53 protein-coding genes and 1 tRNA gene (2 of these 54 cut by a window edge) are annotated in these 57,039 nt (G+C 59.9%); 27 read left to right on the top strand and 27 right to left on the bottom strand.

The features are described from left to right. The 3 genes from mutS to LXE91_RS17060 all read right to left on the bottom strand — a co-directional run. Positions 1-129 carry the beginning of a DNA mismatch repair protein MutS gene (gene mutS / locus LXE91_RS17070; RefSeq protein ID WP_039364714.1) on the bottom strand. 2,529 nt of this gene lie to the left of the window's left edge, so only the first 129 of its 2,658 coding nucleotides appear in the window; it begins with the start codon at positions 127-129; its stop codon lies beyond the left edge, outside the window. A gap of 210 nt (positions 130-339) precedes the next feature. Beyond that, entirely contained in the window at positions 340-1,962 is a 1,623-nt protein-coding gene (locus LXE91_RS17065) for an NAD(P)/FAD-dependent oxidoreductase (protein ID WP_039364712.1), read from the bottom strand. A 312-nt stretch (positions 1,963-2,274) separates the two neighbouring features. Further along, on the bottom strand, positions 2,275-3,078 hold the full coding sequence (locus tag LXE91_RS17060; RefSeq protein WP_039364710.1) for an inositol monophosphatase family protein: 804 nt from the start codon (positions 3,076-3,078) through the stop codon (positions 2,275-2,277). A 280-nt stretch (positions 3,079-3,358) separates the two neighbouring features. On the opposite strand from LXE91_RS17060, the gene LXE91_RS17055 reads away from it, so the two are divergent. Both LXE91_RS17055 and cysE read left to right on the top strand, forming a co-directional pair. Beyond that, complete coding sequence (locus tag LXE91_RS17055; RefSeq protein ID WP_039364708.1) at positions 3,359-4,183, top strand: RNA methyltransferase; 825 nt, start codon at positions 3,359-3,361, stop codon at positions 4,181-4,183. A gap of 270 nt (positions 4,184-4,453) precedes the next feature. Beyond that, positions 4,454-5,257, top strand: a complete 804-nt coding sequence (cysE, locus tag LXE91_RS17050) for a serine O-acetyltransferase (protein ID WP_076841630.1) — start codon at positions 4,454-4,456, stop codon at positions 5,255-5,257. Between the two features lie 48 nt (positions 5,258-5,305). Here cysE and LXE91_RS17045 read toward each other — a convergent pair whose 3' ends face one another. The 4 genes from LXE91_RS17045 to LXE91_RS17030 all read right to left on the bottom strand — a co-directional run bounded on the left by LXE91_RS17045 (position 5,306) and on the right by LXE91_RS17030 (position 8,053). Beyond that, positions 5,306-6,106, bottom strand: coding sequence for a UDP-2,3-diacylglucosamine diphosphatase (locus tag LXE91_RS17045; protein WP_039364704.1), 801 nt, complete (start codon positions 6,104-6,106; stop codon positions 5,306-5,308). 23 nt (positions 6,107-6,129) lie between these two features. After that, a complete protein-coding gene (locus LXE91_RS17040) occupies positions 6,130-6,621 on the bottom strand; it encodes a peptidylprolyl isomerase (protein WP_006478428.1) in 492 nt (163 codons plus the stop codon). Between the two features lie 88 nt (positions 6,622-6,709). Beyond that, positions 6,710-7,291 carry a peptidylprolyl isomerase gene (locus LXE91_RS17035; protein WP_011352517.1) on the bottom strand — a complete coding sequence of 194 codons (582 nt, stop codon included), beginning with the start codon at positions 7,289-7,291 and terminating at the stop codon, positions 6,710-6,712. A gap of 39 nt (positions 7,292-7,330) precedes the next feature. Further along, positions 7,331-8,053, bottom strand: coding sequence for a tetratricopeptide repeat protein (locus tag LXE91_RS17030; protein WP_039364702.1), 723 nt, complete (start codon positions 8,051-8,053; stop codon positions 7,331-7,333). A gap of 234 nt (positions 8,054-8,287) precedes the next feature. Here LXE91_RS17030 and cysS point away from each other — a divergent pair, with 234 nt between their 5' ends. The 9 genes from cysS (at position 8,288) to LXE91_RS16985 (ending at position 20,558) form a co-directional block, all read left to right on the top strand. After that, positions 8,288-9,685: a cysteine--tRNA ligase gene (gene cysS, locus LXE91_RS17025; RefSeq protein WP_039364700.1), complete on the top strand. Its 1,398-nt coding sequence runs from the start codon at positions 8,288-8,290 to the stop codon at positions 9,683-9,685. Positions 9,686-9,728: 43 nt separating this feature from the next. Continuing rightward, complete coding sequence (locus LXE91_RS17020; protein WP_039364698.1) at positions 9,729-10,556, top strand: DNA-3-methyladenine glycosylase family protein; 828 nt, start codon at positions 9,729-9,731, stop codon at positions 10,554-10,556. Positions 10,557-10,659: 103 nt separating this feature from the next. Then, the gene (locus tag LXE91_RS17015) at positions 10,660-11,631 is read left to right on the top strand and encodes an acetyl-CoA carboxylase carboxyltransferase subunit alpha (protein ID WP_039364696.1); all 972 of its coding nucleotides are present in this window, start codon (positions 10,660-10,662) and stop codon (positions 11,629-11,631) included. 46 nt (positions 11,632-11,677) lie between these two features. After that, a complete protein-coding gene (gene tilS, locus LXE91_RS17010; RefSeq protein ID WP_039364694.1) occupies positions 11,678-13,099 on the top strand; it encodes a tRNA lysidine(34) synthetase TilS in 1,422 nt (473 codons plus the stop codon). Between the two features lie 342 nt (positions 13,100-13,441). After that, positions 13,442-14,695 (top strand): aspartate kinase, encoded by a 1,254-nt coding sequence (locus LXE91_RS17005; protein ID WP_039364692.1) that lies wholly within the window; start codon positions 13,442-13,444, stop codon positions 14,693-14,695. Between the two features lie 110 nt (positions 14,696-14,805). Beyond that, a tRNA-Ser gene (locus LXE91_RS17000) sits at positions 14,806-14,899 on the top strand. A gap of 222 nt (positions 14,900-15,121) precedes the next feature. Then, positions 15,122-16,288 carry a helix-turn-helix transcriptional regulator gene (locus LXE91_RS16995; protein WP_198113731.1) on the top strand — a complete coding sequence of 389 codons (1,167 nt, stop codon included), beginning with the start codon at positions 15,122-15,124 and terminating at the stop codon, positions 16,286-16,288. Positions 16,289-17,796: 1,508 nt separating this feature from the next. Next, positions 17,797-18,993, top strand: coding sequence for an inovirus-type Gp2 protein (locus LXE91_RS16990; RefSeq protein WP_052760023.1), 1,197 nt, complete (start codon positions 17,797-17,799; stop codon positions 18,991-18,993). Between the two features lie 269 nt (positions 18,994-19,262). After that, the gene (locus LXE91_RS16985) at positions 19,263-20,558 is read left to right on the top strand and encodes a hypothetical protein (protein WP_052760022.1); all 1,296 of its coding nucleotides are present in this window, start codon (positions 19,263-19,265) and stop codon (positions 20,556-20,558) included. 787 nt (positions 20,559-21,345) lie between these two features. Here LXE91_RS16985 and LXE91_RS16980 read toward each other — a convergent pair. Continuing rightward, positions 21,346-22,044 carry a hypothetical protein gene (locus LXE91_RS16980; protein ID WP_039364690.1) on the bottom strand — a complete coding sequence of 233 codons (699 nt, stop codon included), beginning with the start codon at positions 22,042-22,044 and terminating at the stop codon, positions 21,346-21,348. A 273-nt stretch (positions 22,045-22,317) separates the two neighbouring features. Between LXE91_RS16980 and LXE91_RS16975 the strand changes: the two genes are divergently transcribed. From LXE91_RS16975 to LXE91_RS16960, 4 genes are all read left to right on the top strand, one after another. After that, positions 22,318-23,151, top strand: a complete 834-nt coding sequence (locus LXE91_RS16975; RefSeq protein WP_039364687.1) for a vWA domain-containing protein — start codon at positions 22,318-22,320, stop codon at positions 23,149-23,151. Positions 23,152-23,158: 7 nt separating this feature from the next. Next, the gene (locus LXE91_RS16970) at positions 23,159-23,911 is read left to right on the top strand and encodes a hypothetical protein (protein ID WP_039364686.1); all 753 of its coding nucleotides are present in this window, start codon (positions 23,159-23,161) and stop codon (positions 23,909-23,911) included. Further along, positions 23,892-25,607 carry a BUD32 family EKC/KEOPS complex subunit gene (locus LXE91_RS16965; RefSeq protein ID WP_039364684.1) on the top strand — a complete coding sequence of 572 codons (1,716 nt, stop codon included), beginning with the start codon at positions 23,892-23,894 and terminating at the stop codon, positions 25,605-25,607. Before LXE91_RS16970 ends, LXE91_RS16965 begins: the two co-directional genes overlap by 20 nt. A gap of 73 nt (positions 25,608-25,680) precedes the next feature. Continuing rightward, positions 25,681-26,700 (top strand): hypothetical protein, encoded by a 1,020-nt coding sequence (locus LXE91_RS16960; protein WP_135370776.1) that lies wholly within the window; start codon positions 25,681-25,683, stop codon positions 26,698-26,700. Between the two features lie 239 nt (positions 26,701-26,939). Here the strand turns inward: LXE91_RS16960 and LXE91_RS16955 are convergent, their stop codons facing one another. The 3 genes from LXE91_RS16955 to LXE91_RS16945 form a co-directional block, all read right to left on the bottom strand. Then, a complete protein-coding gene (locus LXE91_RS16955; protein ID WP_082139439.1) occupies positions 26,940-28,316 on the bottom strand; it encodes an AlbA family DNA-binding domain-containing protein in 1,377 nt (458 codons plus the stop codon). A gap of 133 nt (positions 28,317-28,449) precedes the next feature. Next, positions 28,450-30,048 carry an LA2681 family HEPN domain-containing protein gene (locus LXE91_RS16950; RefSeq protein WP_135370775.1) on the bottom strand — a complete coding sequence of 533 codons (1,599 nt, stop codon included), beginning with the start codon at positions 30,046-30,048 and terminating at the stop codon, positions 28,450-28,452. Positions 30,049-30,100: 52 nt separating this feature from the next. Further along, the gene (locus tag LXE91_RS16945) at positions 30,101-30,427 is read right to left on the bottom strand and encodes an H-NS histone family protein (protein WP_039342483.1); all 327 of its coding nucleotides are present in this window, start codon (positions 30,425-30,427) and stop codon (positions 30,101-30,103) included. 480 nt (positions 30,428-30,907) lie between these two features. Between LXE91_RS16945 and LXE91_RS16940 the strand changes: the two genes are divergently transcribed. From LXE91_RS16940 to LXE91_RS16930, 3 genes are all read left to right on the top strand, one after another. Further along, positions 30,908-32,194 carry a hypothetical protein gene (locus LXE91_RS16940; RefSeq protein WP_039342487.1) on the top strand — a complete coding sequence of 429 codons (1,287 nt, stop codon included), beginning with the start codon at positions 30,908-30,910 and terminating at the stop codon, positions 32,192-32,194. Continuing rightward, complete coding sequence (locus LXE91_RS16935; protein ID WP_046197046.1) at positions 32,191-33,285, top strand: hypothetical protein; 1,095 nt, start codon at positions 32,191-32,193, stop codon at positions 33,283-33,285. The genes LXE91_RS16940 and LXE91_RS16935 overlap by 4 nt, the downstream gene beginning before the upstream one ends. Before the next feature lie 557 nt (positions 33,286-33,842). Further along, on the top strand, positions 33,843-34,898 hold the full coding sequence (locus tag LXE91_RS16930; protein ID WP_135370774.1) for a hypothetical protein: 1,056 nt from the start codon (positions 33,843-33,845) through the stop codon (positions 34,896-34,898). Positions 34,899-35,191: 293 nt separating this feature from the next. On the opposite strand, the gene LXE91_RS16925 is transcribed toward LXE91_RS16930, so the two are convergent. The 3 genes from LXE91_RS16925 to LXE91_RS16915 form a co-directional block, all read right to left on the bottom strand. Further along, positions 35,192-35,539, bottom strand: coding sequence for a hypothetical protein (locus tag LXE91_RS16925; RefSeq protein ID WP_039342491.1), 348 nt, complete (start codon positions 35,537-35,539; stop codon positions 35,192-35,194). 76 nt (positions 35,540-35,615) lie between these two features. Continuing rightward, positions 35,616-36,275: a hypothetical protein gene (locus tag LXE91_RS16920; RefSeq protein ID WP_039342494.1), complete on the bottom strand. Its 660-nt coding sequence runs from the start codon at positions 36,273-36,275 to the stop codon at positions 35,616-35,618. Between the two features lie 175 nt (positions 36,276-36,450). Beyond that, positions 36,451-38,214 (bottom strand): hypothetical protein, encoded by a 1,764-nt coding sequence (locus LXE91_RS16915; RefSeq protein ID WP_039342496.1) that lies wholly within the window; start codon positions 38,212-38,214, stop codon positions 36,451-36,453. A gap of 223 nt (positions 38,215-38,437) precedes the next feature. On the opposite strand from LXE91_RS16915, the gene LXE91_RS16910 reads away from it, so the two are divergent. From LXE91_RS16910 to LXE91_RS16900, 3 genes are all read left to right on the top strand, one after another. After that, positions 38,438-38,767: a helix-turn-helix domain-containing protein gene (locus tag LXE91_RS16910; RefSeq protein ID WP_039342499.1), complete on the top strand. Its 330-nt coding sequence runs from the start codon at positions 38,438-38,440 to the stop codon at positions 38,765-38,767. A 292-nt stretch (positions 38,768-39,059) separates the two neighbouring features. After that, entirely contained in the window at positions 39,060-39,599 is a 540-nt protein-coding gene (locus LXE91_RS16905; protein WP_039342502.1) for a hypothetical protein, read from the top strand. Continuing rightward, positions 39,586-40,128: a hypothetical protein gene (locus LXE91_RS16900; protein ID WP_039342505.1), complete on the top strand. Its 543-nt coding sequence runs from the start codon at positions 39,586-39,588 to the stop codon at positions 40,126-40,128. Before LXE91_RS16905 ends, LXE91_RS16900 begins: the two co-directional genes overlap by 14 nt. A gap of 495 nt (positions 40,129-40,623) precedes the next feature. On the opposite strand, the gene LXE91_RS16895 is transcribed toward LXE91_RS16900, so the two are convergent. The 12 genes from LXE91_RS16895 to LXE91_RS16840 form a co-directional block, all read right to left on the bottom strand. Then, positions 40,624-40,836: a hypothetical protein gene (locus LXE91_RS16895; RefSeq protein ID WP_223274355.1), complete on the bottom strand. Its 213-nt coding sequence runs from the start codon at positions 40,834-40,836 to the stop codon at positions 40,624-40,626. 126 nt (positions 40,837-40,962) lie between these two features. Continuing rightward, on the bottom strand, positions 40,963-41,262 hold the full coding sequence (locus LXE91_RS16890; protein ID WP_039342508.1) for a hypothetical protein: 300 nt from the start codon (positions 41,260-41,262) through the stop codon (positions 40,963-40,965). A 118-nt stretch (positions 41,263-41,380) separates the two neighbouring features. Further along, the gene (locus LXE91_RS16885; protein WP_135370773.1) at positions 41,381-41,740 is read right to left on the bottom strand and encodes a hypothetical protein; all 360 of its coding nucleotides are present in this window, start codon (positions 41,738-41,740) and stop codon (positions 41,381-41,383) included. A 99-nt stretch (positions 41,741-41,839) separates the two neighbouring features. After that, positions 41,840-42,646, bottom strand: coding sequence for a DUF4942 domain-containing protein (locus tag LXE91_RS16880; RefSeq protein WP_039342511.1), 807 nt, complete (start codon positions 42,644-42,646; stop codon positions 41,840-41,842). A 65-nt stretch (positions 42,647-42,711) separates the two neighbouring features. Beyond that, positions 42,712-43,806 (bottom strand): hypothetical protein, encoded by a 1,095-nt coding sequence (locus LXE91_RS16875; RefSeq protein WP_039342513.1) that lies wholly within the window; start codon positions 43,804-43,806, stop codon positions 42,712-42,714. Beyond that, complete coding sequence (locus LXE91_RS16870) at positions 43,803-44,723, bottom strand: recombination directionality factor (protein WP_039342515.1); 921 nt, start codon at positions 44,721-44,723, stop codon at positions 43,803-43,805. The genes LXE91_RS16875 and LXE91_RS16870 overlap by 4 nt, the downstream gene beginning before the upstream one ends. 40 nt (positions 44,724-44,763) lie before the next feature. Next, positions 44,764-44,991 carry a hypothetical protein gene (locus tag LXE91_RS16865; protein ID WP_039342518.1) on the bottom strand — a complete coding sequence of 76 codons (228 nt, stop codon included), beginning with the start codon at positions 44,989-44,991 and terminating at the stop codon, positions 44,764-44,766. Between the two features lie 25 nt (positions 44,992-45,016). After that, a complete protein-coding gene (locus tag LXE91_RS16860) occupies positions 45,017-46,012 on the bottom strand; it encodes a YqaJ viral recombinase family nuclease (RefSeq protein WP_039342520.1) in 996 nt (331 codons plus the stop codon). A gap of 71 nt (positions 46,013-46,083) precedes the next feature. Continuing rightward, positions 46,084-46,284 carry a hypothetical protein gene (locus tag LXE91_RS16855; RefSeq protein ID WP_039342523.1) on the bottom strand — a complete coding sequence of 67 codons (201 nt, stop codon included), beginning with the start codon at positions 46,282-46,284 and terminating at the stop codon, positions 46,084-46,086. After that, positions 46,281-47,249, bottom strand: coding sequence for a DUF932 domain-containing protein (locus LXE91_RS16850; protein WP_039342525.1), 969 nt, complete (start codon positions 47,247-47,249; stop codon positions 46,281-46,283). The genes LXE91_RS16855 and LXE91_RS16850 overlap by 4 nt, the downstream gene beginning before the upstream one ends. 518 nt (positions 47,250-47,767) lie before the next feature. Beyond that, the gene (locus tag LXE91_RS16845) at positions 47,768-47,896 is read right to left on the bottom strand and encodes a hypothetical protein (RefSeq protein ID WP_256093579.1); all 129 of its coding nucleotides are present in this window, start codon (positions 47,894-47,896) and stop codon (positions 47,768-47,770) included. A gap of 104 nt (positions 47,897-48,000) precedes the next feature. Beyond that, on the bottom strand, positions 48,001-48,729 hold the full coding sequence (locus LXE91_RS16840) for a glycine zipper 2TM domain-containing protein (RefSeq protein ID WP_223274353.1): 729 nt from the start codon (positions 48,727-48,729) through the stop codon (positions 48,001-48,003). 286 nt (positions 48,730-49,015) lie between these two features. Between LXE91_RS16840 and LXE91_RS16835 the strand changes: the two genes are divergently transcribed. The 3 genes from LXE91_RS16835 (at position 49,016) to LXE91_RS16825 (ending at position 51,299) form a co-directional block, all read left to right on the top strand. Continuing rightward, a complete protein-coding gene (locus LXE91_RS16835) occupies positions 49,016-50,203 on the top strand; it encodes a hypothetical protein (RefSeq protein WP_076841625.1) in 1,188 nt (395 codons plus the stop codon). 121 nt (positions 50,204-50,324) lie between these two features. Then, entirely contained in the window at positions 50,325-50,702 is a 378-nt protein-coding gene (locus tag LXE91_RS16830) for a DUF3592 domain-containing protein (RefSeq protein ID WP_039342526.1), read from the top strand. 78 nt (positions 50,703-50,780) lie between these two features. Next, entirely contained in the window at positions 50,781-51,299 is a 519-nt protein-coding gene (locus tag LXE91_RS16825; RefSeq protein WP_223274348.1) for a hypothetical protein, read from the top strand. Between the two features lies 1 nt (position 51,300). Here the strand turns inward: LXE91_RS16825 and tssF are convergent, their stop codons facing one another. After that, positions 51,301-53,181 carry a type VI secretion system baseplate subunit TssF gene (gene tssF / locus LXE91_RS16820; RefSeq protein WP_039342530.1) on the bottom strand — a complete coding sequence of 627 codons (1,881 nt, stop codon included), beginning with the start codon at positions 53,179-53,181 and terminating at the stop codon, positions 51,301-51,303. Positions 53,182-53,321: 140 nt separating this feature from the next. Here tssF and LXE91_RS16815 point away from each other — a divergent pair, with 140 nt between their 5' ends. The 3 genes in view from LXE91_RS16815 to LXE91_RS16805 are tightly spaced (at most 5 nt apart) and all read left to right on the top strand, a layout consistent with a single transcriptional unit that may run on beyond the window. Beyond that, positions 53,322-55,433, top strand: coding sequence for a type VI secretion system Vgr family protein (locus LXE91_RS16815; RefSeq protein WP_039342532.1), 2,112 nt, complete (start codon positions 53,322-53,324; stop codon positions 55,431-55,433). A 5-nt stretch (positions 55,434-55,438) separates the two neighbouring features. Then, on the top strand, positions 55,439-56,737 hold the full coding sequence (locus tag LXE91_RS16810; RefSeq protein ID WP_052760018.1) for a DUF2169 family type VI secretion system accessory protein: 1,299 nt from the start codon (positions 55,439-55,441) through the stop codon (positions 56,735-56,737). Next, positions 56,722-57,039, top strand: partial view of a Tle-like phospholipase domain-containing protein gene (locus LXE91_RS16805; RefSeq protein WP_039342535.1) — the start only. Its footprint extends 873 nt past the window's final position; the window shows 318 of its 1,191 coding nt (coding positions 1-318); it begins with the start codon at positions 56,722-56,724; its stop codon lies off the right edge, out of view. Before LXE91_RS16810 ends, LXE91_RS16805 begins: the two co-directional genes overlap by 16 nt.

Genomic DNA, 57,039 nt, shown 5'->3' with positions numbered 1-57,039 from the left:
GAAGAACAGCTCGTAGAAGTCGCCCATCCGGTAGAAGACAAGCGTGTCGGGATGGTCGGCCTTGATGCGGAGGTACTGCTGCATCATTGGAGTGTGGCCGGCGAAGGCGTCGGGCGACAGCGTGGTCATAAGTCAGGCGTGAAGTTGTTGCTTTGGTTGCCCGAGTTTACCAGTGGCTTCGGCATGCACGCGCGAAGTTGGCCATTCGGCCAGGTTGCCGGAGATTGCGCGACCGGCGGCGGTCATTCTCGCGCGCCGTCCGACCGCGCTCCTGGCCGGCCATGAGACGGTCGGCGCCGCTCAGGTCGAGAACCTTCGCGCGCCGACTCGTCTCGTACATCAGGCCGCTTGCCCCGACGTCATGCTGAGCGCCACCGCCTGCGCGACTTCGATCCCGTCGATGGCCGCCGAATAGATGCCGCCCGCATACCCCGCACCTTCACCCGCCGGATACAGCCCCTCGACGTTCATGCTCTGGTAATCGTCCTTGCGTCGAATCCGGATCGGCGACGAAGTGCGCGTTTCGACACCGGTGAGCACCGCATCGTGCATCGCGAAGCCGGCGATCTTCTTGTCGATCTCGGGGAGGGCTTCGCGGATCGCTTCGATCACATAGTCCGGCAGCGCGGTGCTGAGATCGGTCGGGTTCACGCCCGGCTTGTACGACGGCTCCACGGAGCCCAGCGACGTCGACGGCCGGCCGGCGATGAAATCGCCAACCAGCTGGCCCGGCGCGCGGTAATCGCCGCCGCCGAGTTCGAACGCGCGCTCTTCCCATTTGCGCTGGAACGCGATGCCCGCCAGCGGGCCGCCGGGATAGTCGTCCGGCGTGATGCCGACGACGATGCCCGCATTCGCGTTGCGCTCGGCGCGCGAATACTGGCTCATGCCGTTGGTGACCACGCGGCCCGGCTCGGAGGTCGCCGCGACCACCGTGCCGCCCGGGCACATGCAGAAGCTGTAGACGGCGCGCCCATTGCTGCAGTGATGCACCACCTTGTAGTCCGCCGCGCCGAGCTGCTTGTGGCCCGCGAACTTGCCGAAGCGGCTGCGATCGATCAGCCCCTGCGGATGCTCGATGCGAAAACCCAGCGAGAACGGCTTGGCTTCGATAAAGACGCCGCGATCGTGCAGCATCTGGAAGGTGTCGCGCGCGCTGTGGCCCACGGCCAGCACCACGTGGTCGCACTGCAGCGTTTCGCCGTTCGACAGCTTCAGCGAGCGCACCTTGCCCTGATCAATCTCGATGTCGTCGACCCGCGTTTCGAAACGCACTTCGCCACCCAGTTCGTGGATGGACGCGCGCATCTTTTCCACCATGCTGACGAGGCGGAACGTGCCGATGTGCGGCCGGCTCAGATACAGGATGTCGTCCGGCGCACCGGCCTTGACGAATTCGTCCAGCACCTTGCGGCCATAGTGGTTCGGATCCTTGATCTGGCTGTACAGCTTGCCGTCGGAGAACGTCCCGGCCCCGCCTTCGCCGAACTGCACGTTGGATTCGGGGTTGAGCACGCTCTTGCGCCACAGGCCGAAGGTGTCCTTGGTGCGTTCGCGCACGGCCTTGCCGCGTTCCAGGATGATGGGGCGGAAACCCATCTGCGCGAGGATCAGCCCCGCGAACAGGCCGCACGGCCCCATGCCGATCACGACCGGGCGCAGGAAATTGCCGTGCTCGGGCGCCTTCGTGACGAAGTGGTACGCCATGTCGGGCGTCACGCCGCAATGCGGCTTGCCGGCGAGGCGCTTGATCGCGGCCGCTTCGTCCGTGACTTCGACATCGACGATATACGTGAGCTTGATGTCGGCGCGCTTGCGCGCATCGTGCGCACGGCGGAACACGGTGTAACGGAGGAGCCCGTCCGCGGCCACGCCAAGCTCCGCGAGGCGCGCGCGAATCGCGGCCTCGAGCGCGCTCTCGGGGTGGTCGAGGGGGAGTTTAATTTCGCTTAGCCGTAACATGGGAACTCGGATGCGATTGCCACGGCGTCGTGGCGGTGTTGATACGGTCGGGGGCCGGCTGGCCGGCGGTGTTGTCCGCCGTGCGGGCATGCCGGACGCAAACCCATCATTGTCATTGCGGGAAGGGCCATGCATGCGCAAGTGCGCCGACCGGCCCGAACAACTCAAGCAACTTCAGGATAGGCGCACGAAGCGACCCTTGTGCGGGAAGATTGTCCCGCCTCCCGGCAACGGGAGGCGAATGGCGCGCCGTCATGACGATGCCCGCGAGCGGTAAGCGCGAAAGCCGCGCCGTGCAGGCGCGGCCGGGGCTTACTCCGCCGCCGGATGCACGTGCGTGTAACCCTTCAGGATCGGGATCATCTGCGCGTAGATCTTCGGATTCGCGGCGACGATTTCATGGCGATGCAGGAAGTCGGCGTCGCCCGTGTAGTTGCCGACGAGGCCACCGGCCTCGGTGATCAGCAGGCTGCCCGCCGCCATGTCCCACACGTTGATGCCCTGTTCGAAGAACGCGTCGAGGCGGCCGGCCGCGACGTTCGCGAGATCGAGTGCGGCTGCGCCCGGACGGCGCAGGCCCGTGCAGGCCTGCGTCATTTCGGTGAAGAGGCGCGCGTAGGCATCGAGGCCGTCCTTTTCGCGGAACGGGAAGCCCGTGCCGACCAGTGCGTCCGACAGGCGGTCGCGGCGGCCGACGCGGATGCGGCGGTCGTTCAGGTACGCGCCGCGGCCGCGGGTGGCCGTGAACAGGTCGTTCTTGTTCGGATCGTAGACGACAGCCTGCGTGACGACGCCCTTGTGCTCGAGCGCGATCGATACGCAGTAGTACGGGAAGCCGTGGATGAAGTTGGTCGTGCCGTCGAGCGGATCGATGATCCACTTGAATTCGGATTCGTTCTCCGATTCGCCCGATTCTTCCGCGAGGATCGCGTGGTCGGGGTAGGCGGTCTTCAGCGTCTCGATGATCGCGTCTTCGGCGGCCTTGTCCACTTCGGTGACGAAGTCGTTCTGCTGCTTCTTGCGGATCTCGATCAGGTCGAGATCGAGGGAAGCGCGATTGATGATCTGTCCGGCGCGGCGCGCAGCCTTGACAGCAATGTTGAGCATGGGATGCATGAGCCTGGATCCTGTAGCCGGCGGCACGGGCCGCCACGAAGTGGAACAACCGCCCGGCGCGGCGCAAGCGCGGCAGGCGAGATGAGACGCGAATTGACAAAGAACGGGGTACGACCCGCGCTGCACGGTGCGCAACGCGTAAGGGCATGATTTTACCCGATTTTTGGCGGTTTCAGGTAACCGGAATACGGGGAAACCCCCACTATCCGTCCGGACGAGTGGGTTTGCTGCGACGATGGCGATACCATACTGCCATTCTGATGAACCGAGTCGTATCGTAGTGGAAACCCCGCAGATCACCGCCGCGCCGTCCGAGCCGGGCGCGGCCTCGTCCTGGTCGCCGTCCGGCGGCTTCACGTCCACCCGTTTCGTGCTCGTCGAGCCGAGCCATCCCGGCAATGTCGGGGCGGCTGCCCGCGCACTGAAAACGATGGGATTTTCACGTCTCGTGCTGGTCGCGCCGCGCGTGCCGCACGTGCAGAGCGATCCCGAGGCGATCGCGATGGCCAGCGGCGCGGACGACGTCCTCGCGTCCGCGCACGTCGTGCCGACGCTCGGCGACGCGCTGTCCGGCGTTCACTGGTCGATCGCGCTGACCGCACGCGCGCGCGAATACGGGCCGCCGCGCCTGGCGCCGCGTGCCGCGGCCAGGCAGGCGTGCGCGCAGGTCGGCACGGGCGACATCGCGCTCGTGTTCGGCAACGAGCGCACGGGCCTCGCGAACGAGCATGTCGAGCAGTGCAGCGCGCTGGCCCATATTCCAGCGAACCCGGCCTACAGTTCGCTGAATCTCGCACAGGCCGTGCAGGTGCTTGCGTACGAGTTGCGCGTCGCGTTTCTCGAGCAGGCGAGCGAGCCGCCGGCGCAACCGTCGGCCGAAGCCGGCACGCTTGCGCAGAGCGACGAGATCGAGCGGATGTACGTGCACCTCGAGAACGCGCTGATCGCGCTCGATTTCCTCGATCCGCGCAATCCGAAGAAGCTGATGCCGCGGCTGCGGCGGCTGTTCGCACGCACGGGCCTCGAGCGCGAGGAGGTCAACATCCTGCGCGGTGTCGCGAAGCACATCCTGCTGAAATCGGGCAAGCCCGGCGGCGACGCGTAAGCGGTCGGCGCACGGATTGCCGGAAGTCCCGGCGCGCGGGGCAACCACCCCCGTCGACGGGTGCCGGGTTGGCCACCGAAAGCGCCGGGGCGGCTTGCTCCACTTGGTCGACCACCCCGCAAACCCGGCAACTGCAAGCGTTCCGCCCGAATACCCGCGCCGTCTGCGGGGTGAACTGGCGAGCGCGTGCGGCCGTTCGTGACTCGCCCTACAATCGCCAAACGTCATAAGTAAATTACCCGGCGCGATAACGGCCGGTCATCGTCGGCGATGCGCGCCGGCCTTTTCCCAGACCACATCATGTTCACGAGACTGCGCGAAGACGTTGCAACGATTCGCGAGCGGGATCCCGCCGCTCGCAGTGCATGGGAAGTGCTGACCTGTTATCCGGGGTTGCATGCGCTCGTGCTGCATCGTTTCGCACACGCATGCTGGCGCGCGAAGCGCTTCTGGCTCGCGCGTTTCGCATCGCAGGCCGGCCGGTTCCTGACGGGGATCGAGATTCACCCCGGCGCGACGATCGGCCGGCGCGTGTTCATCGATCACGGGATGGGCGTCGTGATCGGCGAGACGGCGATCGTCGGCGACGATTGCACGATCTATCAGGGCGTGACGCTGGGCGGCACGTCGCTCACGCGCGGCGCCAAGCGCCACCCGACGCTCGAGGCCGGTGTGATCGTCGGCGCCGGCGCGAAGGTGCTCGGCGGCTTCACGGTCGGTGCGGGCGCGAAGATCGGCTCGAATGCGGTCGTCGTGAAGCCGGTGCCGGCGGGCGGTACGGCGGTCGGCAATCCGGCGCGCATCGTGATGCCGGCGCAGCCGAAGTCGCAGCCCGAACGCGCGGCGTTCTGCGCATACGGGATCACGCCGAATGCCGACGATCCGATGTCGCTTGCGATTCATGGCCTGATCGATCATGCGGCGAAGGAAAGCCGCCGCGTCGACGAGATCGTCGCCGCACTCGAGCGGCTCGGCACGCATCTGGAAACGCTGCAGGGCGCCGATGCGGCGCGCCTCGATCTGCGCCGGCTGTCGGCCGTGCTGGAAGGCAAGTCGGTCGAGCGCCAGGTGTAATTCAATGGATGCCCGCTGTTGCCGGTTGGTGCGACGGCAGCGGCGGTGTCAGTCGAGCGGCATCGCGTGGATGCCTTCCGCATCGACGCGCAGGTAGCCGCCGCGCGGCTTGCCGTGGTCGAGATCCCAGTCGGGCAGCACCCAGCGGATGCCACCTGGTTCCATGTGCCGCGCAGGGCGGTGCGTGTGGCCGTGAATGATCACGCTCGCGCGGCTTTTCCGGAACAGCGCGGCCACGCCGTCACGCGTGACATCGTAAATCGCCGAAGCGGGGCGCATCCGGCCCGCTTCGCTGTTCGAGCGCATGCGCTGCGCGAGCGCGCGGCGCCAGCGGAACGGCCATGCGAGAAACAGCCATTGCGCAGCGCGGTTGCGTGCGAAGCGGCGGAACACCTGGTAGCCGCGGTCGGCCGTGCATTGTGCGTCGCCATGGGCGAGCACGATGCGCTGGCCGAATGCCATGATCAGCGAAGGATCCGGTAGCAGCATCGCGCCGGCTGCCTTCATGAAGCGCCGGCCGAGCAGGAAATCGCGATTGCCGTGCATCACGTAGAGTGCAATGCCGCGCTCCGAGAACGTGTGCATCAGCGCGGCCATGCGTGCTGCAAATGGATCGTCGTCGAGGATGTCGTCGCCGATCCAGTATTCGAACAGGTCGCCGAGGATGAACACCGAGTCGGCGCTGTCGGCGGTGTATTTCACGAAATGCTCGAACGCAGCGACCGTCTTCGGAATCGCTTCGCTCAGGTGCAGATCGGAGAGAAACAGGAACGGGCGTGCGGCTTGCGCGTATTCGCGCTCGCCCGGCACGCCCGCGGAGACGCTTCGCGGCGGACTCTCCTGCAACATCGAAGTGCCTCCGTAACGACGCGTCAGACCACGACGGCCTTCTCGATCACGACGTCGTCAGTCGGCACGTCCTGGTGGAAACCGGCGTTGCCCGTCTTGACGCCCTTGATCTTGTCGACCACGTCCTGGCCTTCGACGACCTTGCCGAACACGGCGTAGCCCCAGCCCTGCGGCGTCGGCGACGAATGGTTCAGGAAGTCGTTGTCGTTCACGTTGATGAAGAACTGGGCGGTCGCCGAGTGCGGATCGTTCGTGCGCGCCATCGCGACCGTGTAGTTGTCGTTCTTCAGGCCGTTGTTCGCCTCGTTGTCGATCGGCGCATCGGTCGGCTTCTGCTTCAGGCCCGGCTCGAAGCCGCCGCCCTGGATCATGAAGCCGTTGATCACGCGATGGAACACGGTGCCGTCGTAGTGGCCCTTCTTCACGTAGTTCAGGAAGTTCTCGACCGTCTTCGGTGCCTTCGCGGCGTCGAGCTCGAGCTTGATCACGCCGTGGTTCGTATGCAGTTCAACCATGATGAATTCCTTCGGTGAGGCGGTTTAAATGGCACGCGGCCGGTCGTGCGACGCGGCCGCGTGAGGCGCCGGACGTGCCGGCAGGTTCTTACTTCGAGACGATGCTGGCCGATTCGATCACGATCGGTTGCGCGGGCACGTCCTGCATCGGGCCGCGCGAGGTCGTCGCGACGCCTTCGATCTTCTTCACGACGTCGAGGCCCGACACGACCTTGCCGAACACCGCATAGCCGTTGCCGTCCGGGTTCGGGTAGTCGAGGCCGCTGTTGTCGACCGTGTTGATGAAGAACTGCGCGGTGGCCGAGTTCGGATCGCTCGTGCGTGCCATCGCGATCGTGCCCGTCAGGTTCTTCAGACCATTGCGGCTCTCCAGCGGGATCGGCGCGCGGGTCGGCTTCTCCTCGAAGTTGGTCTTGTAGCCGCCGCCCTGGATCATGAAGCCCTTGATCACGCGATGGAAGATCGTGCCGTTGTACTGGCCGGCCTTCACGTAATCGAGGAAGTTGGCGACGGACTTCGGCGCCTTCTCCGGGTAGAGCTCGACGCGGATGTCGCCCTGCGAGGTCTTCAGCTGCACGACGGGGTGCGCGGTAGCCGATTGCGCGAACGCAGGTGCGGTCGCGGTCGCGAGAAGGGCGGCGCCGCCAAGCGCCAGCAACAGACGTTTCATTGCGATCCTCAGGTTGGGAGGGAAAGAAGGCCGCGCCGCTTATTTCGACGGCGCGACGTACGGCGCCGCCAGTGCGCCCGACGGACCGCTGAACTGGAACGTCGGCGACATCGGCAGCGTGGTGGTGCTCACGTTCGCGGCTGCGCGGTCGGCGTAGTCGCGCGTGGCCGGTGCGGTTGCACGGGCATTCGGCGCGGCCTTCGGCGGCGACACGATCTTCTGGAGATCGGCAAGGCGCTGCGCGGTCGCGCCGCTCGTGCGGCCGAGCGATTGTGCGCGCTTGTACGACTCGGCCGCGAGGCGCAGGTAGAGATCGCCGAGGTTCTCGTATGCGAGCGAGTAGCCCGGGTTCGATTGCGTCGCCGTGACGAGCGCGGTGCGCGCTTCGTCGTAACGGCCATGCTTCGCGTAAAGCGCCGCAAGGTTGTTGTACGGCTCGGGCAGTTCGGGGTACGCCTGCGTGATCGCGACGAACTGCTGGATCGCGTCGTCATCGCGGTTCAGGCGGGCCAGCACCGTGCCGCGCTTGAACTGCGCCTGCACGTCGTGCGGGTTCGATGCGATGCGCGCGTCGAGCTGCGCGAGCGCCTGCTTCCACTGCTTGCCGGCGATCGATGCGTCGATTTCGGGCGTGCCGTCGGCGGTGGCCGGGGCCTTCTGCGCATGCGCCGCGGGAGCCGCGAAAAGCGTCAGCGCGACGCCCATGACGGTGGTCGCAACGAGGGTCGCAGCGCTCTGCGCGCGGCCGCGATGAGGTTTCATAGGCGTAAATCGGAATGTTATACTCCGAGCCATTCTAACAAAACGTCTGCGCGTTCCGGCGAGCGGCAGACAGTCTTTCTTTGCCTCTCGTGGCCGTCACCGCTGTGCTTGCAGCCTGACCGCCCCATGTGATATCGAGGACGCTCGGCCTGGTGCCGCAGCAGATGGTCCGTCCGTTTCGCATGCTGGGCGAGCTTCGCCAGGGCGGTTTCCTTCGGCTCACGGTTCATCTCTATGGAATCACTGCGCATCTACAACACGCTCGCGCGTGACAAGCAAGTCTTCGTGCCGCGCCAGTCCGGCGAAGTGCGGATGTACGTATGCGGAATCACCGTATACGACTATTGTCACGTGGGCCACGCGCGCATGCTGGTCGTGTTCGACCTCGTCCAGCGCTGGTTGCGTGCGATCGGTTACCGGGTCACGTATGTGCGCAACATCACCGATATCGACGACAAGATCATCCGCCGCGCGGTCGAGAACGGCGAGACGATCAAGTCGCTGACCGACCGGTTCATCGGCGCGATGCACGACGATGAAAGCGCGCTCGGCATCCAGCGGCCCGACATCGAGCCGCGCGCGACCGAGTTCATCCCGCAGATGCTCGGCATGATCGAGACGCTCGAGACGAACGGCTACGCGTACCAGGCGACCGACGGCGACGTCAACTACTCGGTGCGCAAGTTCGCGAACTACGGGAAGCTGTCGGGCAAGTCGCTCGACGACCTGCGCGCGGGCGAGCGCGTCGCCGCGAACGACGCGAAGGAGGATCCGCTCGATTTCGTGCTGTGGAAGCGCGCGAAGCCGGAGGATCCGGAGGGCACGTCGTGGGCGTCGAAGTACGGGATGGGTCGCCCGGGCTGGCACATCGAGTGCTCGGCGATGGGCTGCACGCTGCTCGGCGAGCATTTCGACATCCACGGGGGCGGCCAGGATCTGCAATTCCCGCACCACGAGAACGAGATCGCGCAGAGCGAAGGCGCGACCGGCCAGACGTTCGTCAATTACTGGATGCACAACGGCTTCGTGCAGGTCGACAACGAGAAGATGTCGAAATCGCTCGGCAACTTCTTCACGATCCGCGAAGTGCTCGAACGCTACGATGCCGAAGTCATGCGCTTCTTCATCGTGCGCACGCACTACCGTTCGCCGCTCAATTACAGCGACGTGCATCTCGACGATGCGCGCGCGTCGCTCACGCGTCTCTATACCGCACTGAAAGATGTTGAAGCCGACACGCTCGCGCTTGACTGGAACGAGCCGCACGCGCAACGTTTCGCCGCCGCGATGAACGACGATTTCAACACGCCGGTCGCGGTGGCGACGCTGTTCGAGCTGGCGGGCGAGGTGAATCGCACGGGCGACGCATCGCTCGCGCGGCAACTGAAGCAGCTGGCGGGCCTGCTCGGCCTGCTGGGGCGCGAACCGCGCGCGTTCCTGCAGCAGGCGTCCGGCGCCGCGCAGGCGGGCGGGCTCGCCGCCGACGAGATCGAAGCGAAGATCGCCGCGCGTGTCGCGGCGAAGCAAGCGAAGGACTATGCCGAAGCGGACCGGATCCGGGCGGAACTGCTCGAGACGGGTATCGCACTTGAAGACAAACCGGGCGGATCGACCGAATGGCGTCGCGTATGAGCGCGGCGCGTTCCACTGACCGATCCGTCAGGTAGGAGGCAAGATGGCAACGGCCAGAAAAGCGCCGGTCAGGCGCGCGACCCCGGTCGCCGCGCGTCCGGCAGCCAAGCGCGTGCCGCCGGCGAAGACGGACGCGACGCGCGCCGTGCCGAACGGCGCGCTCAACGGTCATGCGCAGCCGGCGGCTGCGTTGCCGGCCGCCGACGCGGCCCGCAAGGCCCGTGCGTCCGAAGCGGACGGCGAGGAGGTCGTCGTGCGTCCTGCATACTGGGACAAGGCATGCGCCGACCTCGTCAAGCGCGACCGGATCCTGAAGAAACTGATTCCGAAGTTCGGTCCCGCGCATCTCGTGAAGCGCGGCGATCCGTTCGTCACGCTCGCGCGCTCGGTCGTCGGCCAGCAGATTTCAGTGCCGTCCGCGCAGTCGCTGTGGGCGCGCATCGGCGATGCCTGTCCGAAACTCGCGCCGCAGCCGGTGATCCGGCTCGGCGCCGACAAGCTGATCGCGTGCGGGCTGTCGAAGCGCAAGACGGAATACATCCTCGATCTCGCGCAGCATTTCGTGTCGGGTGCGCTGCACGTCGACAAATGGACGTCGATGGACGACGAGGACGTGATCGCGGAACTCACGCAGATCCGCGGCATCAGTCGCTGGACGGCCGAGATGTTCCTGATCTTCAATTTGTCGCGGCCGGACGTCCTGCCGCTCGACGACCCGGGCCTGATCCGCGCGATCAGCGTCAATTACTTCAGCGGGGAACCCGTCACGCGCAGCGAGGCGCGTGAGGTTGCCGCCAACTGGGAACCGTGGCGCACCGTCGCGACCTGGTACATGTGGCGCAGCCTCGATGCACCCGACGCCGACGCCTGAGTGGCGGCTATCGGGTTTTAAACGTCAATAGTTGAGAGCCGGTTTTGAGCGTCGCCCGCGCGGGTAGAATACGCGCTGCCGCAAGACCCAAGGATTCGAACACATGAAGACCACGTTTCTGGATTTCGAACAGCCGATCGCCGAACTCGAGGCCAAGATCGAAGAGCTGCGATTCGTGCAGGACGACTCGGCTGTCGACATTTCGGAAGAAATCGAGCGGTTGTCGAAGAAAAGCCAGCAACTGACGAAAGACCTCTACGCGAACCTGTCGCCGTGGCAGGTCTCGCAGATCGCGCGGCATCCGCAGCGTCCGTACACGCTCGATTACGTTGCGGAGCTGTTTACCGATTTTCACGAGCTGCACGGCGACCGCGCATTCGCGGACGACGTGTCGATCGTCGGCGGCCTCGCGCGCTTCGGCGGCCATCCGTGCATGGTGATCGGTCACCAGAAGGGCCGCGACACGAAGGAGCGCGCCGCGCGCAACTTCGGGATGCCGCGTCCGGAAGGCTATCGCAAGGCCGAACGCCTGATGCGTCTCGCCGAGAAGTTCGGTCTGCCGATCTTCACGTTCGTCGACACGCCGGGCGCGTACCCGGGCATCGGCGCGGAAGAGCGCGGCCAGTCGGAGGCGATCGGCCGCAACCTTTACGTGATGGCCGAACTGAAGACGCCGATCATCACGACGGTGATCGGCGAGGGCGGTTCGGGCGGCGCGCTCGCGATCGCGGTGGCCGACACCGTGATGATGCTGCAATTCTCGACCTACTCGGTGATCTCGCCGGAAGGCTGTGCGTCGATCCTGTGGAAGAGTGCCGCGAAGGCGCCGGAAGCAGCGGAAGCGCTGGGCCTGACCGCGCACCGCCTGAAGGCGCTGGGCCTGATCGACAAGATCATCAACGAGCCGCTCGGCGGCGCGCATCGTGATCCGAAGGGCATGGCCGCGCTGCTGCGCCGTGCGCTGGCCGATTCGCTGCGCCAGTTCCAGGGGATGAGCATCGATGCGCTGCGCGAGCGCCGCTTCGAGCGCCTGATGGCCTACGGCAAGTTCAAGGAAACCACGCCGGGCGCATGACCGGCTGCGCCCTCCAATCGCGCGCCGCTGCGCGCGCGTTCCTCTCGTGATTCCACCCACCGAATTCTCCGCCGACCGCGTCGTCCTCGACGCGGTCGGCGTTGCGCTTTCCGGCATGCCGGCCGATGCACGCATCGCGATCGCTTACAGCGGCGGCCTCGACTCGACGGTGCTGCTCGATGCGGCCGTGCGCGTCGCGGGCGCATCGCGTTGCGTCGCGCTGCACGTGCATCACGGGCTGAGTGCGAACGCCGACGCGTGGGTGGCGCACGCCGAGGCGAGTGCCGTAGCGCTCGGTGTCGCATTCGAATCGATGCGCGTCGACGTGCCGCGCGACAGCGGCCTCGGCGTCGAGGCGACGGCGCGCGAGCAGCGCTATGCGGCGCTCGACGAGATGTGCGAACGCCACGGCGCGGCCGCGCTGTGGCTCGCGCAGCATGCGGACGACCAGGCCGAGACCGTGCTGCTGCAGTTGCTGCGCGGCGCGGGGATCGCGGGGCTTGCCGCCATGGCGCCGCGTTACCGCCCTGACGGCGTGAGCGTCGAGCGCGTACGCCCGCTGCTGCGACTGTTGCGCGCGCAACTCGAGCGCTATGCGACGCAGCGCGACCTGGCATGGATCGACGACGAATCGAACAACGACACGCGTTTCGCGCGCAATGCGTTGCGCATCGACGTGCTGCCGGCGCTGGCCGTGCATTTCCCGGGCTTTCGCGATGCGCTCGGCCGCGCGGCCCAGCATGCGGCGGCCGCGCAGCGACTGCTCGACGATCTGGCCGAACTCGACTTCGCCGTTGCCGCGCGCGATGACGGGCAGGCACTGTCGCGCGACGCGTTGGTCGCTTTCGACGACACGCGCGGCGCGAACCTGCTGCGCTTCTGGATGCGCCGGCTCGGCTTGCCGGGCGCGTCGGCTGCCCGGCTCGCCAACATGATGCGGCAGTTGCGTGCCACGAATGTCGCCCATGCGCTGCGCGTCGATCACGCGGGGCAATGCCTGCGCCTTTATCGCGACGTCGTCTACTGGGAAGCGGGCGACAGCAGCGAACCGGCCGACGACGGCACCGGGAGCCCGCACCCGGAAGCGGTGCTCGCGTGGGACGGGCAGGAAGTCTGGCGCCTGCCGGGATGGCGCGGCACGTTCGTGTTCGCACCGGCCGACGCGGGAAGCGCCGACGCGGTGCCGGAGGCGCGGCTGCGCGGCGCGCGGCTGGCGGCGCGTGCCCGAGCGGGCGGCGAGCGGATGCGCACGTCGCCGGGCGGCCCGGGCCGTACGCTGAAGAACCTGTTCCAGGAGCGTGGCGTGCCCGCCTGGCAGCGCGACGTGCCGCTGCTGTTCTCCGGCGACTTGCTGATCTACGTGCCGCGCCTTGGCGTGAATCGCGATGCCGGCTTGTCCGGCGGCGGGGCGCCCGGTGACGGCGCGTGGCGCCGGATCGAGTGGCGTCCGGACCTGCTGATTGCCTGACGGCGACAGGTCGCATGCCGCGCGATCGCACGCGCATTTTCACCATTTGGTAAACAGCGCCGGAACGGCCCCGGATGCCGCGAGCGGCTTGTCAAGCGGGCCTCTATCGGGTACGCTCGGTCGTTTGCTCGGCTCGATTTTTGAGCGATTTGTGCAGGTTTTCCGCGTGACGTACCCGGTTTGCGCGGCCTGATCGGCCTTCCGGGCAAAATCCGTCACGCTTGCGTGTTGCGTCCCAGCCGTCCCCCTCGTCGTCCGTCCACAGCCACAAGCCGCGTGACCGAACGGCTACGCGGCCTGCCCAGCGCGCCCGTGCGGCTTCTCCTCCAGTTCAGAACGACAATGGCACTCATCGTACACAAATACGGCGGCACTTCGATGGGCTCGGTCGAGCGCATCAAGAACGTCGCGAAACGCGTCGCAAAATGGCATCAGGCCGGGCACCAGATGGTAGTCGTGCCTTCGGCGATGTCCGGCGAAACCAACCGTCTGCTCGGTCTTGCGAAAGAGATTTCGAGCCAGCCGAGCCCGCGCGAGCTCGACATGATCGCGTCGACCGGCGAGCAGGTCAGCGTCGGCCTGCTGTCGATCGCGCTGCAGGAAATCGGCGTCGAGGCCGTGAGCTACGCCGGCTGGCAAGTGCCGATCAAGACCGACAGCGCGTTCACGAAAGCGCGCATTCACTCGATCGACGACGAACGCGTGAAGGCCGATCTGAATGCAGGCAAGGTCGTGATCATCACGGGCTTCCAGGGCGTCGATCCGGACGGCCACATCACGACGCTGGGCCGTGGCGGCTCGGATACGTCGGCAGTGGCGGTCGCGGCCGCGCTGGGTGCCGAAGAGTGCCTGATTTATACGGACGTCGACGGCGTCTACACGACCGATCCGCGCGTCGTCGAAGAGGCGCGCCGCCTCGATCGCGTGACGTTCGAGGAAATGCTGGAAATGGCCAGCCTCGGCTCGAAGGTCCTGCAGATCCGCTCGGTCGAATTCGCCGGCAAATACCAGGTGAAGACGCGTGTGCTGTCGAGCCTGACCGATCCGCTGATTGCGCTCGACGAAGAAATGCGCTCGGGCACCCTGATTACTTTTGAAGAAGACGAGACCATGGAAAAGGCAGTCATTTCCGGCATCGCGTTCCAGCGCGACGAAGCACGCATTGCTGTGATGGGCGTGCCCGACAAGCCGGGCATCGCGTATCAGATCCTCGGCCCGGTCGCGGATGCGAACGTCGACGTCGACATGATCATCCAGAACCAGAGCGTCCAGGGCAAGACCGACTTCACGTTCACGGTCGGCCGTGGCGACTACCAGAAGGCGATGGACATCCTCACCAACCAGGTGAAGGGCCACGTGAGCGCCGAGCACGTGCAGGGCGACCCGAAGGTGTCGAAGGTGTCGGTCGTCGGCGTCGGCATGCGTTCGCACGTGGGCGTCGCGAGCAAGATGTTCCGCACGCTGTCGGAAGAGGGCATCAACATCCAGATGATCTCGACGTCCGAAATCAAGATTTCGGTGCTGATCGACGAGAAATACATGGAGCTGGCTGTCCGCGCGCTGCACAAGGCATTCGAACTCGACCAGGCATCGTGAATTTTTCGTGATGCGTTGAAGAAAATGCATCACGGAAATTGACGAGCGGTTCGAAACCCTATATTATTTCGTTCTCGTCGCACTGCCTCCCTGGTGCGGGCGAAAGTTTGGGAGACGTGGCCGAGAGGTCGAAGGCACTCCCCTGCTAAGGGAGCATCTGGGCCAAAACCTGGATCGAGGGTTCGAATCCCTCCGTCTCCGCCAAAAGCGGTGAGAAAGCCCCGTAAGTTCAAGGACTTACGGGGCTTTTTGTTTTTCAGCCCATCGGCAGGCCCATCATTGAGCATTGGCTTCTTCGCTGCCGATCTAGTACATCGCTCAAGCAATGAAGAGCGGCAGCGTTCAGGTGCCGCGGTGCGTGGCCCAGCTTGGCTCAGTGGAGGGTGTCGAGAGAATTGCGCTCCCTTATACTCATGGAACTTACGAGTGCAATCCAACGGGGTCCAAGTGCAAGTCCGCGTCAAACTACCATCGGGTCCACTCATCGAGCCGTCGAACTTCTGCAAGGCGATAGCGGAGGCGCTCCGACCGACGGCGGCGCAGCACTTCGACGGTATCGAGTGTATCGTTGGCAAGATGCAGAGGTATCGCGTGCCAATGCCGCGGCTTGCCGACAATGGCGGCCAATCGGCCCCGGAGCATTTGCAGGTTGCGCCGCGGTCCGAAAGCGAGCACGCGCCAGATCATCCGCTTCGGGAACGGCACGGGGCTGAAGAAGTACACGGGGCGTCGGAACTACCGAAGGAATCCGATTCGCGACTACAGATCGTCGAATTGTCAGAGGCTCCGTATCGCTTGACCGAGGATGATCGGCGTGCGCTGAGCCGTCTCTTGCCGGGATTGCCTTCCCTGCGCTATCCGAATTCCGACGAGGACAAGGCCGCGTTCCTTGATGCCTGGCTCGGCTTGAAGGAGCGACCGTCGTGGGAACCCATTCTGATGACGGCTGCCGACATGGAGCGGTACAAGTTTGAGCAATCGGAGATTCAGGTGCGCCATCAACTGGCATTGCGGGACGAGTTTGCGCGAGGTCAGCTCTCGGTGGTCGACGCCAGATACGCTCCCGTCGTGGCGCTGGCCCCGGGCAGTTTCATCCTGAGGGAATCTGCGGTTGCCTATTTGAGCCGTTGTGGCCTTGTGCCCGACGACGGTGATGTGAATGTCGATGCCGGATGCAATAATCAATCGCCGGAGCCTACACGGGCTCCGGCGACTATGCCGCCTCAGGCTCGAGCGCCGAAAGTGCAGGAATCCGTGGCGCCGTCGCGGGATCAGTCTGACGGCCACGTTGTCGAGGCCAAAGAGAATGATCTGGGCTCGAAGGGTAGTCAAGTCGATATGGCCGGATTGCCGCAGCCGACCCCCGACAGCGAGAAGCGGAAAGTCGGCAAGGTTGCCCGCTTGCCGCGTGTCATCGAGCTAACCGGACTCAAGCGCAGCTCGATCTACTACCGCATGAACCCGCATTCGCGGTACTACGATCCGACCTTCCCCCAATGCTTTTCCCTCAGCACGAGCGAGAACGGTGCGGTGGGATGGGACGAAGAACGGGTCTGCGCATGGGTGGCGGCGCGGGTCGCCCGTCGAAAGTGAGGTATCTCGCGTCATTGAGCGCAAGCGGCACGGCCTCAGCCGGGTTACGGCAGGTGCGTGCCGGGCTTCCACTTCCCATTCCTTATCCACACTCGTTAGCACAGTCTTGACCAGTCGCTGTCTCTTGCGGCCTGGTGCAACAAATAAAAACGATGTGCCCGCAGCATAAATAAAGCTGCTCTTTCCGCTCTTCAAAGAGCAAAAAGAGCGATCTTCATGTTGCCGCGTAAGCCATCAAAAATTGCCACTGGCGAAAAATACCGCTCGCTGCGCCACGATTACCCGTTCGCCCCGGTCATGCCGGGCACCATCTATCAAGCTCTACTTCGTCCACAGAACGAAGTTGCGTCCAAGAGCTCCGGGCCCCCTGCCTGCCAATGCTCGCCGTCTCCTCCTTTAGCTCACGACTCGGCACGTTTATCGACTTCCTTGTCAGTGCCATTCCTCCTTGTTGTATTTATGCAAAATCTCAAAAAATCCAATGGATTGTATTGGATTTTATTGGACGTACTTGGATTGAAGTGGAAATCGCAAATTCTTTCGAGCCATTCTTTCGGAATTGCATCCGACTGTAGAATCATCTAGCGTTTGGCTTTTTCTCTCGGCCTGAGATTCGTTAGCTAGGTTGCGGACGCCAGTTTCTGTGCGTTAGGAGGACAGAGTCAGCATTAATGCCAAAAATCTTGAAAACCGGATTCGTGAATTTCTCCGATATTGCACAATCCGGACGAAGAAGGGTGATCGGTGAATGGGGTGATTATAGTGAAGAGTAAAGATCAGGAGCCAGGTCACGACGCGGCATCGCTGTGATGAATCATTCACTCGCATCGCCAAGATCGCAACACAGGAGCGTGCCGGTTTGCGGTCCCGATGCGTCGGGCCGTGATCGGTGCACGCAGCCGAATAACGGAACGATCAAATGAAAGAAATCTGAATGGTAATTTGAAATCACCAAGTCAGTATGAGCCGAGCCCGGATCAGCGCAAGGCAACGATTTAACGGACGGGGTGACCCACAAGCTGCATCGGATACATACAAGCTACGACCGAAACAACACAACTTGCGACCAGAGACGTTCGCCATCCCTCAAGTAGTGGGATGGCGGACTGTCTATCGGATGCTGAATGGCTCACGATGTTTGGGAGCTGTCGGCAGGGTATGTTTCGTCTATTTTCTCGGTCATAAGTCTGTATGGCGCGCGACAAGGACTCTTTCTAGGTATACGCCGGGTTTTTTCTGTGAGCGTTGCGTGAATCGTGAAGATGTATGAGGTCTGATTTATGGAGCCTATGTAATAGAGAAAGAGGTATCGAAATATAGATCGGTATTGATGGATGAGGAGATGTCGATGGTTAGTCGATGAGCACTGGTGTTGAGGGAAAGGAGTGGTGAATCAATAAGAGAGGTGATGGGCATTCGATGCTCGCCACTATGAATTAATGAAATTCGAAGCAGGATGCGGAACTGGTGATGCACTCCTGCTTGAGAATATTGAAAGGTGATCAATCATGTCTTTCGAAGAAGACGACTTCAGCAAGATTTACGAATACGTGGACCTGGTAACCAACACCGAAGGAGTCGTGATCGACGATAAGGAGACGCTCTGCGAGCGTCACGAATTTGGCTTGCTCAGGTTGAACCTCATCGCAATGGAAGCGATGGCGCGTGAGATTGAATTCGACATGAGCAGGGTCGGCTTCGACATCAAGACGAATGATCGCGGCAAGGTGATCGTCGCGTCGAAGGCAAAGACGTCGACGTTGACGTACTTCCATCGTCTCAAGACGTTCTTCATGAACTACGCTTATTCGGAGCGTCGTGTCTTCAGCCCCCACGTGCAAGTCGTCGTCGAGGCGCTTGATGCAGCAGGCTTGAATCCGCGCACGTTTCGCTTCAGCGAACCGGGTGAACGCGATCTCAGTACGGGCAAGATGCATGGCGAGATCTTCAACGAGGTAGTCGCCAAGGTGAGCGAGATCGTCGCTTCGTCGGCGTTCAAGGAGCGCCTGCGTGTTCGCGTGCGTAATGCAGCGCGTAATGAGGCGAAGGGGCTCGCGATCGAGCAGCAGGTGTTCGAGAACAAGTCGCGTCAGCTCGTGCTGATGCTGCACTTCGGTTTCAAGGAGCAGCATCGCTCGAAGATCACGCTCGACGAGATCCAGAAGCACCGCAAGAAGTTCTTCAACAATTGCCGTACCAACAAGCTGTTGCGCGGCATCGTCGATTACATCTGGAAGCTCGAAGAGGGTGACGAGTCGGGTCTGCACCTGCACGTGCTGATCTTCTACACGGCAGATTCGTGCCGCGACGTGTACATCGCACAGCAACTCGGCAAGTACTGGGTCAAGGTGACGGAGGGCCAAGGCCAATACTGGAATTCGAATGCCAACAAGATCTTCCACGAGAAGTACGGTCACGGTGTCGGTACGGGCGAGATCAACTGGGACGACGATGCCAAACGCGAAGCACTGCGCGAGAACATCCGCTACATGACGAAGGCCGACCAGTTTCTCAAGATGAAGTACGGCGAACACAGCCGCTTGTTCGGCACGAGCCAGGTCGAGGAAAAGAAGAAGCCGGGTCGTCGGCGTGTGGTGAAGCCGAAGGGCAAGGGTGATCCGGCGGGCAGCATGCAGTCGGATTCGTTCGATTCCGACTCGCTTGATGACGCGGGTATGGACGCGGCAAACCTGGATGCGAACTAGAACAAATAAATCGGGCGACAACAGGTTCGGTGCATCGGGCGGCTGTAGTTGCGGGCGATGTCTTGCGAAGGCCGCCAGAGTGCTGAAATCGCCTCCTGGCGGTCCCTTCGCATGGGCATGGCTCCATCGTGCCCTGGTCGCTGCTGTCCGCTGCCTTGTTGGGTCTGGGTGGCCAGCGCAATAGCGTACTGCCGGGAATGCACTGAAGGCGCAAGGTGGTGCAACGGGAGGCTTCGGCGTGCGGCTGTCGCACGGGAAGGAACAGAACGATGAACAATATCAATTACAAGCCGGTGGCCGATGATCTGCCGGACAAGCGCGATGGTGGTGCCGTCGTGATGCCGCGCGTGATGTGGACGATCGCGTTGCTCGTGGCGTTGTTCGCCTCGGCCATCTCGCTTGGGATCAATGTGTACGCCGGGATGCTTCGCGCCGGTTCGGTGACGGAGCAAATTTGTACCGTTGCAACGTCGCTCGTGGCGGTGCTCTGCATGTATCTCGCGCCGATGCTCTGGCGGTTCGCGCCGACGCGCGCTCGCGTCGTGCTGGCAGTTCTGTGGCTCCTCGCTGTATGTAGCGTGCTCAGGGGGCAGGTGGACGTCCTGGCGTTTGCGAATGTGCATGCGGCCGACGAGCGGGCGCAGACGGTCGCCGTAGTCGCAGTACCGTCGGTCGCGACCGGGCCCGCGGGTCGTAACTTGACGGTAATCGAGCAGGATGTCGCGCAGGCCAGCATCGATCTGGCACATGTCAATGCGCGTCGCTGCGTGGGCGAGTGCCGATCGTTGCGTCTGCGCAAGGTGGAGCTTTCGGCGCAGCTCGCCGTGCTCAATGCCGAGGCGGATGAGGCGAAACGCCGTGCGGCCGAGCAGGACTGGCGGCGCGATCAGGTTAGCCGCGCGCAGGAGCTGAGTGAGTCGCGTCGCGCCGAGCCCGGTACTGCGCTGGTCGCACCGTGGCTCGGCACGACTGAAGCGCGGCTGGAGCTGCTGATGAATTTCGTGCTGGTGGTCGTGCTCGAAGGGACGGCTTGCTTCTGCTGGTACGTCGTGGGACTCATGGCAGTCGCGACTCGTCGCGCGGCAGTCGTAGACGACCGTAATGCGACTACGTTGGAGTCGCACGTGCCGATGCCGGAATCGCTGCAAGGCGGTCGTGGCGGTCAAGGCGCGACTCCCGTGGCACTTGTTGAACCTCAGCCGGTTGCCTCCAGTCATGCGATAGTCGCGTCAGACCGAAACGCGACCGTGTCGCGATTGGAGGTAGTCGCATCGATACCGAACGTGACGCCCGCAGGTCGTGTCGAGCAGTGCACGACTCACGTCGCGACCATTGCCCAGGAAGAGCTGGTCGCGAGCGATGCATGTCCCGATCCCATCATGTCGAATGACGACCGCCGGATCGAGGAGATCCACGAGGCCGTTGTGGCAGGTCGTCTGAAGCGCAATCTCGTATCGATCCGGAAATTCCTCGGGTGCGCGCAATCCGAGGCGAGCCGGTTGAACCGCCTGTACATCGAGCGCTTTGGCCAGGCGCGCGTGCGGAGGGTTGTGCCAATGTCGTGACAGGGAGCCGAGGGCAACATCGTCGATATTGGTGTGGCCCCAATATGGCCCTTCCAGGCGGTTCGTGATGACCGGGTAAGGCCAACAGTGTGTCTGGTGCATCGAACAGCGCTACAGGCCGATCAGGCAGCTCACGCTTCCACTGGCCCGCGTGCGAATGGCTGACGCCGCCCCACGCGTTCTTTTTGAGGAGTGTGCGCGCTTTGACAGGGCGCATCGCTCGGAGTGTCGTTGTCCGAGCAACATTCGAGCAACCTGAGTGGTTTTCCCTCGGGAGAAAAGCTGGAGCACACAACGAATTGCTTCTGTCCAGACGACAGGGCGTTCACGCCCGATAGTTTGTACAGAAGTAATTCGTGATTAAAGTAAATTTTTATCGTATCAACTACCAATCATATAGGTCGGGTGATGCGGTTGCATCACCTTCTCTCTCACGCAATTTGCGTGAGGGGAACCTACGGAGGGGTTTGTGTGATAGTGAGCGAGCGGAGCGAAGCGATCTATTAAAGAGTTTATAGCAGCCATGAGGCGGATATAAACTCGATCAACCGGGACTTGGCTAGAGGCCAATCCCGGGATACTTTTCTTAGAGCGGGACTATACGAACCGCCCCTGATGGGCCTCAAACCCCAGCAGGGACGTGCATACGGTGACAGGCAGCTAAAGCCTGGAAACTGACTTCCGTGGGAACAAGATTGCGTACGATAATCCTACAGAGGCGATGATAACGCTGCGCGATGCAGCAGGAATAGTCGACGCTGAAGCCAGCGCATCGCGCATAGGGGCATCACGTCGAGGGCATGGTGCGACCAGTCATTTCCGGCAGAAATCTCACGAAAGCCTGAACGTGAATAATGACGTAGTGCAGGAAATCGTCGAAGTGGTTGCGCTTGAGGTGAACTGATTCACCCACCTCGGCGGAGATCCCATAAACACTCAGCCGAACCTGCTTCCCTTCGTTTGGTACGCGTCCTCCCGAATGGATAAAGCAATTGCGTAGCTCGATGATGGCGCTAAGCTTTAACAGGACATCGTCGTCATTCAGGACTGTATCGATCTCCAGGACGCGATGCAGTTTGCGTATCTGCCGAATTGTCTTGTTGCCGAGCTGGATCGGTGCTGCTCCGCCGTATGGGGCTTCGATCGCCGGCTCATTGTCGGCAGTGACGCCGTAGGTGCGAGTAATCGAATCAAACAGGACCTCGAAGGCAGTGCAAAGCTGGATAGTTGCCAGTCGCAAAGACAACTGCGAGTAGTAGCCCGACTCAATGCTTTGAACGAGGTCGCCCACATTCCGGATAGTCGTGAAGTAATCGGCGAAGTCGTTCGATAACGCAATTTTTGTTTCTGATTCCAGCGGCGTCAGATCAAGGGCTTCGAGGAGTCTTGAGCCGGCAAAATGCGTCGCCACACCAAGCACGTAGTCCTTGAACGAGCCGTATGCGGTGGCAACTTCTTGATTTGCAATCGGGATATTCCAATCCATGTTCGGATTCGCCAGGTGACGTGATACGTCGGTAGGAGCTTCGCGGAGCAGCGCGTGTTCGGGGTTTGTCCGGCGAGCGGTTGAGATTCAAAGCAACAACATGTCGCCATCCTACCGGGACGAATGAAATCGAGGGGGCGCCAAGCCGACCGCGAAGGCGCGCATCCTGACGATGGGGCTCGAAAAAGACTAGCACAATCGTCGCTTGCTTGGGACTTTGGGGCGAGGCTATCTCGCTGTTATTATTATCCCGACCCTTTCGGAGATTTGACGATGGCATACGAAGCACAGATCAGCCGCAGCAGCCCGACCGCCTTTTTGTTCGTCGTTGACCAATCCGCCTCGATGTCGGACAAGATGTCGTCCGGTAAAACCAAGGCGGAATTCGTTGCCGACGCACTGAACCGGACGCTGATGAACTTGGTCACACGTTGTACCAAATCCGAGGGGGTTCGCGACTATTTCGAAGTCGGCGTGCTCGGATATGGCGGCAGCGGCGTTTCGAATGGTCTATCCGGCGCGCTGGGCGCGCAGGTGCTTCACCCGATCTCTGCTTTCGAGCAAAATCCGTCGAGAATTGAAGATCGGAAGCGGAAAATGGATGACGGGGCTGGCGGCATCGTCGAGACGGCAGTCAAATTCCCGATTTGGTTCGATCCCGTCGCATCGGGCGGAACGCCGATGCGCGCGGCCCTCACGCGAGCCGCCGAAGAGCTTGTCGCCTGGTGCGACGCCCACCCCGAGAGCTATCCACCGACCATTCTGCACGTCACCGACGGCGAGTCGACCGATGGGGACCCGGAGGAACTCGCGGGCCATCTTCGGCAAATACGCACAAATGACGGCGAGGTACTCTTGTTCAATCTCCATGCAAGCACGCTTGGCAACGAGCCGATTCGATTCCCGTCCGCCGAGTCGGGTCTGCCCGACAGCTTTGCAAAGCTGTTGTTCCGCATGTCGAGCCCCCTGCCTGACCATCTAATCCGGTTCGCACAAGGTGAGGGCGTTTCCGTCGGGATGGAGGCGCGTGGCTTCACGTTCAACGCTGAGGCAGCGGAAATTGTGCAATTCTTCGACATCGGCACGAGGGCGGCCCAACTGAGATGATTCTCAAATGAAGCGCGCGTTTGCCGGCAGCGTTCCGAAGGAATTTTCGAATCCAGAGGCCAATGAGGATGTGCTCGCGTTCTCCGATGACGGAAGGCGCTTTGCGCTTTCCGACGGCGCCAGCGATTCGTTTAACTCGAAGTTGTGGGCCAATCTTCTGGCCAACAAATATCTCGACGAGCCCGGCCTGAGCGAAGAGTGGATCGGCAAGGCGTTGGCCGACTACGCGGTCGCGCATGATTTCGCTTCGATGTCCTGGTCGAAACAAGCCGCGTTTGAGCGAGGCAGCTTCGCCACGCTCCTTGGCGGCGAGTTTTTTCCCGAGCATCATGCGGTGGAACTGCTGGCCGTTGGCGACAGTGTTGCGTTGCTGCTCGATGCCGGCGAACTGGTCTGCGCCTGGCCTCTCGATGCTCCAGAGCGATTTCAAGAGCGACCATCTCTGCTGTCGACGGTCGCACGGCACAACGATTTCCTGGCGAGCGGGGATTTTAGGACGAGGCACGTAAAGATTATCCATCCCGCCGAGCTCGGCGCGCCGCGACTCCTATGCTTGACGGATGCCCTGGGCGAATGGGCGCTACGGTCGCTGCGCGACAAGGATTCTGGCATCGTTGATTTGCTATCGCTGCAAAGCGAGGAGCAACTAGCTGAATTAGTGTTGAGAGAGCGCGCGGCGAAGCGCATGCGAATCGACGATTCGACGCTGCTCGTTCTTTCGTTTGAACGCGAAGAGCGCGATGGCTTACCCGTCTCTTGAACAATACAACAACGCCTTCAACAGCCATTCGATCTGGTTAAACGATCCGGAGTTGAAGGCGGGGTCGGTCGCGACCACCGGCATGGGTTTGCCACTCGCCATCAGCGGCGGGTTTGCCCTGACCTATACCGTCACAGCCGGTTCAAGGAAATACGCTGTTCGGTGCTTCCACCGTGAGTCGAAAGCGTTGGAGCGGCGATACACCGCGATTTCCCAGCGATTGTCGGCGTTGCGTTCGCCGTATTTTCTGGACTTCAAGTTTCAGTCCAAAGGCATTCGCATTGACGGCGGGGAGTATCCGATCGTCAAGATGGCCTGGGCCAAAGGCGAGACGCTTGGGGAGTTCCTTGAAGACAACCACGGCTCGCCACAGGCACTCGGGGCGTTGGCGTCGTCGCTCGTGTCGCTTTCGGCGTTTCTTGAGAAAGAGGGGATCGCTCACGGCGATATTCAAACCGGCAATCTGATGGTGTCCGGCGGCGGCGCGGGCATCCAACTCATCGACTACGATGGCATGTGGATCGACGAGATCAAGGATCTTGGCAGTTCTGAGCTTGGTCACGTCAACTTCCAACACCCAGGCCGCAAAGCGTCAAATCCTTTCGACGCGACGCTTGATCGTTTTTCGCTGACGTCTCTGTGGTTTGCTATCGAGGCGCTCCGAATCGATCCCTCGATCTGGCGGAAGACAAATTCCGAAATGGACGCAATTGTCTTCCGCGCGAACGACTTCATCGATCCGGGTTCTTCACCAGTGTTCGCGCTGCTCGCGGCGAATGCTGTATTGGCGCAGCGAGCCAAGGTATTTGCGGCCATCTGCTCGTTGCCCATGCAGAAGGTGCCAACGCTGGGTGAGTTCATCGCGGGCAAAAACCTTCCCCTTACGGTCGCGAGCGTTGTGTTGGCAGGCAGGCCTGCCGAGGGTAAACCAAGGCCCAGCTATATCGGCGCATACGAGGTGCTGTCGGCCACCGACTATGAAGCTTGTTTGAGACTCGTCGGGAACAAGGTAGAAGTTGTTGGCAAGGTAATCGAGGTGAAACCTGATCGGGCGAGGAACGGGAAGCCCTACATTTTCATAAACTTCGGGCCGTGGCGCGGGCGCATCTTCAAGATTGCGATTTGGAGCGATGGACTGGCTGCTTTGCGTGCGACGCCAGACGATTCCTGGATTGGTAAGTGGGTCAGTGTCGTTGGCTTGATGGAGCCACCCTACGAAAACAAGAAGCTGAAGTACTCGCATCTTTCGGTGAACGTCACGGCGATCGGACAAATGACGGTCCTATCCGAAGAAGATGCTCATTGGCGTCTTGCAGGGCCGCAAAGCGGCGCAGCGACCCCGTCGAAAATCGCTCGCAACAGTGAAATCCTAGAACGGTTGCAGAGCGGGGCACGTCCAACCGTGTCCGCAAGTGCCCGCCCGCAGGCTGGACAAACTTTGAATTCGCCTGCGCGGCCGATTCCGCTCGCGCCGTCGGCAATTAAACCTGCGCCTGTGCGAGTTTCGCCAAATCAGGCCGTCCTCGATCGGATGAAATCGAATCAGGTGCCGCCTCCGGCTAGTGGACCGACACCCGCTCCGTCGCGATCTCGACCCATCGCCACTCATCAGCCGATTGGTGGGGGGCTGCCTCCTGCACTTCGGCCACCAGAGAAAGGGCTCATTTCTAGACTTCTACGGTGGTTGTTTGGCTGACGGGCGGTAACGCAGCCCGCGCATGAAACCATGAACCTTGTATGCATGTGTACGTAAGGGGAGGCATGAGCGCATGGATGAATTGAACGACGGTGACGCCGAGCGGCCTGAAGCAGATGCCCGCCCATTAGGCGAATTCGGCTCACAATTTGGTGCGATTGGGCTGGGACAAACTTTTGCCCCCTTGGGTGTAGCACGACCCGGCGTGCCATGGACGACGGTGTTACCTGAGCCTGGATGGCTACAGAAACTAGGGGTTGGCTTGAATCCGTCCAACGCGATCGGCGCGGCACTGGACAGGTTCCAGCAGCGAACGTTCGACTTAGCGCCAGTTATAGGCCTCGCAAACGAAATTGGCAGCACCGTCAGCGCGCGTCTGACCGCAATCGGGGAACCCTTCCGCAAAATGGCGGAGGATATGGCCGCCATCGCCAAGTCGTTCGAGAAGTATCCGGACGAGATGCGCGAGGGACTAATCGCGATGAACCAATGCGGCTGGTATCTCGACCTTGAGATGGGGATGTCAAAGCCGTTGCGCTTTAAGCGAGCCTTGGACGATGGAAGACAAGAGGACGCCGAAGTCGAAATGGTCAAGCACTTCGACAAGCGTACCGCTAACATCCGCGCCGAACTGATACAGGCTTATCCGCATCGAAGCGAAATCCTTGATGCCGCATTCGACGCCCACCTGAACGGTCAGCACTACGTCTCGATCCCGGTATTGCTCGCCCAGGTTGACGGGATTTGCTTCGATGTAGCGAACGCGCACTTTTTCATGGGGAAAGAGCGCCCTAAGGTACTAGCCTACGCGACGGAACTCGCCGGAACGGAGCTCGCCCGTGCGTTCTTAGCACCGTTGGAATCCGGGATGACTGTCGCTCTGTCCGAAAAGGCCCGTCCGCAAGGTTTCAGCGGGCTCAATCGTCACATGGTGCTCCACGGCGAATCGACTGACTACGGGACAAAAGAAAATGGTCTTCGCGCGATCTCTCTGCTGAACTATATTTCTCAGTCACTCCAACGTGAGCTATCGGCGCCAGACGAATCCGTAGCCGAGACTGAACGGACGCCCATGCCACCAATTGATAGCTAGCGCATCAGTGGCTGACCTGCGTGCCTCGCTGTAGCGCGCGTCCGCGGCTGCCTCGACGTCAATACTTAACTAGCCTGACAGTCGCAATCAGCTCTGATCGCGTGCGGGCATTTTCGAGACAAAGGGCGGGCATCGATCTGGAGCCGTCGACCGTACCTCAACAGCGCCAACGTCAGATACCTGGTTGGAACGATCGCCGAACGGATGTGAAGTAGATTTTGTGGTGCATAGCGTCAAAGCTAGCGTGAAAGAAGAGGCCAAACTGCGTCACTCGACTGCATGTCCAATATGCTTCTCCACAACTCCGGTGGCACCTTTCGGTTGCTCGCCCCTGCTCGTGCGTAAAGGTATGCATCGTGTTGCACGGCGACCGGTTTTTGCGCCGCTGAGAGGACTTCGACAATCACTATAAGCGCGTCATTGAAGTAAGTCCGGGAAAGGTGAAGTTCGACTTCTCCCTGAATGAAGCCTTTGATCTTGCTCTTCAGCATACCGAGATACCTGTCGACGTTAACTTCGTCAGCCGGCGCCTTGGCCCACCGCTCCAATTGCTGCTCGATGCCGGCCGGAATACAGTCATCGTCAACCCCGATGTAGATATGGCCACCATGTGTGTTAGCGAATGCGACTACCGTTGTTACGATCTCCCTTAGCTTTGTCTTGTTTGCTCCTGTGCCGAGGGATTGTCCTGGTTCGACGAAGGGCTTGAACTCGACACGCTGACCTTCCCCATCATGCAGGGCCATCCCTATCTGTTCGCCGAGTGATCGTTGCTTTGGTCCGAGGATCTTTTTCCCCAGTGCGATGCTTGACAGGCGTGCCTCGCGATGAAAATCGAACACTGTGCCATCGAGGGCGATTAGGTAGTACTCGAGACGGTCGATATGATCGGGGACTGCGACCCGACATATGGAGCCATTTATAGAGGCGTCGAAATGGCGGATTGCTGTTCCTTCCCAATACGCCCCTTTTACTATCAGGGCGATCTCATCAACAGCTGTTCCTGCCACGGTGATTTCGAGTGTTCTATCATCACAAAATCGTGCATCGGAAACAAATGCTCGTTTTTCCGGCAGCAAGAAGAGGAGCTGATCGTTCCTGCCATCGCCGCGTCCGTGGTATATGGGAAATGGCAACCAGTCACGGGCGGCATCTTCGATATCCGGGTAGTACGGCTGGGTGGGCGACAGGAGCGGTGCTGCATGAGCATGCATTCCATTTGAGCTGATGCGTAGCCCGACAATTAGACCGGCGTTCGGCATGTAATCGTTGTTCAGTGGCACGAGTTCAGTGCTCCACTGAAGTGGTGCCTCCGGTGTCAGTCTCACGTCGTCGAGTTGAAGGAACCCATTTGTCAGTTCTCTCGCGAATTCCAGGCATTGCGAGGCGGAGAGCTCGTCCTCGTACAGCATTGCGCATTCATATCGCCGGGTGGAAACGTCAGACGGTGTCCCTGCATCGCAACGCAGCAGTTCGACGGTACAGCAGAGCAGTCTCCAATTGCCATCGGTGTACGTCAGTACGGCACGTCGGCGAAAGCGATCGGTCTCGCCAACATTTGAGAAATACTCGACCAGCTTGTCGGGAAGCGTGCCCGAAGTGTATTCGCGATTCATGGCTCAAGTTGTCTAGGTATCCGGGTATCCGATGCAGTATTGCATGGCGAATGGCGAACGGAACCGGATAGACAGTGTGTTAGCGGTTTCGATTGACGTGACGATTTCCGTAGAGAGCCGGAAAAAACGTCCTTCATCTCTTCCAACTGTCCCGAAGCGGGTCGAGTGCCATGGGCATAGTGAGGTTTTCGCCGCGAGCTTTGCTACGGCGTTGCTCTTCGCGGTGCATCGCAAGCGAAAGATAGATGAGGGCCGCGCGTACGAGTTTTAGCAGCCGAAGTGTCCGCTCTTCGAGGGACTGTCGCGAGATTCGATAGGCAAGCGCGTCGAAAAACATATCCGGCTCGCCGCCGGCGGGATTGGGCTCGAGCATCATTTCGTGAACCTTGACGTAGCGATGCTCAAGGTGGATACGGAGCTCGTGGAGTGCTTGAGCATCGGGGGCGGTCGCAACCTTCTGGCGCTCGTCAAAGAGGTCTTTGCTCAGCCAAAAGAGTCCTCGAAGCGGCCAGTTCTCGGACTGCCGGAACGTCTCTCGGATAGGATGGATTGGGTCGCCGTTTTTCACACGCCATATCGAACGGAACGACACGCTCGTTGGCTTGATCTCAAGTGCGAGATAATCGTTCAGGAAGAAGGCGATTTTGTCGAATAGTGAATATGCGTACTTGTACGCGCCCTTCACTCGCTCGACGGCAAGTCCGTAAGCCGGGTAATCGAGCGTGTTGTAAAGCAGCACGTTGCGGTCCGAAAAGTGTGGGTGCTGGGCGGTGACGCCTAGATAGTATTCCCAGCGCGCTGAGACGAACTCCTGCTTCATCTGGTTAAAGAAACCGGTCAAGACCGGCGGCACGCCGATAGATGTCACGAAATCAGGAAGCGTCAGAACGTCTTGAGCTGCGATGGTATGAGTATCAAGATCGTTGAGTGGATTCAAGAAGAGACGTTCTTGCAGGCACCAAGCGCGATAGGCCCGTTCGGCACTAGACCGGCCGAGGGCGTATCCCATAGGCTCGAAATGTTCTTCGATCGTCTCGAGCTTAGTCTCGCGCTCGATTATGCGTTTGTGCTCACGGAAATATTGGAGTGCTGCAGGATCGCCCCATTGAAGTGTCGTTGGGTCGAAACGAGACGCGACCTCAAGATCTCGGTGCGCGAAGAGCAAGAAAACATCTCGGTGCCCGGGATCGTAAAGTGACAGCGCATAGTGCATGAGCGCGATGCCACGGTTGCCGCGCGCCATCCAGAACTTCGGAACCATTGACAGGACCTTGCCCCACGCTTCGAGCGCCTCGACTGGCCTGCCGGCGGTGTTTAGCTGCCCCGCGAGGTTGGTGAGGATCTGGCACTTCCTGCCCAACTGAAGCCCCGAGAACCCGGTGGAATTGAGGGCGGTCCGAAGGAGGAGAATTTGCTGTTCCGCTTCCGGTTGGTCCCATGACCACCTTGCAGCATCTCCGTCGGCTCGATGCTTTAGCATCTCAAGGTGTGCCCAAGCGTTTGCCCGAAAATAGTTGATATTTGCGGCGTCGTCAGGCGATTTCGACTCAAGTTCATCGGCCCAAGCGAGCGCCTTTCTGAGACCGATCTCACTTGCATGATCACCGGCTGCGTCGACGAGTTGCGCAAGCCAATCGAGAGCTTGGTCGATATCGAGATCGTCAAGATTTTCGGTTGCGCTCAGTTGCTCGAACGAGAGTTGTTCCTCGGACGAGGCTTCTCCATTGTCCATTGCTTGGTCTCCATGAGTGAGTACATGTCGATCATCAAGATTGGATGAGCGGTCAGGTTCGTTCCGGCCACCAAGGCTGTGGCGCCTCGCGAATGAGATAGTCGTCGAGGTTCTTGTTGACGAGCCACCTGGGACGCGCACCTTTGCCGGACCAAGACTGACCTGTATCGGGGTCGTAGTACTTGGCTGGCGCCTTCTTTCGCGTGGCCTGGATGAAGCCAGCGGCGCGTAGTAGCTCGATCTCGGTGATGCCATACGCTTTCACGTGTTCGCCGATCTCGGCAAGTATGGCTTGCTTTTCCTGTTGCCTGGTTTCTTCAACAAGCAGATTCAATTGACCAAGTTGTTTTTGCAACTCACGAATGTTGGGACTGTTCATGTGACGATGTGTCGAGCGAAGTACTGCTCATTGGAGTCGCGTTGGCCGGTTCAGTTCGTGCCGCCATGCGGTGGTGGGCCGGCCGGACTTGAACCGGCGATCAAGCGATTATGAATCGACGGCGTAACCCACTGAGCTCCAGACCCGACGAGCAGGGTGCCCAAGTGGCATGGCTGGGCGCCTAACGCGATTGTATCCGAGTATGTGGGGTCAGATTTGTGAGCATCAGTGGTGACCGGGATAAGCCGCATCTGTGTAGCCGAAGCAGGCGTATGAGAAACTCGAGGCAAAGATCGGTATTGGCTGGCTGCGACACTTTGGAGGTCGATCGGCGTTGTCTAGAATCCAGTCCTCGAGTCGCCCATTATGGCTTCATAGTCCCTGGTCACGCGCGGCGCACTTGCGCTGCCAATGGGTGTCGATGTTTTTGCCGCAAACGGGTATTCTAGGTATTAACTAGATGAAAAGCCCGGGGTAGCCGTGACAACAACAAACCAAATTAAAGCTGAATTCGCTCACGATCTCGAAGTAGGTCTTGCGCGCAAAAGTGTGCCCGAGTTCGAGCATCTGCCGACTATCGGTATGGCAGGCAAGCTGGCCTTGCACATTCGTGGGCTAGGGGAGCTCGAGGGCGGCGTGCTACGTCAAGTGGCAGACTATTTCTTTGATATTCCTGCCGTGGCTCTACCAGGGGTCCTTACCCTTCTGGAGGAGATCGAGTACGTCCAGCTGATCACTGAAGGAAAGTCGATCAAGAAGGTGATTCCGACGGTTCCGCATTTCTCATCGGTGTACAGCGGATTGGGCGAGTACGTCGGAACCATCACGTTGAACGAACACGAGGAGGTGGCGATCGCGATGCTCAGCGAACTGCGATCGAAACCCGAGAAGCGCGATGCATTAATCAATCGCATAGGCGTAGCAACGCCGGTCTTCGGTCGCATTGAATCCATCACGACAGAGGGCGGCTTGATTGTGCCCAAACGTGCAAGGGGCCAGGACATCTTAATAAGCCCCTTTTATTTCGCCGACAATCTTGATTCCCTCGCCAGTCAAGCCGCTGCAGGTGGTGCCCGGAGTGTCGAGCGCATCTTGACGCTCGTTCAGAAGGCGCAGGGGTGGCCGCTGTCTTTGATCTTAGCCCGTGGTGAAATCAATGGGAGTAAGCTGACGTCTCAGGAACTGCAGATTTTGCAGGATCTGATCGCTGACGGCGTGTTGCGACCGCCGAGCCTTAGTAACGCTAAGACTCGGCGCGACGAACACTTTGTGTTTACACCCCATCCGGGCGCGCAGCGTCTCGATGGCGCGGCTCGCGAAATATACGAGCGAACCATGGCGCTGGTCGCCGCCGTTCGCAAAGGCCAGCTCTTGCCGCAGCAATTCCGGATTCGCTCGCCTCAAGCGCTCCTTGGAAAGCTGCGAAGCGCTAAGCGGATTGGTGCGAGTACTGAGGCGGCGGCGCAGTATCGCAATCTGGTGGCCTTGCGCGTGGGGCGATTGGAGCGCGTCAGGGATGACTGGTTCGAGTTTGTGCTGATCGATGAACCCGAGAACATTCATGCCGTTGACGACGCAATCTCCCTGTTCCAAGACGGGGAGCCTTTGTCCGCGGGTGTATCGGAAGAGGCCCGGATTGCTCTGCAACGTGACGAGTCGTATATCCAGTCGATTGTCGCTGCGCAAAAGCTTCGTTCTACTGCTCGCCCAGCTTTGGATGCACAAGCTCATGCTGAAATGGAGCAATTGTTTTTGGATCTGCGATGATCAAAGATACTGCGCAAAAGCAAAAGGCGATTCGTTATTGCGTCGCAATGGGCTACGTGCCGCACATGGAAGTCGTTGTTCGCCACACTGCAGATGTGTCGGAGACCAGTGCGGACATTTCTGACATTGATGTCTTTGGAGTGAAGGCAGCAGGGGAGTTTCCAGCGCGGCGGATCGTGTTTGACTGTAAGACACAAAACAAAATCAGCGCCATTTCTCGTGCATTGTGGGCTGCAGGCCTGAAGCAGCTAGTTGGTGCAGACGAAGCTTTTGTGATTTTGACCAAAGCCGCGCCTGAAGGACATAGGTTGGCCGCCAGTGACGTTGATGTTCGGCTCTTTTCCGAGCAATTGTTCGATCAGCATGGCAAGTCTTCATCAACGAACTACCTCGAAGGCATAACGTACCTCGACGACGCATCTGCTTGGGAGGAAGTTTTCGCGATCGGAGCGAAGTTCAAGGGGCTAGAGTCACTAGTGACGTACCTAACGTGCGACGCCCCCCTCGAACGGAATGCAGCGGTCGGATTTCGCAGTCTGCTTGGTAAGGTCAAGCAAGCTAGCGGTGAACTAGATGTTGGAAAGCCGAGTCATCGTACGCTGTACGGTTTGCTCGTTGCGCAGTCCATTCTTTTTCTGAGTGCCATGACGCGTGATTTTCATGCGGTCTTTGATCCAGCAACTTCGCGTGATCGATTCGAGATAGCTTTGCGTAATTTTGTCTGGGGTGGACGAGACGGGTATGAGCTACGTCAACGCTTGCATTTGGCACTGGCAAATGCTCGAGGTGAGGATGATCAGGGGCAGTTCCAGCTGCCAAACTGGGATAAGCTCGTCGAACTAGTACGCGGTCTGCTAGATGCGCCGTTCTTGGCCGGCTCTGGAGCTTTGGCGGTTAAGGATCTTGCGTTTCGCGAGCTTGTTCCTCAACGAGAGCTTGCCGAGCAACGAATCGCGAGTGAATTCGCTGCAAACAATCGGGCACGGCAATATGCCATGCAAATAAACCGCTACCTTGGCTCCTTGTCGAGATTTCTACGTGATTTTTCCGACCACTACAACACGGTGCTTGGAAGCGTTCCTTCAAGTTGACGGCGAGTAGTTGCAGATATACGTTATGAGCATATGAGCATATGAGGTTAAGGGCTCCCAATGTTCGTGATATGCGATCACGATCAAAAAAGGAAACGGCTGAAACATGTTGGATGTGCCTCGCAGCGCATCCAACTATGCCACTTTTCCGCATGCCTCATTGGTTCGGTCGCTTGCCTGCCGTGTATCACGACTGTCATTCGTTGAATTGATCGGTTGTTACGATTGCGTCGCCATCTTTCTCGAGACGAAAGACCACGTCTAGATCAATACGCAAATGTCGTTATTCGATATCTCGATACCAGGATGCCCTTGGTGTCACGGCCGTTTGTCGACGACGTCGATGATGCTTTCCGCCAATTCATCTGGTAGTGTGAGATGGTGCCGAGTTTCCCCTGATCGGGGCTGATGTGTAGCACACTTGTGAACATGCTCGCAGACAAGACCGCCTCACTGGCGTCGGTCCTGTGCAGCACAATCGTTTTGTTGTGAAACCGTGAGGCTGTTTCATTTCGCTCCTCGCAGGGAATGTTGTTCTCAAGTCTAAGCGGATTACTATGGCAACAATTACGCAAATTCGAGGCGCTCTTCTTGAGGAGGCGGTGTTATTCCTGCTGAGAAAGGTTGGGTATACCCCCTACGATCCTGCTTCTTTGCTACCACATCACGCAAGCTACATGCGGGCCGGGCATTCCGGGCTAGAAGTTCGGGGTCGAGGAACATGGCATCAACTCGATGCATTCGCCCTTTGGCAACATTCTCCGGCCTTTACGTATCCGTTGCATCTAGTTGTCGAGGCCAAGTGCTATGCTTCTCATCGTCCAGTTGGTGTCGAGATTCCTCGAAATAGCGTTGGGGTACTCAAAGATATTTCCGAGAATTACTTTACATATTCGCGCAGAGGTGTAACATTTCAGGGGCCTCGGTATAACTACACATCTGCAATATTCTCAACGTCGGGATTCACTCAAGGGGCAGTGGAGTATGCCATCGCTCACCAAGTGTTTCTGATTCAGTACGAAAGCGTTCCGGCGATCCAGCCGTTGATCAACGCAATTCTTACCTTTGATGAAGATTGCATTAATTTGCGCGGCCGGGCTGCAATCAGTGCTGCCCGATCTTATTACCGTGACAGGTTGTCTGGTTTGCCGGATGATGAAATCGAGACGGATGAGTTGACGCTCCGTGGTAGAGAGCTGTTGTCGGGATCGATCAGCGAGACCTGTCGATCGATCGGCGGGTCTTACTTTGGAATGCTCCAGGGGCAATGGCCACTACACTTGCTGCGTAGAGAACCGCTTCCGCCGACCGCGTTCATGGAAGACACGATACAGTGTGAGGTTCATGGAAACAATTTTGGCGAGTGGTCATTTTCTCCTGTCGATGTTCGGCGCGATTCAGATGGTTGGTTTGAACTCGAGTTCAGCTTGCCGACCTCGATCGCTGAACTTGTTAGTGACAGTTGGGAAGATCCCGTCGCTGTTGCGAATATCAAGCAGCAGCATTTTTCTTACATTGATCTAACTGGCATCATCGGTGGTATCCGAAGAAGCGTGCGGCTCGAGCTGAATCGCCAGTGGATCGAGGAATATATTCGGCGTCGCCGACGATAAGTGACGTTGAGTGATATTCAGCCGTGGTCCAGTTTGCCACTCGTGCGCGGTGGCGCTTCGGTGACTAACACCGGGTTTCTTTCAACGGCTTCCGGCAGGCGGAGTGAATCGGGTCATGGACCTTGTTCCGGAAGCATGTGCTTGTGTCCCCGATGAAAATTGATCGTGATGCGGCTGCTATTTTACGTTGGCAACAGCCAAAAAAAGAGGCAGTGCCGATGCAGAGCCGGACGGGCGTACCATGAGGGGCGCCCGTCTATGCCCGTCTTCGATCGGGCTCGCATGGTACGTACTTAATACATATCTAGGCTGGAATCGAAGCTATTCGCTGGATGGAAGTATGACCGTCGGATGGCGTCGAGCAACGCCGATGCCGGAACTTGTTCAAAGGCAAACTCAGCCAGCAGCCGCGTACGCCTGGGCCAGGTACCGGTGATCAGCTGTTCGCGCAATAGATCCTGCTGCGCGAAGCCGTGTGCCGAAGAGAGCGAGATCAAGGCGTTGAGCAGTTCGAGCGCGTGTTTGCGGCCCCACGGCGGGGCCGCGCTTGCCCTGGCCGTTTCGCCCACCAGATGGAGCAGCGTTGCTGCGGCGACGTGGAGCGGTTCAACGGGAGCGAGGTTTCTTCTTTGGGAGCCCATCGTTTCAGGTTGTCTTTTGCGGTTGTTCCTGGATAACGATGATGAACTCCTATCTCCGCAGGGTGGAATGTCGGTGTTACCGTGCAGCTTGCCACCCGTTGTCGGTCTTGATCATGTCGAGCGTCTGCGTAAATTCAACGTCGACATCATTGCTGTAGTCAGCTCCCTTTCCGTTGAAGAAGTTGGTGAGAAGCCGGAGATCGATGCTGGGACATGCCTGGACAATAGCGCGCCGGAAGGTCAGACCGGGAGCAGTGTTATTGAGCGCCGCGGCGACGTTGCCTATCTCAATTTTCGCATTTGACATGGCCTGGTACTCGTCCTGATGTTGCTGCTCGAACGTGCGGCCGGCATCGAGATCGTTGGGGTTGGCCGCAGTGTAGGCCTGTTGCGCGTCGTAGTACTGTTTCGCCTTCTGTTCAGCGTCGGCGTTCAGGAATTGATACTTTTCGTACTGCTCTTGCCACTGTTTGGCGTAGGTCTTGACGTCGCCGTCCGGGGACAAGCGAATAGTGTATTTGACATCCACGCGGTAGTCGTTGCCGGAGTCACCGGGAATGCTATTCACCTTCTGGAAGTCCCGCAGCTCGAAGAATCTACAGTTGCCGACCGCGCTCGCGACTGCCTGCTTCGTGTCGCTTTCCGAAGGTGCGCCCTGTCCACATGCCGAAAGGATGGCGGTCGTGGCGACGCACAAAACAAAGCGTGCGATTCCCGGATGGCGTTTGTTCTTCATGATTTCGTTTCCCGTTGAAGCGGTGGTGAAGTTGAGGGCGTTTTGTGGCGTCCGGCCTCTGCCGGAGAACTGGGATAAAAAAGCCGGCTGGCGAACCATCCGGCAAAGAGGGTTCCGGCGATCCGAGGGGGTACATGCCAGAACCCAGGCCAAAACGATGAGAGGCTGAAATCGGTTATCGAGTGGAGATGACGGCGTTGAGCGCCGTCATGAGCGATGCAGGCAGGCCGCTCGTGAACTGAAGCGATTTCTCGGTGTATGTCGAGGGGTACAACCAGCCGACCTGCAAGCGGCCGGCGCGCAGCGCGAGGATCAGCTTCGCGCCACGGACGAGCGGCTGCAGCCTGCCGTTGCTTGTCGCAAGTGCTGAGATGTCGGCGGAAGCGAAGTCGAACGCAAGCACGTTGGGATTGCCGGCATAGACGGACCACTTGGCCGGCTTTCCATCTACGACCGCTTGATGATCCGCCGACATCTGAATGGAGCCCAATCCGACATTCAGCGCCGCAAGCTCCTTGCCGATCGCTTGCTGAATCGACGTGTACATCGTGTTCGATCTGCCGGCCGTCATGACGATCGTGCTGCCGTCTACATACGCAGGCACCCCGCCGCAGACCAAGCCGCTCTGTACGGTCGCGTTGTCGCACATCGGGACAGATACCGGGAGGATGACGCGATCAGTGGAATAGGTTTGCAGGCCGAGGTAGGCGCTGGTGCCGCGCGGGAATGCGGTACTGGTTAGCGGTGCAGCGTGCGCGAAATCGTAGAAGCCAGGTGCAGCAGGTGCCGCGAGCGCCAAGGGCTGGCCGGACAAATCGACGGAGCGGGCCTCGTATGTAAATCCGATACCCGACGCCGGATCTGTGCCTGATAAGGTTGCGCCGATGCGCGAAAGTGGCAACGGAGCGAGTCGCTGCGTCTCCGAGATGAGATCCGACCACGTTCCGTCAGACTTCAGCACGTACTCACCAGCCAACCCATCGTATTTGCCGCCGTTGTAGGCACCGAGACTGACGCTGGTCCAAGTGTCGCTTCCGGCCGGCAGATTCTCTTGCTGAGTGACTTGTAGTGCGTTGCTGGCGATCTGGCGGACATCGCGGACCAAGGCCTGATTGGTCGAGCCGGGCGTTGGGTTGTATCCGCCAAAGAACGAGATCAGATAGTCCACGAAGCTGTAGGTCGGGTTGGCGAGAACCTGCGACGCATCGGCAACCTGATAGGCCGGCTTGCCTGCTTGGGCTGCGAGATCGTCCTGCGTGACCGACGCGACGCTCCCCTTGGCGACCATGGCATTCAGGGCATTGCGAACGGTCGAGGCGTCGATCGCACCGCTTGTCGCGAATGTTCCGAGCTTATCGACGATCTGGGCAGCGAGCGATTGCGTTGCCGGGTCCTTGTTCGCGAGGTAGTCGGCATTGGGGTCGACCTGAGCACCGAGCAGTCCCTGCACCGCAGCTATTGCCTGTGATCTGCTCAAGCCGGTCTGCATCTGTGCAGAGACGAGCGTCGTGAGCGGGCTGACGACCTGGGACGGCATAGACTGCACGATCTGCGACAGCGTGAAGGTGGCCGGGAATTGGAAGCTTGACGGACGAGAGAGATCCTTGGTGGTCGGCGTGACCTGGACAAGGAGCGTCTTTCCCGTTGCATCGCCACTGTACGGGATCGAGAACTGGCCGTTCTCATTCGTGACGGCGCTTGGTTCCCCCGACTCACAAGTTCCGTTGTTGTTCAGGTCGATGCAGACCGTAGCGCCAGCTAGGTATCCATCGATAGCCTTGCCCATAACTGCCGGCGTTGGTGTCGTCGGGGTGGTGCCTCCGCCTGTCGACGGTTGAGCTGGACCTGAGTCTCCGCCGCCGCCGCAGGCAGCAAGCGCTGCTGCGATGGACAGGCCAAGAACGTGTTTGCTGAACCCCGTGTTTTTGTTGGCTTTCATTGTTTTCTCCGTTTGACGTGCTGGTCCCGCACGGATGGGTGCAACTAGAAATGTAGTGTTTACTCGACAGTCGGGTGCGCAGTAACGCGATCGGCGCGATATTGGATCGAATCAACGTCGCGTTGATGGCGCTGGGACAACTCAGAAATGTAGAGTATATTCTACTATTAGTGTTGAGTTTACAGCGTCGTTAATCAGTCGACGGGCGGGCATCCTGCACGCCATGATTGCCAAGCGCTCAACCTCTCCTGCAACGCGGCCGGCCCCGATCTCGATTGCCCTGGGCAAACGGATCAAGGCGTGTCGACATGCGGTCGAAAAATCTCAGGAAACGCTCGCTTTCGAGTCGCATGTCGATCGGACCTACATTTCGGCGATCGAACGCGGGATCGCCAATCCGTCTGTCGAGACATTGGCGAACATCTGTTACTCGCTGAACGTGACGCTGGCTGAGTTGTTCTCGCCGTTGGATGGTGTGTCGCTGAAGCCGACTGGTGAGCGCCGGGCGAACGCGGCAACGCCGCCGGAAATCAAGCGTCAGCGGTTGCGGTGATGATGGCTTGGAGTCCGGCCTGCGTTTTCGCCGCCGCAATGTCCGGCGCTCGTTGTCGCTCCTTCGAAGACGGGAACCGCCACGGCATTGGAGGAAGCGCCGTTCGCGGCGAACATTCGAGAAGGCGGGATCTCGCAGCCGATGCTGCAACATGTCAAGCGAGAAACGGTTAGTCGAACAGTCAGCAACACGGTGGGGTAGCAATCGAGTGAAACGATTACTGCGGTGGGCAAGTGGCAATACATGAGCGGAACGCCTTGTCAGTCTGCGAGATGGATGCTGCGGTGCTAACATGCCCGTCGATACTGTTCAGTACTTCCACGGGGAAAGCACGATGTCACTCAGTCACTTAATCCAAAAGCACAAGAAGGACCTTGAAGAGCAAAAAAGTGTCGATTGGTCGGCAAGGCTTGAGCGTTGGAAGAGCGAACTGAGCGGCCTGTTTGCACTGATCCACCATGCACTTATTGATGCAGGCCTTGATTCGGACGACGTCTCGTATGAACAAAAAACAATCCGGGAAGATTTCATCGGCTCCTACAGCGTCGAGCGTATGACCGTGCATTTGGGTGCCGCAACAGTCATGTTTGACCCAATCGCAACGCTTATCATCGGCGGCTTCGGGCGCGTGGATGTTACGAGTCTGACAAACCGAGTACGGTTGATAGCGATCGACGCGAGTGAGGAGGAGGGAGAAGATACTCCAGTTTCGTCTCGAAAGTGGCAATGGATCGTAACTGATCCCAACCGGCCGCTTCACTTCGAAGAATTTTCCGAGGTAAAGATCGAATATCTGTTCGACACGGTACTTAAAAAACATGGCGACGCGTAAAGAGATCGAAAATACGGCGGACTGGTATCAAACGGTCGCTGACGGTTTCCAAGTAATGGAGCGGCAGGTTTTGAACAGTCGATTCCAGGCTGGAAAACCAGGGGATCGATTTTTTGGCTATGCGCCGCACGAAGTTGTTGACGAGTTTCGGAGAATGAGAGACCGGAGCGATCGCTTCGCGTTACTGGCGCTCTACGCAACGTGCGAGGGCGGCATCCGTGCCGACGCCCATTGGCGCGGAAAGGGGAGCAATGGGCAGTTGTATCAAGCCCAGTTCAAGGCCTTTGCGGAAAATCGAGTAGGTACGTTCGCAAAACTGAGCACCATCCTGAATCGATGGCGGGCGGCGCAGGGGCAAGCTTGGTTCAAGCAATGCGTAAGCGATCTTCAGGACCATTTTGTGATTCGAAATAGACTTGCTCATGGCAATGACGACGATTTTGTCGCGGACTTCACTGCGGTGTACCAGCGTTTACTGTCGATTCGTAAGAAGTGGCACAATGCTGTCGGAGATTTTCGAGGGTTCTAACCGCAGGTGGTGGCATTAGGCATCAGTGGTGATCGTGGTGCGTTCAATCGCGGCTGAGCTTGTGCCCTTGGTATCCTCGGCGGGCAATCTCGGACTGATTGCGGTAGTTTTCGATTCGGATCGATCGTCTTTTTCAGCGTATGTCGTTCTGCGTCATTGAGGGTAGAGAAGCGCCGCGTGCATGCGGCGCTGCAAAAGATCACGCGTCAGCAGCCGTCCGGATCACGTTGCGGATCGCCCACCACCCAGCAATTTCACGGTCCATGCAGCAGGCAGGCGTTAGCGGAAGAGAGTGCTGCTGTGCCGGTCGAGACGGGCATTGAATCCTGCGAGCCCTGGTTCGTTGCCCGCTGGATCGATCAGCAACATGGCATGCAGTTCGAACGTCCGGCCGTTTTGTTGCCCCTTAATGCCGACCGCCAGTGTGGCATGTCGTTTGACGGGACGGCGTTGCTGCCAGCCGATAACGACCGGCCATCCGGCTCGCAACTCCCGTTAGACAAAATGCAACAAATCGGAGCTGGTTGCAGTGGACGTTGTCGGACGCACACCGAGGTTCAGTTCCGAGATGAAGCTGGCGAGCTCCGGTAACGTCAAGTCATGCAGGTAGTGCGGCAACGCATCGTTCCGTACGATCTGTTCGGAGCCGGCGGCGTGGTACGGCAGGTAGACCGGGTCGGCTAGCTTGCCGAGCAGTGCGAGCGCCATCGCAACACAATGTAAGGTGCTGCCGCCGTCCCAATAACCCTCACTGCTGTACAGCGGTTGCCAGAATCCACGAGCGTAGGCTGCCGACCGAGCTGGATTCCCGGATGGAATTTCTGGATCAGCATGTCAGTAGTCTCCCGGCAACAAAAACGTCGTCGACGAGCGATCCCATTCGGTAATGACCCAGACGGTTTGTCCGTTGGGTAGGACGTAGCTGGACAGCAGGCGCAAACCGACGTCGACCGACAACTCGTTTTGTTCGCGATCGGCTTCGGGGATGTCGCCCCAATCACCGCGCACGTGGCGAATCAGCAGATCGACGATCGAGACTTGCACGTCGCTCAAGACATCGATAGCGGCGGGAGTGGCGAAGATCCGCCCGAGCTTGAAGCGCGGTCGGTCGTAAATGACGGATGACTGGCTCATGATGATGGTTGCCTGAAATGGAGCGAGCACCTACCTCCGGTGGAGCCGGATGCGTGCGCGCGGAATGTGGAAAAGGTCGGCGGGACGTGATCAACGAGTCACCGACCTCGATGGCGGGTTACCGGGCCTGCGCCGGATAGCAGTCGTAGAGCGGCCCGCAGTGGCGACGAGCGACGACACTGGCGCAATGCAGCGCGATCGGGTGCGTAGGCAGATCGGCGCAGCATGTGACGCCGCCCGTGACGAAGTGCAGGTAGACGCTGAAGAAAGACGGGTTGTCGTTATCCACTTCGCAGCAGGTCTGCGTCGGATCGCTCGCGTCGGCGAATTGCCGGACACCGTGAATCTCGACGGCATCGAACTGACCGGGCGTATCCCGGATCAGTCGGCGGATATAGCGGATCGCGGGTAACGGGCTTCTCGACGCACGGAAGCGTGCAGCCAATTGCCGCTTGAGCGTTGTAATAGCGGACTGCATGACAGGACTCCAGCAGGGCGAACGCGGTCCTCCGATAGAACCGGATACCGATTTCGCTGAATAGTTGAGGAAAGACGAAACGCAGGACGCGTTCGGGAATCACCGGGCTTCGGATGCCAGGGCGTTGGGATAGTGCTTGGCGAGGATCAGGTTCATTTGGTCGACCAGATCCGCACGCTTGAAAGTCAAATGCCCGTTGCCGTTTTTGAACCAGCGCAGGTGAAAATAGTCATGCTCGGCTTCAGTGCGGCGGACTTGCCGGGTGTCGGAGACGAGGCTGTACGCACCGGTGCGATGATCCGGTTCGGGCTTCCCGTCGAGGATGCAGAAGACGCGGATCAGGTCGTCCAGTTCGTTAGTGACACGGAAATTCGGGGAGCCAGAGCTGAGCAGGTATCGCACGATGATGCGCCGGCCGAACTTGAAGGGCTGATTCGTTTTGTAGTTCCACGACAATCGCTTGAAGCACTGAAGCACGCCACGTTCGAGCATATCGCCGCGCGCGCCGTAGAGCTGTGCGAAGGTCGCCTCGATGTTGGCGGCCGTCAGTTCGGGTACGTCGCCTTCGGCAATCTGACTACTCCACTGTTCACGAGCCTTCGCGTCCATGAAGGTGCGCAGCCCCGACTCCGAGAGCAGGTAGTCCCAGCCGCGTATGTCGACGATACGGACCATGGCGGCTTCCGCTTCGTCGCGCTTCGCGTAGTCTCCGGTAATGGTCGGCCGAACGCGACAGCCGTAGCTTTCATCGAGCACGAGGCGGGGGAACCCGAGATGCGCAGCCTTTGCGAGTTCTTGGGCTTCGCCGAGCAGGTCGAGCGCGGCGCGCACGCGTTCGACGACGGCGACACGCTGATTTGCGAGGTTGGCGATACTGACGCTGGGAACGAGTGTGTTTGATTCCATTTTTCATGAGCATGGTGGAAGTGGGGGAAGCAGACGCAAAAACGCCGGGCGTGAGGCCCGGCGTTTTATGCCGCAACGTTGAGTTCGGCAAGCTGACGACGTAGCTCGGCCGCCCGCGCCTGAGAACAACCAAGGTGTCGGCGGATGTCGGCGACGGTCGGCCGGACCAATCCGGCGGTCACGTCCCGAACGAGCTGCGACAGGTGGTCGTCGATGGGAGTAGCAGTGGGTAACGGCGCGATCGGGTCTTCGCGTGGCGCGTGACTGTAGGTCGTACTGTCGTGACGGGCAGTCACGTCTTTGCGACTAACGGTGTCGTCAGCATGACTCGCCGTGACTGGCATGACTACCGGTCGAGTCATGTCGGACGCGTCCGTGACCGGCGAGATGGCTGGCTCAGTCACGGCAGGAGTCACCGTGCCCGCCGAGCGGACTGGCGGCGTGATTCCAGTCACGGCCGGTTCTGTCGTCGGTAACGGCGACCGAAGTACGACGGTCCACAGCAGGCACGCGACGCCTTCCAGTACTGCGGCGAATATCAACCCGGACAGCAGGTCGACGCGCGTCGTTGTGACTCCGAGTAACGTCGCTAGTCGCGACGTGACTGGATCGACGAGTAATGCGTCGCGCTGCGCCGTGACTCGATCCGTTATGGTTTGCTGACGCCGAAGGTCATCCGCTTCTGCGTTCAGCGCGTCCAGTCGTGCTCCGAGCGTCACGCGACGGGCGTTCAGCGTCGGGCAGTTCCCAATGCAGTCACGAGCATTCGCAGCGGCGAGCTGCGCCGTCACGGTCGCCCGGTCTGCCATGACGATCGTGAGACCGCGAACGGACAACGGCATTGGGACCACCCGGACCGTCGACGCTCGTAACTCACCAGCATGCTGCTGGGCGAACGTGAAGAAAACCGCATGCCCGAAACATGCCGCCGTCAGACACGCACCCCACAACAGGCTACTGATGGCACGGATGAGGATCGGAGCACCGCGGAACAGCGCCGGTAACAGATGTGCGCTCGTGGTGAGCACCAGGCCGATCGCCACCCAGACGAGTCGTTCCGGGAGCGACCCGCCGCGCTGCCAGCCGGCGAGCACCGACAGGCAGAGCGCGGTGCACGTGGCGCCGATCGCCAGGACGAATGCCCAGCGACGCGTGCTCATGCTGCCTTACCGCCGAGCAGGACGGCCTTGCGTTCGAGTTTGTCCCGCAGTGTCGAAGGTTGTGTTTCGATCGTCTCGGCCGCGTCACCATCGCCAGCATCGTGAGGGCTCGGTGCGGGATCGGGATAAAACTCTTCCACGACGGCCGCTTGTTCATCCGGGCTGTCTTCGAATGCACCGTTGGCGAACCCGAGTCGAGCCGCTGCATCGAGTGCAGCCTGATCGAAACCGGCTGCCCGGCGGCGTGTGTCCAGTTCCTTTGCCTCGATCAACGCTTGTTCGAGCTTGCTCCCTGAACGTACCCCGAGGTCGACGTAGTAGATGGCCGATCGATAGCTCTGCGTGGTCGACTTGCCGCGCAGCTTTAGTTCGAGTGGCAGGCAGGCGAGCAAATTGCCGGACACCGCTCGGAAGTAGTGCAGACGCGCGGCGAGCGTACGAATTGAGTTGTAGGAGGTCGTGCGCAGGATGAACGACCCGAGTTCATCGTCGTCGCCGACGATCACGTTCAAGCGGCCATAGGGCTTGCAGCCGCCCGTCTGCGCGTAGGTGCAGCCGTCGGGCGACGAGCAGGGCAGAGTTTCGATGCCGGCATCCGTCACGCGCCGGCAGGTGTCGCCGTTACCGACACAGACGGGGCGTCCGGTTTCGCGGTCGAACAGCGTATATTCGGCACGAAGGTTCAGATCCGGATCGTTGAAGAGCATGCGAACCGGAATGGCGCGCAGCTTGCCAGGCGTCGCTTTGCGCAACGTTTCGTTGAGTGGATGCAGCAGCCATTCACCGCGCTGCTGGACTTGGGTAGTTAACGTGAAAGCGTCGTCTTTCTCGGGCAGACGTTTGCCGTTCTTCTCGACAATGCGGCCGATCGAAATGCGGCCGACAACGGGCGGCGTGATGGAAAGACCTTTGAGCATGGTGATTCTCGCGATAGAAATAGGAGGGGAGCTGCGGTGACTACGGCGCAAAGTGCGTTTCGAGCTTGGTGTGGATTTCCTGAGCGATGCCGTGCCAAGCGCATGCGCTGACCAGCGGGTGATTGCCAAGCTGTTTCTGCAACTCGTCGAGTGGGAGCTTGGCGATGTGTTCGGCGTGTTTGCTGAGCGCGTCCATGACGAACGCCTGTGCGAGTGCGCCGTATCGCGAAAACTCCATAATGTCGGTAAGACATTCGAGGTTTGTCATGCGTTGATTCACGTGTGGATTCCCGTCAGGTGGAAACAAGAAAGCGCCGGGAACCGGGCTTGGATGTGGCGTACTGCTGTTCGTACTCGGGGTGATCAACCAGCAGCCTCGCCAGGTCGACCGAGGCCGAATCATTGCTGCGCTTGAACGACACGGCGCCTGTCTGGAATACGGCCCGGATTGCGTCACCCATCGCTTGCTGGATCGTTTGCTTGAACTGCGCTTCGAGCTGCTGACGCGTTTCGATCTCGGCCCGTACCGCAACCAGATCGGCAAACACGGACGACAGGCGAGCGTCGTCGCTGAAGTCGATCGTGTCGCCATGCCCTGGATACAGATGACGCAGAGCGCGATCCGCCGACTCTGATCCATCAGCCGGTGGCGGCGTGTCGGTTTCCACGAAACGCCAGAAACGCGCTTCGAGTTCAATGAGCCGACCGATCAACGCATCGTCACGGTCGATCCGATGCACTTCCAGCGCCTGACCACAAAGCAGTACCGCGACGTGTGCGGCAGACTTGCCCGTCACGGCCAGTTGGTGCTGAACCTGAATCTGTACGTACTCGGGTACGCCCTCGCGCCAGAGCCGCGCACCGAACTCGCCGGCCGTCTTGCACTCGAGGATCTGAATGTCTGGCACACCGACGACCTCACGATCGATGTTGGCGAGCATCCATGGGATTGAGGGATGGCGCAGCACCGCGTTGACCTTGCGGACCTTGTTGCCGGTCTGCTGGGTATAGACGGCCGCGACGATGGGTTCAAGCAAGGTGCCCCAGTACGTCGGCGACGTCGTATCGTTCGGATCGGGACGCGGCAGGCCGTCCGCGCGGCCGGTCTTGTCGAGCCACAATTCCAGCGAACTCATGTAGGGATTCAGACCAACAGCGGCGGCGGCGTCGGAGCCGCCGATACCAGTACGACGAACGGCGAGCCAATCGTCGCGGCTCAAATCCTGCGTCTTGACGAGTTTGAGCGCGGGTTTGCGTGCGCGGGGTGGTTCGGGGTGAGGTGTAGTCATGAGCTTCTCCAAAAGCAAAAAGCCCGGCAGAGCGAATCTGGCCGGGCGATAGGTGAGGGAATACGGGGAGGCTATGCGGAACCGATCCGGCGGATAGCTTCTTGCAGCGCGTCGTACGCGAAGGTCACGAGCTTGCCGTTTCCTAGGTGGACAGTCGTCCCTTGGGGATTGATTTGCAGAACTGTGGCGTAACGGCCGCCGAACCGTAGCCCTGCTCCGCGTGGAATCTGGATGCGCATATCGACAGCCAGGGGCAGGGCGGAGATGGTCATGCGACAAGCTTCATCGCCTCGTCCCAGGCGCGTTGCTTGAGCGTTGCGCCCGCCCCGAACCAGGCAGCGTCGAGCCGGTGATCATCGCTGCGCGCACGGCGATGGTGATCGACGTACTCGGTCACGCTGTTGAGCAAGCCCCACGCCGTACCCGATGCGGAGGTCAGACCCGCTCCCTTGCCACGCCCGCCGTAGAGTTGGCCGACTGCCTTAATGGCGCGCTCGTTGACGGCCACCGTTTCGCGATCGGGGAGACTGGCGGTCGAGTAGGTTAAGACGCGCCGCAGAAACGCCTCGGCAGCGGAGTCCGTGACCTTGCGTTCGGACAGTGCCTTGGTGCGTGCCATGAAGGCATCCCACGTGGAAACCGCAATGCCGAGTTGGCGTTTGACAGCGGCAGCATCGAACTGCGAGCGATGCGAAACCTTGATCGCGCCGACGTTGTGATCCAGCGCGATTTGCAAAGTGTTGTTGCAGACGACACGCACCGACGTGAACTGGGCCGTGGTCGCCAGCGTTCCATCGCAGGCAGTGGCGAGCAGCAGATAGCCGTTGATCTCGTCTTTGCCCTTGAGCATGCCCGATTGGCCAGTGCGGGCGAGCGCCCACAGCTTGCGGCCTTCCTTGAGACCCCCGGCCGTCTCGAGCTGGAAGCCACCGATCTCCGTCAGATCCCGATAGAACTCTAGAATCTCTTCGGGTTGCACGACTTGGTAGCGGGACGACACGACGGACAGCGGTACCTTCGTGTCGGAGCGGTAGAGGACCTTTTGTTCGGGAAACGCGTGGATCGAACCGAGGCTGCGGTTGCCAGCGGCGACGAAGCGCACTTCGGCTTCTTCGATCCGCCAGTCCATGCCGGCGGCGCGAGCCCAGACTTCGAGCGGTTGTTTCGGGGCGAGCTTGTTGCCGAGACCGTGCCAGGGGTCGGCACCGACATAGGCCATGGTTTGAACGAGATGCATGAGAGAACGCTCCTATTGAAAAATCACAGTGCATAGAGCCCGGCCGAGGCCGAGCGGAATGAAAGAAATGAGGGAAAAGACGAGGGCCGGATTAGCGAGGATGGACGCTGAAAGTTCGCCCACAGGCGAGACAGCGCCAGTTGTCGAGCACTTTCTGATCGATGGCTTCGCCGCATGCGGCACCCGTTGCGCATCCCGCGGCACCCGCCACGAGTCCGGCGAGGACGGCGCCAGCGATGCCGCCGCACGCGGCGCCGAACGGGCCACCGATCAGGCCGGCCGTTGCACCTGCTTCCGCGCCGGACAACGTAAGAGCGATGGCACTCGTCGCGCCTGCGGCCGCGCCAATCGCACCGCCAATGCGTCTCGAGGTGTGACGTGGTTCCGTACGTGGCGATTGGCAAAACGGACACTGACAAACCGGACCCGCACCAGGACGGTAATAAGTCGCTTCAGCGGTACCCGGTTGTGATGCATGGGCGGACCAAGGTTCCGCTTCGTCGTCGGACGGTAGAGGGTCACGCATGAGTGACGCCCTCCTTGCGGATCTTGCCGACGTACTTGCAGTGGCACGCGGCGACCAGCGCACCACCGATGAACGCGAGTGCGAAGGCGGCAAGGTAGTCGAGGGGAGAGGGGGAGAGCATGGTTGTTTTCCTGAGAAGGGATGAGCGCGTCGGAGTACGGCGGCTCGCCGACGTTGAGAGAAGGGCTTCGACTTGCCGAGGGGAATGGGCGGCATGGGCCGGAGTCAATGAAGCGTCGCGCCGAAGGTATGGCCGCACGACAAACACCGATGGTTGTCGAATACGTTGTCGTCGAGTACCCCTCCGACAGCCGAGCCGACGATAGAGCCGGCCGCGCTGCCGAGCAGTCCGGCAATGACGGCACCGGCCAGTCCGCCGAACACTGCGCCGATCGGTCCGCCGATCGCCCCCACTGCTGCACCGGCTTCGGCACCGGACAACGCCATGGCGACACCACTGGTTGCGCCAGCGGCGCTGCCCAGCATGCTGCCAGCGCGTCGGCCGATATTGAGTGTGTCGATCCGCGTCGAGCTGCAATGCGGGCAGCCGTTGGCGTGGGTCGGAGCAGGTGTGGCGTCGGTCGCCCATTGCGGGGAATAGGAGAAGTAATCCGGGGAGGGCTGCGCGTGGTCCGCTTCAGAGAAGGAGGACGCCGCTTCGAAAACGGGGGCGTTGAAGTGGGGTGATGCGAACGACGATTGCCGATGATGGACAGGGTTCGGCGATGCTGACGTCGAGTCGCGTAGCGCGTCTTGCGCATGATCCGGATACGGAGCCTGTGCTTCCCATTCCTCGTGTTCGTCGATCGTTGTGAACGACGAGCGAGAGGGCGCGGGAGCTTTAGAAGGCGTCGGTCGCTCCTTGGTCGCGAGCCAATAGAACCCGAACGCAAACATGGCGACGAGCACGAGTGCCAAGCCGATCAGCACGGCGGTATAAAGTGAAGGGTTCACAGATTCTCCTGAGCGAATTGCACCGATGTGGGAGTGCATCGGTGGAGCAGCCGTAGCTGGCCTTGCTCGTGGAGGTGATATAGGTTTGAAAGAAACTAGATTCCTGACGTGAGAAAGCACATGTCAGAGATCGTTAAAGATCGATTGATGCGTCCGTTGGGCGTCGTGGTAGCAATTGATCAGTCGAATTTGCGGTATCGTACAAACGGTATGGGTCGTCGCCTGTGATTTTCTATGGATTACAGCGACATTGAGTAATGCAGATTCATCACGCGGAGTATCGACGTTGTCGGTTGATCAATTGAAACGATTACGCGAAGCGCTTCTACCTTACGGATTCAAGCTACTGAAATCCGAATGGCAGGGATGGAATGCTCAATATCGTTTCCGATGCCGTAACGGCCACGAGGTCAGCCGATCTGGCTCCCATCTGTACTACCACCTCGTCGCATGCCCGACTTGTCGCGATGAGGAATTGCTGCGGCATCTCGATCAACTTGCGTGGCAAGCTGGCGGGCGTTGTTTGTCCGAGCAGTATGTCGGCCGTAACGCACGCTATCAGTTTGTTTGCCGTCAGGGACACGCCTTCGAGAAGACGGCTAGCAACTTGCAGAAAGGATCGTGGTGCGTGTTGTGTGCCCGTGCGGAGCATTCGAAGCGAATGGCAGATCCGGACGGGATGAAACGCCTGCGCGTGACCGCCCGGGATCGTGGCGGGAAATGCTTGTCGACGACCTACACAAAACTTGCAGATCGTTATCGCTTCCGGTGTGCGGAAGGCCACGAATGGGAGACCGTGGGTCTCGAGGTGTTACGAGGCGCATGGTGTCGACAATGCGCGAACAAGCAAAAGTCGGAGGCGTATCGCCGTGCTGACGGTTTGCAGGTGATGCAGGCCCGAGCGTTAAGACGAGGCGGTGTGTGTCTTGCCACCGAATACGTCGGGAACGATGCCTATTACCGGTTCCGTTGTGAGCACGGTCACGAATGGGAAACGCAGGGCGCGAAGATCTTTCGGGGATCGTGGTGCCCAAGGTGCCAGAACAAGGGCAACGTCTATGGCATTGCCGATATGCACCGACTGGCGAAGGCGCGGGGCGGCCGATGTCTGTCTCGGTCCTATCAGAATGCTGAGACGAGACTTGAATGGAAGTGTGCTCACGGGCACCGCTGGCAGGCAAGGCCGGGATCAATTATCGCGGGACGGTGGTGCCGCATTTGCGGTCGTGAGTCGTTGAAGTTGAGTATCGAACTGATGCGGACGATCGCTGCTGAACGTGGTGGTCGATGTATCTCGACCGAGTACGTCAATTCCAGCACGAAGCTTGAGTGGGAATGTCGTATCGGACATCGTTGGTTTGCACCACCGAATGCGATCCGAAACGGGCACTGGTGTCGGCTATGCGCTTATCTGGAGATGACGACGAATCCGAAGACCATCCGCAAACGTCGCCATTTGCCTGTCAAGGCATGATCGAAGCGCTCGCCGGTAGGCAACGGGAGGCCCGGTCAGGGATGCTTTAGAATTTGGCTGGCTGATACGATCAGCATGATGGAGTACCCGAATAATCGTCAGGAATGTAAACGAGGGCGTCATGTTTAAGGGCATCAGTGCCATTGTGATTGGGGTGGGCCTTCTTATCGCTGCTGCAATCAGCGCGCAGTCGACTAGAGAGTTCCTTCGAACGTCGATCGTGGTGCCGGGCCTCGTTGTTAAGCTCAATGCTGGCGGATACCATCCGGAGATTCAATTCACCACCAAGACGGGGCAGCAGATTTCGTATCCACAGGGTGGGATTGTCACGAAAGTTGAGCTGGGCCAACGAGTCGAAGTGCGATACCAGGCCGATGATCCTGACGGCAGCGCAACGATGAATGTCTTTGCCGCGATCTGGGATTCGACGATTGTTTTTGCCTTCATGGGCGCGGTCGCGATCGTGTGCGGGATCATGAATCTGCCGTCACGGACATAACTAGAAGCAGAAGAGAGAGGGCGTATGTCGTATCTTCGGAAGAGCAAGTGGAAATATGACACTGGCGCAGGCGGCGGGGTGAGCGTCGACATCGTGGTAGCGACCGGTGGGAATATCGTTCTCACTGATCCCCAGGCGCATTCGCAGAGCTTCTACTATGGCGGTGTGGGTATTGGTTACGGCTGGGGCGCGAAAATCCCGAAAATCAAGTTGCCGAAGTTCACGATCCCCGAACTCAAGTTGCCGAGCTTCGGTAGCCACGACGCAAGTGCGGCTGGTTCGACGTATGATTTCCCGAGTCATGGAACCGTTTACATGACAAGTGCATTTAAGGGCAGCGAGCTTACGCGATCGGATTTACAAGGCGGAACCGTCTATCTTGATGGCTACGGCGGGGCGGTTGTCGCGCAGGGGGGGACCGTCATGCTGTTGGGCATCAATCCAGCATTGCTTGCGCTGGGCCTGACGAGCCCAGCCATGTCGATGATTCTGGGAGAGGCCATTGCGGATGCTCCGGCGCTGCTGTTCATGCACGGTCTAACGGCTGGCTTTCAGGCCGGTTTTGGTGGCGGTATTCTGGCTGGGTATCTCCACTGACCTATACCACGAGTTGCGTCCCGGGTTGGGGAGGGCACCGTAGAAGTTCTACGCCCGTTTCAGCGGACAGAACAACAAGTTGGATGTAACTGTTCGAGTGGGCATAGGGACCGAAGAACTGGTCCATGACCGCGGAAAACCGGTGCAAGCTCACGTCTCTTGTTGCCGACTCCGTCAACGACAGCAGAACCTCAACGCCCCGGACGAACGAGGGGAACTGGCCGTCGAGAGACATCCACCTGATTGCCGGTTTGCAGTTGAGGTCGACGATCGCGTCGATACAACGCTGAGCAACCACGCTGGATCGTGGGGCATGCTGACGGAGAAAGTCCTTCAAGGCAGGCAATCCGAATCGCGTCAAATCAAGCGGGTGAGGTGCCAAGGCTGACAGGACGCGCCATAGAGCCCCGTGTCCACGCGGCAGGGATGTCGGCAAAGTTGGTTTTGAAAGCAGGGTAATGGGGCACGCGAGCGCCGAGCCCTCGTACAGAAGATCGCTATCTGGCGCGCCGATCGGCAAGCGCGATGGCAGATCTCCGTTTGTTGCTAGCACGTCAACGTCGACCTGCGGATGTCGAGGATTCGCAGGATGGCCGTGTAAATTCAGCAAGGCTAGTAACGGCGTTGTCGGTGCGGCACTTGGTGCGGCCTCCGGATCTCGATCGGCGACCCAGTACACCGTGGAAGCTTCCGAGGGCTGAGTGTGGCTAAACGCTCGATACGGCAATACCTGAGTTCTGGACGTTGGGTGCGTGACAACAAGCACTTTTTCCTTCTCCGATTCCGTGCGATCGCCCAGGTAAACGCCTTCGATCGAATAGACGCTGAGGGGGACGCCGGTCGCCAACGGGATCGGGACGATGGGATAGGTCGCATCGCTGCTCGTGAGCTGGATTGGGGTTGCCGCGCGCTCGAACAGATTGACGACGGGAGTACAGAACAGCTGGAACGCACTTGTGCCCAGCGGCGCGAGGATCTGGGCAGCAACGGAATCGTTGGGCGTACCTCGCACAGCAACGTGAAGAGTTAAGCGTCGTGCCCCGGCGGCGCGTGCAGCGCGGCGGATTCGACCCAGGTCAACGTCAACGAAATCGAATTTTTCCGGATAGGCGAAATACTCGATCAGACTCCGGAAGGATCGTGAGCTGGTTGGCGCTTCGTCGGGCAATAGATGTTCGTCACCACCAAAGCCAACTGCTTCGATCGGGACTTTCGACAAACTGATCCAGCGCCCGCTGTCGTCGACTTCCACATACGCGCTCGACGCCCGAAGCAGCAATGCATCGGTAAGTGCGACGACCAATGGCCGGTCTCCGGCCAGGTGTAGGCGGATGGGCTCAGACGGGATTGTGTCGTCGAAGATCTGAGATGCTGCCTCGCTCGCAAAGCTTATCGAAATGATGCCGGTCACTTCCGCAGGGATGCGTGCCGATGCGGGGGCGAGTGTCGCCGGCGAATAGCGGGCTGAATGAATGCGCAACGGCGACAAGCTGACGTCATACAAGGTACGAAATCGACAGGGCGCTGCGTTGGCATCAAGCATCGTGCCGCGCGTGATGGTCATCGGCTCGGTCAACTGGCCAAACATGGTTGACGGATCGAACGAGGCGAGCGCACATGACGGAATGGTGCGCAAGTACTGCGGATAGGCAACTTCGAGAAGGGCCTCGGTGAATTGCGGATAGTCGTCGTCGAGTTTCGCGTCAACGCGTGCAGCTAGCAGCGCGAACGTCTGCATCATTCGATCGACGTGCAGGTCCTCCACGTGAGCGCCGGCGATACCGAGGCGGGCTGCGATCTTGGGAAAGCGCTGAGCAAATTCCGCCAGATGGCGGACCAGCATCCCGACTTCGCGTTCGTAATGTGGCAGCAGATGGTCCATTTCCTACGAATGTTCAATAATCCACAATAATCCGGCCCTGTTTTCCGGAGTCGAGATCTGGTTCAAACGGTGCTCAGCCATATTAGAATGGCTCCGCCGACAAAAAACTGCCCCTCCGCTGAGAGATTCCGAGGCTACATATGCAAATGTCAGAAATTGCGAGCTTCTTCCAGCTCCAGAGCAATCGCCTGTTTACGATTGAAACGCCATTGAAAGGTCGATCGGATTTGGTGCTCGTTGATTTCCATTGTACCGAGGGGTTATCTCAGAATTTCGAGACCCATGTTCGACTCGCGTCTCAAGACAAGAACATCGAGCTCAAGAAATTGATCGGTCAGCCGGTAACGATTACCTTGCAGTTGACCGATGCGCTCGCCAGTTCGGAAGAGCGTTATTTCCACGGATATGTTGCAGCGTTCTCGCATCTCGATACGGATGGGGGATTTGCCATCTACAGCGCGACGATTCTGCCGTGGCTCTGGATGCTGTCTCGTCGACAGGACATCCGAATCTTCCAGGAAGAGAACACCGAGGCCATCCTCTCACGTGTATTTCGAGAGTATGGCAAGCTCGCGTCGTTCGAGTTCCGTCTCTCAAAGGGAACGAAGAACCGCAGCTATTGCACGCAGTACCGAGAGACAGATCTTGCCTTTGTTGAACGGCTGATGCGAGAAGATGGCCTGTTCTACTACTTCGAGCACGCGAAGGATGGTCACAAGCTGATCATTGCGGATAATTCGGTGACGGCCAAGCCGATCGACGGCCGCAGTCCTTCGTTGCAGTACAACCAGGCGGAACCGCTCGATAGTCTGGCCGTCGTTACGTCGTTTCAGGCGCAACGTCATCTTGCGCCCAGCACGGTCGGCCTGAAGACCTTCGACTACAAGATTCCCCAGGCACGGCGATTTGTTTCAGGTGGAACGGAAGTCAATCAGGGCGAAGTGCCGTCGTACGAGATCTACGATTATCTCGGAGAACATGGCTTTGCCGATAGCGATCGCGGTGAGGAACTCACGCGCTTTCGGACGGAGGCGCTCGCCGCGCACAGCAAGACGTTCGTCGGAACCACGACCAGTCGGCGGATGATGCCGTGCCGATACTTTGAGCTGGACGACCACTACGATCATGCGAGTACCAAACAGGAGGACCGACAGTTCCTGTTGCTGACTGTCTCGCATACCGGCACGAACAACTATCAACCCGGTGAGGGAAGTTCGGCCTACTCGTGCAGCTTCACCTGTATTCGCAAAAAGATTCCCTACCGTCCGGCGTTCGAGGGCGAGCGTCCGACAATCGTTGGGCCGCAGACGGCGATTGTCGTCGGCCCGAAAGGCGAGGAGATTTATACCGATAATCTCGGCCGCGTGAAGGTCCAGTTTCATTGGGATCGCCTCGGCAAGCGCGATCAAGGCAGCTCATGCTGGGTGCGCGTGAGTCAGCCGTGGGCGGGTAGTGGGTTCGGGATGGTCCAGATTCCGCGAATTGGCGACGAAGTGGTCGTGAGTTTTCTTGACGGAAATCCGGACCGTCCTTTGGTGACATCACGCGTCTACAACTCGCAGAACATGCCGCCTTGGGAACTACCAGCCAATGCGACGCAGAGCGGGATTCTGACGCGGTCGACCAAGACCGGTAACGTCAACACCGCCAACGCAATTCGCTTCGAGGACAAGAAGGGTGCGGAGGAGGTCTGGCTGCATGCTGAGAAGGATCAGCGCATCGAGGTCGAGCACGACGAGTCGCATTGGGTCGGCAACGATCGCAGCAAGAACATCGACCATGACGAAACAGTGCACGTCGGCCATGATCGAACCGAGACGGTCGACAACAACGAGACCATTCACATTGGCGTGGATCGGACGGAAACCGTAGGCAATAACGAAACGCTGACGGTCGGCGGCAATCGGAACGAAACGATCCAAGGGATGGAAAACCTCTTGATCGCGTTGACCTCCACAGAAACGGTTGGGCTCGCAAAAGCCTTGACGGTCGGTGGTGCATATACGGTTACGGTAGCTGGTGCGATCAACACGGCGGCCGGCCTGGCGAGTGCCGAAGAGGTTGGCCTGTCGAAAACGACGATGGTGGGCAAGACCTATACGGTGACGGCTGGCGATCGCATTGAATTGCGAACCGGCAAAGCATCGATCGTTCTCGAAAGTAGTGGGCACATTACGATCAGCGGCACGGACATTGACATTCTCGGTTCGGATGCCGTGAAAGTGGACGGCAAGACCGTCGATTTGAACTGAGCACGATGACGATGGAGTTTCGTAACCTTACGCCGTTGCATGCGATGGCGTTCAACGCCGTCGACGTGCCTGGCAACGAGATTCACGTCGTTGCGCTGAAGGCCGCATACCGGCTTGAGCCGACGCAATCGCATGACTCTGCCGGAGATACGCATCGCTGCGTGCTGCTGAGTGGCGACAATGCGGTGTCATTGGCGATGGCCGACGAGTATGAAGGTGAAACAGGCACGAGCAGCGTGAAATGGGAAAGCGATCTCGCCCCCTTCAAGCCGAAGTGCGACGTTCTGGTTCGCGCGACTGCTTACGCACCGCATGGCACCCCGGCTGCTTTCTGGCCTGTTCGCGTGAGAGTCTTCGACGACGGCAATATGGTTGTCGACAAAGGGCTTCGAGTGACGGGGCCTCGCTCATTCACCAAAGGCTGGCGTGGGTGGAAGCTCGGTGACCCGCAACCTGCGACGGCAGTGCCGGTACGTTGGGAGCAGGCATACGGAGGCGCGAGTCGCGTCACGCTCGCACCTGGATCAACGGAGACCGGTGCAGAACTCCAGTTGAACGAGGTCTGTTTCACTAATCCTCTCGGACGTGGATGGGTAGAGAAGCGTTTTCTCGATCGGGCAACGCATAAATCCGTTGTGGCCTCACCTTGCGCGGCATTCGCCCTTAGACCGTTACCGAAGGTTGCCGAAATCCCGGCGCCGCAGGTCGAAGCTTGGGACATTCCGATTGCCGGTCCCGACGTCGTCGAGCATTCGGCGTCAGCGCTGGACACCAAGCAGATGAAAGAGGTCGCAGCAGGGTATGCGGCAACGCCTGTCGGTCTGGGTGTCGTCGGCCGCGCTTGGACGCCGCGTCTTCAGTTCGCCGGTACCTACGATGAGACGTGGAGAAAGACGAGGTGGCCATATCACCCCGTCGATCATGACTTTCATTACTGGAATGGTGCCCCGGCAGACCAACAGATTGCATGGCCTGCACCTGGGCCAGCCTTCGAGCTGGCAAATCTCGCGTTGCCGGATCACACGCACATGGGATTTCTGCGTGCGCGCCTTCCCGGGCATCGTGCGCTTGTGGCACTCCGCTTTGAGAGCGGAGCCATAGTGCCGCTCGAGATGAAGCTCGACACGTTGCTGATCGATACGGAAGAAATGCGCGTATTGGTGACATGGCGAGCGGTTTTTCCGTTGGAACCAGCGGTACGCGTGTGCGAGGCGCGTTTCGAACTCGATCGGCATGCACCTCTGCTGCGAATGCCGGCCCTGAAAACAGCGAGCGAACCGGAGGGCACGTGGCAGACAACGTAATGGCCCGCAAGGATGGCCAGTGGACCATCGTGTCGATGATGCCCGACGTGTGCAAAACCCCGATGGGGGGCAGCACGCCACCCGTACCTTATCCTGTCACGGCGAGTCTTGGCGATAGCCAGATGACGTCGAAGACAGTGTTTGCCAACGGGAATCCGATCGTGCGGTTCGATTCCAGTTTCGCGCCGGATACGATTGGCGACCAGGCCGGTGTGGCGCATGGCATCGAAAGCGGAACCGTTGGTGCCAAGTGCTGGCCGATCGACCATAGCAAGACTGTCCGGGTCGAAAGCAAGATGATT

This window comes from Burkholderia contaminans (assembly GCF_029633825.1).
Lineage (GTDB): Bacteria > Pseudomonadota > Gammaproteobacteria > Burkholderiales > Burkholderiaceae > Burkholderia > Burkholderia contaminans.
This window is presented reverse-complemented; position numbering and strand designations above follow the sequence as displayed.

Excerpts from the sequence above, each read along its gene's own strand:
- LXE91_RS17065 (WP_039364712.1), bottom strand. The coding sequence starts at position 1,962 with ATGTTACGGCTAAGCGAAATTAAACTCCCCCTCGACCACCCCGAGAGC.
- LXE91_RS17060 (WP_039364710.1), bottom strand. The coding sequence starts at position 3,078 with ATGCATCCCATGCTCAACATTGCTGTCAAGGCTGCGCGCCGCGCCGGA.
- cysE (WP_076841630.1), top strand. The coding sequence starts at position 4,454 with ATGCGCGCCGGCCTTTTCCCAGACCACATCATGTTCACGAGACTGCGC.
- LXE91_RS17045 (WP_039364704.1), bottom strand. The coding sequence starts at position 6,106 with ATGTTGCAGGAGAGTCCGCCGCGAAGCGTCTCCGCGGGCGTGCCGGGC.
- LXE91_RS17040 (WP_006478428.1), bottom strand. The coding sequence starts at position 6,621 with ATGGTTGAACTGCATACGAACCACGGCGTGATCAAGCTCGAGCTCGAC.
- LXE91_RS17035 (WP_011352517.1), bottom strand. The coding sequence starts at position 7,291 with ATGAAACGTCTGTTGCTGGCGCTTGGCGGCGCCGCCCTTCTCGCGACC.
- LXE91_RS17030 (WP_039364702.1), bottom strand. The coding sequence starts at position 8,053 with ATGAAACCTCATCGCGGCCGCGCGCAGAGCGCTGCGACCCTCGTTGCG.
- cysS (WP_039364700.1), top strand. The coding sequence starts at position 8,288 with ATGGAATCACTGCGCATCTACAACACGCTCGCGCGTGACAAGCAAGTC.
- LXE91_RS17020 (WP_039364698.1), top strand. The coding sequence starts at position 9,729 with ATGGCAACGGCCAGAAAAGCGCCGGTCAGGCGCGCGACCCCGGTCGCC.
- LXE91_RS17015 (WP_039364696.1), top strand. The coding sequence starts at position 10,660 with ATGAAGACCACGTTTCTGGATTTCGAACAGCCGATCGCCGAACTCGAG.
- LXE91_RS17005 (WP_039364692.1), top strand. The coding sequence starts at position 13,442 with ATGGCACTCATCGTACACAAATACGGCGGCACTTCGATGGGCTCGGTC.
- LXE91_RS16990 (WP_052760023.1), top strand. The coding sequence starts at position 17,797 with ATGTCTTTCGAAGAAGACGACTTCAGCAAGATTTACGAATACGTGGAC.
- LXE91_RS16985 (WP_052760022.1), top strand. The coding sequence starts at position 19,263 with ATGAACAATATCAATTACAAGCCGGTGGCCGATGATCTGCCGGACAAG.
- LXE91_RS16980 (WP_039364690.1), bottom strand. The coding sequence starts at position 22,044 with ATGGATTGGAATATCCCGATTGCAAATCAAGAAGTTGCCACCGCATAC.
- LXE91_RS16975 (WP_039364687.1), top strand. The coding sequence starts at position 22,318 with ATGGCATACGAAGCACAGATCAGCCGCAGCAGCCCGACCGCCTTTTTG.
- LXE91_RS16970 (WP_039364686.1), top strand. The coding sequence starts at position 23,159 with ATGAAGCGCGCGTTTGCCGGCAGCGTTCCGAAGGAATTTTCGAATCCA.
- LXE91_RS16965 (WP_039364684.1), top strand. The coding sequence starts at position 23,892 with ATGGCTTACCCGTCTCTTGAACAATACAACAACGCCTTCAACAGCCAT.
- LXE91_RS16960 (WP_135370776.1), top strand. The coding sequence starts at position 25,681 with ATGGATGAATTGAACGACGGTGACGCCGAGCGGCCTGAAGCAGATGCC.
- LXE91_RS16955 (WP_082139439.1), bottom strand. The coding sequence starts at position 28,316 with ATGAATCGCGAATACACTTCGGGCACGCTTCCCGACAAGCTGGTCGAG.
- LXE91_RS16950 (WP_135370775.1), bottom strand. The coding sequence starts at position 30,048 with ATGGACAATGGAGAAGCCTCGTCCGAGGAACAACTCTCGTTCGAGCAA.
- LXE91_RS16945 (WP_039342483.1), bottom strand. The coding sequence starts at position 30,427 with ATGAACAGTCCCAACATTCGTGAGTTGCAAAAACAACTTGGTCAATTG.
- LXE91_RS16935 (WP_046197046.1), top strand. The coding sequence starts at position 32,191 with ATGATCAAAGATACTGCGCAAAAGCAAAAGGCGATTCGTTATTGCGTC.
- LXE91_RS16930 (WP_135370774.1), top strand. The coding sequence starts at position 33,843 with ATGGCAACAATTACGCAAATTCGAGGCGCTCTTCTTGAGGAGGCGGTG.
- LXE91_RS16925 (WP_039342491.1), bottom strand. The coding sequence starts at position 35,539 with ATGGGCTCCCAAAGAAGAAACCTCGCTCCCGTTGAACCGCTCCACGTC.
- LXE91_RS16920 (WP_039342494.1), bottom strand. The coding sequence starts at position 36,275 with ATGAAGAACAAACGCCATCCGGGAATCGCACGCTTTGTTTTGTGCGTC.
- LXE91_RS16915 (WP_039342496.1), bottom strand. The coding sequence starts at position 38,214 with ATGAAAGCCAACAAAAACACGGGGTTCAGCAAACACGTTCTTGGCCTG.
- LXE91_RS16910 (WP_039342499.1), top strand. The coding sequence starts at position 38,438 with ATGATTGCCAAGCGCTCAACCTCTCCTGCAACGCGGCCGGCCCCGATC.
- LXE91_RS16905 (WP_039342502.1), top strand. The coding sequence starts at position 39,060 with ATGCCCGTCGATACTGTTCAGTACTTCCACGGGGAAAGCACGATGTCA.
- LXE91_RS16900 (WP_039342505.1), top strand. The coding sequence starts at position 39,586 with ATGGCGACGCGTAAAGAGATCGAAAATACGGCGGACTGGTATCAAACG.
- LXE91_RS16895 (WP_223274355.1), bottom strand. The coding sequence starts at position 40,836 with ATGGCGCTCGCACTGCTCGGCAAGCTAGCCGACCCGGTCTACCTGCCG.
- LXE91_RS16890 (WP_039342508.1), bottom strand. The coding sequence starts at position 41,262 with ATGAGCCAGTCATCCGTCATTTACGACCGACCGCGCTTCAAGCTCGGG.
- LXE91_RS16885 (WP_135370773.1), bottom strand. The coding sequence starts at position 41,740 with ATGCAGTCCGCTATTACAACGCTCAAGCGGCAATTGGCTGCACGCTTC.
- LXE91_RS16880 (WP_039342511.1), bottom strand. The coding sequence starts at position 42,646 with ATGGAATCAAACACACTCGTTCCCAGCGTCAGTATCGCCAACCTCGCA.
- LXE91_RS16875 (WP_039342513.1), bottom strand. The coding sequence starts at position 43,806 with ATGAGCACGCGTCGCTGGGCATTCGTCCTGGCGATCGGCGCCACGTGC.
- LXE91_RS16870 (WP_039342515.1), bottom strand. The coding sequence starts at position 44,723 with ATGCTCAAAGGTCTTTCCATCACGCCGCCCGTTGTCGGCCGCATTTCG.
- LXE91_RS16865 (WP_039342518.1), bottom strand. The coding sequence starts at position 44,991 with ATGACAAACCTCGAATGTCTTACCGACATTATGGAGTTTTCGCGATAC.
- LXE91_RS16860 (WP_039342520.1), bottom strand. The coding sequence starts at position 46,012 with ATGACTACACCTCACCCCGAACCACCCCGCGCACGCAAACCCGCGCTC.
- LXE91_RS16855 (WP_039342523.1), bottom strand. The coding sequence starts at position 46,284 with ATGACCATCTCCGCCCTGCCCCTGGCTGTCGATATGCGCATCCAGATT.
- LXE91_RS16850 (WP_039342525.1), bottom strand. The coding sequence starts at position 47,249 with ATGCATCTCGTTCAAACCATGGCCTATGTCGGTGCCGACCCCTGGCAC.
- LXE91_RS16845 (WP_256093579.1), bottom strand. The coding sequence starts at position 47,896 with ATGCTCTCCCCCTCTCCCCTCGACTACCTTGCCGCCTTCGCACTCGCG.
- LXE91_RS16830 (WP_039342526.1), top strand. The coding sequence starts at position 50,325 with ATGTTTAAGGGCATCAGTGCCATTGTGATTGGGGTGGGCCTTCTTATC.
- tssF (WP_039342530.1), bottom strand. The coding sequence starts at position 53,181 with ATGGACCATCTGCTGCCACATTACGAACGCGAAGTCGGGATGCTGGTC.
- LXE91_RS16815 (WP_039342532.1), top strand. The coding sequence starts at position 53,322 with ATGCAAATGTCAGAAATTGCGAGCTTCTTCCAGCTCCAGAGCAATCGC.
- LXE91_RS16810 (WP_052760018.1), top strand. The coding sequence starts at position 55,439 with ATGACGATGGAGTTTCGTAACCTTACGCCGTTGCATGCGATGGCGTTC.